This is a genomic window from Streptomyces sp. NBC_00358 (genome assembly GCF_036099295.1).
GTDB lineage: Bacteria > Actinomycetota > Actinomycetes > Streptomycetales > Streptomycetaceae > Streptomyces.
Genome location: NZ_CP107976.1, coordinates 228,422 through 285,145 on the forward strand (window position 1 = coordinate 228,422; position 56,724 = coordinate 285,145).

Genomic DNA, 56,724 nt, shown 5'->3' on the forward strand with positions numbered 1-56,724 from the left:
GTTGGTGCAGCACTCTGGACAGCAGCGCGCCGTGAGGCGTACGCCAACGACCAAGGCGTGCCGAACACCCTTATCACGGTCTCGGGCAGTTCCAACCGTTCGAAGGCGGACAAGGACCCTGCGGCCCTGCTATCGATGCCGGCCGACCAGTGCACGTACACGACGAACTCAGTGGCGGACAAGCTGCGCTGGCAGCTGACCCAAGACACGGCTGAGCCGGATGCGCTGGACCGCCTCGCCAAGTCCTGCCCGACGTTTTCCGTCACTTAGCGTTGCTTCTTATGGCGAGTCGGAACACGCACGCTGGAGGGCAGCGAAGGCTACGCCGACGGAGTCCGCAGGGAATAGCCGCAGGACGGTGGCTCGGTTCGGCGTCGTGATGATGTAGTGCCGCGACAGGTAGGAAAGATCTCCCCGGCTTTCTCGGGCATGGGCGCGCATCAGGACCTGGCCGCATCTTGTGCAGGCGATCCAGGGGACGAGGACGAGACCGGCCAGGTCCTGTTCAGCCCCACCTATTGCCTCGGGGATGGTGCTTGCGTCGCCTTCGATTAGCTTCAGGTGGCCCAATGTGCCGTCATCACGGCACTGAAGGATCCGTGGTGTGAGCGTGTCCCGCTCACCCCAGGTCTCCGCGAGCACGGAGATCTGGGCCCTGACCGCATCGCTGATCGACACCTGGTGGCCGAGGATGCCGGAGACGATCAGGCCAAGTCCCGCCTCCTGCTCTCCGATGTCCCAACAGCCTTTGACTTCCTGGGCTTCGGCCTCCGGCAGCAAGGCGGCGAGCCGGTTCCAGATGGCGGCGTCGTCGGTCACCTGGCCGACGCTACCGGCTGGCGCTGACACCCAGACGCCGCAGGCAGATGAGCATGACCGCGATGGCAGTGAAGCCAATGAAGTGTTCGGGCTTGCGCTCGTGGCGCCGGTGCAGCCAACGGCACCCGGACAGCCACGACATGGTCCGCTCGACCACCCAGCGATGACGGCCGAGGCGGGCTGAGCTCTCGACCCCGCGGAGCGCGATTCGCGGGACGACGCCGCGTTCCCGCAGCCATTTCCGCAGGTGGTCGTAGTCATAGCCCTTGTCGCCGTGCAGCTCGGCAGGCCGCCGACGGCGCGGTCCCCGGTGGGACCTAATGGGCGGGATGGCCATCACCAAGGGCTCCAGGGCCTGACTGTCGTGCAGGTTGGCGCCCGAGACGGCGACGGGATCGGCAGGCCGTTGCGGTCGCAGATCGGATGAATCTTCGATCCGTTCTTACCCTTGTCGGTCGGATTCGGTCCCGTCAGTGGCCCCCCTTTGACGGCACGGATGCTTACCGAGTTGATGGCGCACCGGGACCAGTCCGGCTCGCCCTGGGCGCCAAGTTCGTCAAGGATGACTCGGTGCAACCGGGCCCACACCCGGTCCTGGCTCCACTGGGCAAACCGGCGGTACACCGTCTGCCATCGGGCTCCGAAGACTGGGGGGGAGCTGGCGCCAGGTACAGCCGGACGTGGCGACGAACACGATCGCCGCCAGCACCTCCCGGTCGCCAACACGCCGACGGCCACCCCCCTGTGGCCGCTGCACGACCGTCGGCGGCACACCCCGTCGGAACAACTCCCATAAACCGTCCGGAACCAGGTGCTCTACAAGTCCCTCCATGCCGGCTCAACGCCACACGCCGCCAAAGGAAACGGTGTCCTACGAGCAGGTTCCGTAGCCGGGCCGGCATGGTGGCTGCAGGGGCTGCAGCGACGGGACTGCACCGAGCCAGGACTCAGGCCAGTTGGACGTGCGGCTGCTCGGCGGGAGTGCCGACTGGTGGACGACAGTGCAGGTCAGCCTCTGGGCAGCTAGCACGCTCCTCTCGGGGTGAGGGGGCCTTCACTCAGCGGGTCCTTGAACCGGGCAGATCTCAGAACGGGGGATCGTCGTGACAGGGGCTGTTCGACAGCTCGGGCGTCTGGGGGATGCGCGGTTGGAGGATGGCCAGGGCGTCCTGGACGCGGCCGAGGTCAATGAGGTAGCCGGCCAGGTCATGGCTGTTCTGGGAGGCGTGCTGTTCGAGAACGGCGACAGCATCCTCGATGCGTCCGGCGTCGGCGAGCAGCTCGGCTATGTGTGACGCCGCGTACCAGGTGCTGCCCTCGGGATGGGCGCGGGCCTGTGCGATCGCGTCGTCGACTCCGTGGTGGGCGGCGAGCAGAGGAAGCCGTATCCAGTACAGGTCCCAGTCCTCCTCGTCTGCGCGGGCGGCGGCGAGGGCGTCGAGGTACGCCAGGCCGTCCTCGGGGCGGCCCTGGTCAAGGCACAGCTCGGACAGGGTGTGGAGGATCCAGTCATCCCCGTTGCGGGCGTCGGCGAGGGCCCACATGACATCGATCGCCTCATTCCCCCGACCGTGCCGGGCCAGAAGCTGCGCCAGCTGGACAGCCGAGTTGGGGTCGTGGGCCATGGGGCGGCAGGCAGGCCGGCCTGCCGCGACCGCCCCCTCGATGTCGCCGCGTTCCTCCAGTAGTTCCACGAGACGCCACGCGGCATGTTCCTCGGCTGCCGCGTAGGCGCGCAGCTCTCCGGTGCGGTGATGCCGGGCCAGCAGATCGGCCAGCTGGTCCCGGCCGTTGACCGAGGTGATGTTCCGGGTGCGGAGCAGGGCGATGGCCTCGTCGATGCGGCCCTGGCGTTCGCGGATCGTGGCGAGCAGTCCGATCACCGTGTCGGGAGCGAGACCTCGGCAGCACCAGGGAGAGTCGCAACGGTGCTCGTCCGGGATCCGGGTGGTTAGCAGTGCCGCGATCTCCTCGTCCCTGCCGGCTCTTTCCGCGACGTCGACCAGTGTTACAGCGAGGGAGGGCTCGTCGATGTGCGGGCGCAGGAGACTGAACGCCTCCGCGGCGCGGTCATGCCGGGCGAGCAGGCGCGCGTAGGACTCCAGCGCCATTGGATGTCCGGCCTCCATACGGGTCCGGGTGATCTCGATCGCCTCGCCAACGCGGCCCCAGCCCTCCAGCAACTCGGCTGCGGCAACGACAGCCGACCACCATCCGGTTGCCAGATACGGGGCCAGCACCTCCAACGCGTCAGCCTGGCGGCCCTGCTCACCCAGCAACCGTGCCCACTCCAGCGCGCAGAACCACTCACCGCATCCGGCCTGCAGCTCCACCACGTTGACATAGCCGCGTTCGAGCAGTCGCGAGACCAGCTCAGGCGGGATGCAGCCAGACCGCGTCCGGGCTCGGTAGTCAAGATCAGAAGCCTCCACAGCCACGCACCCTAGCCCTCGCTCCTGACATCGCTGGGGACTTCGAATACGGCACAGTCGGAATGACGCTCCCCGCCGGTCGGGGCGGCCGCCTGGAGTGCCGCACGGCGTGAGGCGTACGCCAACGACCAGGGAGCGCCGAACAGTCTGATCGCGGTGTCCGGCAGCTCCAACCGGTCCAAGGCGGACAAGGATCCGGCGCCGACGGACCGGTGCGAATAGCGGCGGACTGGGTGGCGGACAAACTCCGCCTGACCGCCGACCCAACCGAACGCGACGCCTTCACCCGCCTCGCTGAAGCCTGCCCGACCACCACCGTCACCTGCGAACAGGCCCCGTAGAACAGGACGGTCCTCCTGGAGAGTCTCCCCCAGCGCCAGGGCTCCTGTCGGGGCTGGCTGCTGTACTCAGTAGCTGCGCTGCCGACGGCACCATACGGACAGCCGGGAACAGCACACCCGGCTTGTCCGCCATGGCGTGAAGGAAAGGCCGCAGCCGACACGAGTGCGGCATCACTGGCTCTGTTCACCACGGCCCGTTCTGGCGGACAGAACAACAGCCAGCGGTCAGCAATCAGCAATGACGGAATTCCACGGACCACTTCCGGTGGCCAATCTGATGGTCGCCCAGGCGAACCGTGGCCGAAGAACACCACTGGCGGGCCCAGAAGGCCGGCCGGACCGGGGCGTGAGTCAGGCAGGCTGTCTGGCAGGCGATGGCGGGGGTTGGGTCGGAACCTGCCAGCGTCGGTCCGGGTCGGATCTTCGCGGCGTGCCTGCGACTGGCGGGTGCTGCGGCGTGCCGATTGCGGCCACGCGCAGATGTTGGCATCGGCGTCTGGCTATGGGTCAGGACGTGATGTCCACCAGGACTTTGCCGACCGCGCCGCTTTCCACTGCCCGGTGTGCCTCGGCGGTGCGGTGGAGCGGGAGGCGGAGCAGGGGCAGGCCGTGTTCTTCGCCGACCGGCAGGGCGCCGTCGCGGACCGCGGTGGCGACGTCCTCGACGGCCGCGGCGCGTGCCTCCGGGCCGGCGGTGTAGAGCACCAGGAACTGAAGGCGTGCGTTGAGCACCATGTTCTGCAGTACGTTCAGTTCGACCGGCTTGCCGCCGTCGTTGGCGTAGGTCGCGATCGTGCCGCGCGTCCGCAGCACGGCCAGGTCCAGTGCGAGGTTCGCGCCGAGCGCCACCTCGGCGATGATGTCGACGCCGTCCGGGGCGATCTTGCGGATCTCGGTGGCCGGGTCACCATCACGGTAGTTGATCACGTGGTGGGCGCCCGCGGCGGTGGCCAGCCTGGCCTTCTCCGGGCCGCTGACCGTGCTGATCACGGTGGCGCCGGCCCAGCGGGCGAGCTGGATCACGGAGTGCCCGACCGCCCCGGCCCCGCCCGCGGCCAGCACGACCTGGCCGTCGAGCGCCCCGGGATGAAGACGGCCAGGCCCGTTCTCGGCGACGGTGAGCGTGCGGTGAGCGGTCAGTGCGGGGACGCCGAGTGAGGCACCGAGGTCGAAGCCGGCATCGTCGGGCAGCGGCACGGCTCGCTCGGCGGGTACGACGGTGTACTCGGCGGCGGTGCCGGTGGGCCGCCCGGCGGCGGCCATGTACAGCCAGACCCGCTGGCCGACCCGGTTCTGCTCGACCCCCTCGCCCACGGCGTCGATCACGCCGGCACCGTCCAGGTGCGGGGTGACCTCGGCGAACAGCTTGGCATGGGCGACGCCCGAGCGGGCTTGCCAGTCGGTCGGGTTGACTCCGGACACGGCGACCCGGACACGGACCTCGCCGGGGCCAGGCAGGGGCAGGTCGCGGTCGACCAGCTGAAGAACCTCGGGGCCGCCGTTGTCGCGGTAGATGATGGCTTTCATGATCTGTCCTTGGATCCTTGGCGGATATGGGCTGTGCGCCGTGGCCGGGCGCCCGGGCTGTGGCCGCGAGCCAGACCCGGTTGGTTCCGGGTCAGCCGATGGGGACTTCGCTGGAACGAGACTCGATGGCACCGAGGGCAGCGAGGGTCACGGCGTCGAGGGTGATCTCGCCGGCTGCGATGTTGGCCTCCAAGTGGGCGGCGTTGGCGGTACCGGGGATGAGCAGCACGTTCGGGGCGTGGTGCAGCAGCCAGGCGAGGCCGACCTGGGAGGGTGTGACGCCGAGGGCTTCGGCCACGGCGTGCACCGCCGGCTCGTCGGTTACTTTGGGCAGGCTCGGGAAGGCCCCGCCGAGCGGGAAGAACGGCACCCAGGCGATGCCCTCGGCCGCGCACAGCCGCAGCATGTCCTCGTCGACGCGGGAGACGAGGCTGTACGCGTTCTGCACGCAGGCGATGCCCGCCGGCAGGGCGCGGCGCAGGCTGTCGAGGGTGACGCTGCTCAGGCCGATCGCGCCGATCTTCCCCTCGTCGCGCAGGGCGGTCATCACCGCGAGCTGATCGTCGAGGTCGACGACTTGATCGCCGTCGGGGCGCAGGCCGGGGCCGGAGTCGAGGCGGCGCAGGTTGACCACCGGGAGCTGGTCGGTGCCGAGGCTTCGCAGGTTGTCCTCGACGCTGGCGCGCAGTTGTTCGGGCCGCTGCGCCAGACGCAGCGGCAGCGGCCCGCCCGGGTCGGGATCGGCACCGACTTTCGTGACGACCAGGACGTCGTCCTCGGGGCGCAGCGCCTCGCGGATCACGTCGTTGGCGAAACCGAAGCCGTAGAACTCGGCGGTGTCCACGTGGTCGACGCCCCGTTCGACCGCGCCGCGCAGCAGCGCGACGGCGTCGCTGCGGCGATGGTGCAGGCGCTCGAGCTGCAGGGCGCCGTAGCCGATCCGGAAAACGGTGCGGTCGGCTAACGAAGCGGTCGCGGTGGTCATGACACTGTCTCCTCGGTCGGTGATCGCAAGGCGGTGCGCAGCAGTTCGGCCAGGTAGAGCGCCATCACCCGGTCGGTTGTCGGGATGACCTGCTCCTGGGCCTCGGCCGCGTCGAGGTGCTCGACCTTGACCAGGTGGGCCATGACGCAGTCGTGCACCATGGCGCGCATTCGGTCGATCGTGTCGACGACGATGCCGTGGATGACCGGGTTGGTGGTCGCCTCGCCCCAGGTCTGCACGCCGACGCGGGCTTCGGCGGGGTCGATGGCGGCGATCAGGCGGGCGAGCAGTTCGTCGGGGTCGGGCGGGATGTCGCTTGCGGCGTAGTCGCCGAGGGCTTCGGCGCGCTTGGTGAGCACCTCGTGGGCGGAGGCCTGGACCAGGTCCGCCTTGCTGCGGTAGTGGGCGTAGATAGAGCCGTTCGAGAGGCCGGACTCGGCCGTGATGTCGGCGATCGAGGTCCGCTCCAGGCCGTCGCGGCTGAAGCAGCGGACGGCGGCTTCGGTGATCTGGGCGCGCCGAAGTTCCTTGCGTTCGTCGGTAAGCCGCGGCACTGCACCCTCCAGCAAAAGGAATCACTGCTCTGCTTGTGGCTTCCACCATACAGAGTCGTCGCTCTGTTTAGCTTGGGGTGGGGCACGGGTGGACAAGCCCGGCCGTGGACGATGAAGCGGAGGGCGAGGCCGCTGCCAGGAGTCTCAGCCGCGGCGGAAGCGACTCCATATGACAGATGGCAGAGCCGACTAGCGTGATGCGCCAGGAGTTGATCGTCGGAAGTTGCGTGACTTGTGCTGATGGTGTGTCAGTTCCTCGTCGGGGCTGCCCGAAACTGGACCCGTTACCGCCGTCTGATGACGAGCGGGCGGGCGGTGTTGGAGCGGTGGATGCGTCGGGCGGTCGCTGACGGCTGGTCCTACTCGAGCGATGTCGGCGTCTAGGGAGCGACCGGGTCACCGTGTCCCAGTTGCAGCCACCAGACGTCGTTGTCGCGGGTGAGGTACAGCACCTGCCGCTGCCCGTTGCCGAAACGCAGCTCGACGGCGGCGAGGTAGGGCACGACGGGATCCTGCACGAGAGCTTCGACCGGCTCGCCGGCGTGGGCCCCGTACCGGTTGATGAGCTGCTGTGCCGCCCGTTCCCGGCCGGTGTACCAGGGGGCGCCGATGCCTGCCAGTTCGGTGGAGTCCCCGGCTTCAAGCCGCTGGACATACACCTTGACCAGCAGATCGACGTCGCCGACGAGCTCCTTGGCCTCGGGGTACTCCGACTTCACGGCGTGGACGCTGACCTTGACCGCAGGCGTCTTCCACAGGGTGTAGGGAGCGGGGTTCCGCAGCAGCCACCAGGTGGTGGCGGCACCTGCCAGGAGGGCCAGCGCGGCAGTCACCGCCCACACACGGTTCTTGAGTGACTGCGCCACCAGTCCCACCCCGGTATGACGCGAAAGGTGTACGCCCATGTGCCCTTCTTGCTGTTGATGAGCGGCGCGAGGACCCGCGGGAGGCGCTCCCGGCCCTCCTCGTGATCAGGCGCTCCGAGCCGCCCGGGAACCGGCGGGGCAGAGCTTGCGAGCGGCTGTACGCGCGGCACCGTCCGTCTTTCTGAAGGGGTCCTCGGGCACGTGGTCACCGCAGGGCAGGAAACCGCCTCCGACCGTCTCCCACGTCACTACATGGCCGCGGACCGGCTTGGCGGCGCCGCCGCGGCAGGTGTACGCGAAGTCGGCCTCGACGAGACCGACGGAGTTCCACGCGTAGTAGGACCCCGCGAGGTCCCCGACCTCGTGGTCGAAGTGGGTGGGGGTCTTCTCCGGCTCGGCCGACTCCGAGGGATCCCCGAGGCGTTCCGCCGTCCCGAGATGCCTGCCGAGCGCCTTGATGGCGTCCTCCGCGCGGACCCCGGGGGCCGTGGACGTCACGTGTGGCTTGTAGGTGACGCCCTTCAAAGGCCTGATCACACCCGAGACGGAGTCCGTCCCCTTCTCCAGCGTGATCGGGTCGGCGAGCCCGGTCAGCCTCTGCTCCCGCGCGACGCCGGTCCAGGCGTACGTGCCCTGTACGCACGCGGCTGACTTGCGGCTCTTCTCGTCCCGGCCACCGGTGCCGCCGGCACAGGCCGCGGCACCCAGGAACAGGGCCGCCGCGGCAAGTCCTGCCGCGGCATTCGTGAGCGTGCGCCCGTGCATGTTGCGTCCTCCTACGCCTGTATCCAGCCATGATCACTGGATACGCGGGACAACGTACTCGCTGGTAGTGCCCGTGTACACGGGGAGTCTGGGGTTGCTGTAGCCGCGGGGGTCGGCCAGCGAGCACCACCGCGCGGGACGAGCCGGCCGATCAAGCTCCAACACGACGGCGATTCCCGCAGATTGATCACCCCTCGGTACACAGCCTGCAAAGCAAGCTCATCGCCCTCCCCGGCCAGGGCATGTACCCAACGAGCGTGACCAGCCTCGATTTCATCGCCGAGGCGCAGGAGACACTTGAGGACCAGCCAGGGACGAGCCAGGGACGGAGAGAAGCTTGCGGGCGTAGGCGCGGACGGCTACCGGGTCGCAGCACCTCTCGTCGTCGAGGTCCATCACTGTGGGGTCGCGGGCAAGCGGCGGGTGATGTGCGGTCTCGCGCCCATCAACAGGCGCAGCGGCAGGTGACGTTCGGGGTCGGTGAGTGGGGTGATCAGTTCGCCAAACGGCCCCCTGCGAGGCGAGCGCCTCATCGAGGCCGTCGACAAGGACGGCGAGGGGCGCGGCGCGGGTCTGGATGTGAGCGGTTGAGCGCGCCGAGCGACTCGGCGGCGCTGCCCGCGGCGGCGGCCAGCGGGTCGAGGAGCTGCCGGGCGGACTTGTGGCCTGCGTTGAATGGCTGGGCACGTACTGCCCGGCCAGCGCATCAGCACACCGGTCGGGGCACGCAATACAGGACGGCACGATGCGGGACGCCACCACGCAGTCCAACGCCTGCGTAGCTCCCGGCTTCTGGGTGAGCGAGGTCGCCAGGCCGTTGATCGGCTCGGTCGCCAAACGTGAACTCCAACCTGAACGGACAGTCCCGGGACGGTCAACGACAACCCGTAGGACTGGCTGGTAGATCCCCATGACGCAGGCCAGCAAGGTCAAGGAACTACTCGAGGCCGCCCAGTGCAGGGACTCCATCAGCGAGTAGGCAACCGCCCACGCACACGGCCGGGCCTGCAACTCAGGGCAGTGGGTTGGGTGTCCGCGGCAGGGGCTGGTCCAGGCGTTGCGCTCGGCTGTCCCGAGATGTCGAGGCCCGGCGTCCGGGCGAGCTTGGAGCGGAGGCTGAATGAGGCCATCCCCCGAACCTTCACCGCCTATGCGGTCACGCCTGACCGCTGGCAGTGCATCACGAGCCGAACCGGCGCAGGAATTTGGGCACGCAGAGCTCGTGCGCGACCCGGACTGGCACGGGAGCGAGTTCACCTCATCCGCTATGGGATGCAAAGCCGGTCGGCTCGGCGGCACCGCCCGAACAACCGACCGTCCGCAGGGCCGCCACAACCACGGCCTGCCACATGTTCCGGACTTCTCTGGGCATCGACGGAATCCTCACATTCCGCGGGGCGGTCCATACCGCTTCTCTGGCCGCTCGTCCGGTGTCATGGGCAGGTCCTGGAGGACCACTGGGCCCGGATAGAAGGCGGAACCGCCAGGGCCCGTGGCCTCCTCGCCGGTGAGCCAGAGATAGAGCCACTCCGCGAACGAGAACGAGTACTCGAAGAATTCGCCCTCGCCGTCCTCGATGAAGAAGGATCCCTGCCCCAAAGCGCCCCGAGGCGCGTAGAAGATCTGCTCACCCCGGTCGGTTCCGCAGATCGGAATCAGGCCGTCCGGAGTGCCGAAGAGCAGGTCGGAGGTGCCGAGCGAGACGCGGGGGTCGCCTTCGGGCTCGCCCTCGTCCCACTCGATCTGCGACCAGGAGCGGGACGTCCTGCGAATCTGCTCGGCGAGATTCCAGCGTTCGGTTGCCGGGTGGTCCAGATAGAGATGGCCGTTGAGCTGAACCGGGGCGTAGGCGTCGACGATCTCCTTGAAATCCGCCGGGAGGCTCACACCCAACTCATTCTCCAGCCTGTGCCATGCTTCGGGATCCCGGTATCGCCATGACGGCTCGCCAAGCATCTCCAGCACACGCCCCAGATGGTCGTCCTTCATTCCTGTCACCTCTTCGGGCAGCCGGCGCTGCCACTGGCGGTTCCGCCCGTGGGCGATTGAGTGATCACGCAGTGCTTCATCGTGCTGTCTTCGATGGTTTCTGTAGTTGTACTCGATCTCGGTCGGGATACCGCTGCCGCTGTTGCCTACGTTAGGCAGCAGCACTGACACGCTGTCCCCCGCAGGAAGTACCTGCGGCAGCCGCGAACGCCAGATTCGCCCGGTCGAGGGGCAGCCGGTGCCGGTGTCCATTCCGCTCTCGGCCCGGGCCGCCGCAGTAGGTCTGTAGCTGGGCATGGCGGCCCACCTCGGCCGCGCCACGGCGCTGCAGGAGGCCGTGGATGCGTGCGGGGAGAACACAACGAGGCGGCGGTGCAGGGATGCCAAGGGGCCTGCGGGCGGGGTTCTACGTGCCCGCGGCCATGATCCGGTGATGTCAGAAGTCGGGCTGATCGGCACCGTCGCCGGTGTTGTCGTACGCATTGACGGAGACGAGGCGGACCTTCGGACCGCAGTGGCCGCTGTCGCCGTAGAGCCCCTCATCGCCGAGCAGTTGGTGCGCGGCCACCGAGAAGACGCCTTCCGCTGAGCCGACGACCTTGCCCTTCGTGTCGAGGAACTCGTAGCGGATGTCGTATGCCATCGCGTGCCCGGCGTGGTTACGCAGCCAAAACGTGAGCTGCGGCGAGTCTCCGACCTCGCAGTCGGTCTTCACCCAGTACAGGTCTTTGGTCGGGTGCAAGTAGCTCCTGCTCGGTGACGGGCTGGACGCGGCGGGCTTGCCCTGCGACGAGGTGACGGACGAACAGCCGGCCGCGGCGAAGACGATGGCCACCGCGGCAGCTATGTAGCGGTATCTCACCAGGTCACATTGGCAGAGATCGAGCGACCGCACGGTGGTTTCCGCCTGACGCTCCCCATGTGTACAGGCGAACGCGTGTCCTTGCATGATCACCTAGGCATCGGAGCTGACCAGTTGCACAGGCACCGCACGACCGGAGGCATTCTCCCTGCGGATCGGAGCAGCTGACCGGCCCGGTCCATTGCCGACCAGAAGGAGCCCGGCTCCGCCCGTACGGGCCGCAATGCGGCGGACGCCCTGCGCGGGAGGCTCGGGCAATCGCGCACAACGAACGCTGGCTGAGGCTGATCTGAGCGCCCTTCACCTCGCTTACGTTGCCCTTGCCGCCCCTCCCCTGTGGCGTCCGTCCACAGGTCAGACGGTCTGCTGGTGGAGAGATCCATCGAGCAGGGGGTGGGTCACCCCCGCGCGGCCGACGGTCGTTTCAAGGTGCGCCATCAGGGCAGGGTGCGCAGGAGCCGGCGGAGGGCGCGGCGCACCGGCCAGGCGACGGGTGAGGCCGGGTGCCGTGCAGACGGTGACGACGAGGACGGCCACGGCACGGCGGCGAACGTGGTGCCGAGGCCGATCCAGCAGGACGTCACCAGCACGCTGCCGGTCAGGAGCAGAACGGCTAGTGCGAGTGCGAGGGCCTGGTCGTGGTCGCGGTGCGCCGGGTCTGCTCGTCTGCTCCTGCCCCTGCTCGGCGCAGGCACCCGGGCGGCATCTGGCCTCCGGGTACGACCTGCCACAGGATCCCGCCGCCGCAGTCGTGGTACTGCGACGAGTCCGGTCGAGGGCGACGATGCACGACCGCACCCGCTCGCCCCGGCGCAGGTACCGCACGATCAACGACCGCGTCGTCGCGACCGGTCCCTCGTTCCGCACCGGCCTGCGCACCGACACCTTCTGGACGACCTACCAGGTCGACGTGCACCGGTGTGCAGGCAGCATCAGTCGGCGGAGCGGCGGACAGGGGCCGCGAGGGCGACGCTGACGACGCCTGCCGTGGCGAGCGGGCGTCGGATCAGGTGCATGACCACTCGTTCCCGCACGGTGACGTCACGCCCGCACCCGAGGCCCTCACGCCACGCTGAAGGTCCGCGGCACCGCCGAGACCGGTGCGCAGGTCGACCGAAGGTCGCGGCCCCGGACCTTCGCTGAACCTGCCTCCTTTCCCTGCTTGCCATAGGCGATCACGCAGCCGTACATTCCCTGCACCCGGCTTGTCCGGCCGCTTCGTCTATCCCCTTTGAGCACATGAGGAGCGCCCGTATGACGGGTGTACTGGCGGTCGCAGGCGGCACCGCATCCGGCAAGTCCACCCTTGCCGAAGCCCTGTCGCTGCAGCTTCCCGAGAGCGTGGCGCTGATCCACCTCGACGACTACTACGTGCCCGCGCACGACCCCCTGAGGGGCGTGTGGACGGTCAGCGCCGACGGGCACGCCGTCCTCGACTGGAACCATCCGGAATCGATCGACGAGACAGCGGTGACACACGCCATCGACGCGGCGCTGCTGCGCCCCGGCGTGCTGCTGGTGGTGGTCGAGGGCCTGTTCGCGCTCTCACTGCCGTCCGTGGTCCGGCGGGCGGCATGGCGGGTGTATGTCGACACCCCCGACGACATACGCCTGGCTCGCAAGATCCTCCGGAAGATCGAGGCGCAGCGGCAGGACCCCCGACTGTCCCTGCGCAACTATCTGCAGACCGGCAGGGACCGCCACGCAGCCCACGTCGCGCCCTCCCGGGCAGCGGCCGATCTGGTCGTGGACGGGACCGCGAGCGAGGCGGAGATGCTGGCGGACGTCATGCCACTGATCGGGCCGGCCCTCGCGCCGCCGCCCGCGGCACCCTCGCGGGCACGGGGGGTGCGCGGTACGACCCGTAGCCCCGGAGTCCCGGCGTTCGCGCTGTGACGTGACCCGGGGCGCCCGCCCAGGCGAGAGACGGAAGCGTGATCACGCTTCCGCCAACACAGCCCGCCCCCGGCGGGCTCCCACCTGCAGCAAGGCGAGCTGCAGGGGCGACATATGAATCCCCCCTCTTTCAGGAGGGGGGAGGATGTCAACGCCTCTCAGAGACAGCGCCCCGGACGGACTTCCCGAGGTCTTGTCCGGTCTTCACATCAACCCCGGTCTCAGCCGGCTCAGACCGCTCTCCCCCGGGCCGCACGAGCCAGCTGATGGCACCGAGAACGAGGCACGATTCCTGGACCGTTCGCGGACGCATTCTTGGACGCGTTCGTGGACGCGTTCGTGGACGGTCGAAGTACGCGTCAGCTGACCCGACGACCGACCGCCAGCGTCAGTTCGAGGACCCGGTTTGGCGATGCGAGATCCGGAAACAGCTCCCGCAGCTGCGACATCCGGTACCGGACCGTCTGGGGATGGACGAACAACGCCGCCGCCACCTCGTCCCGCCTGCCCTGGTGCAACAGCCACTCCCGCAACGTCTCCTCCAGCCGCCGAGCGGTCGCGACAGGCAAGGCCCGCAAGGGTGCGAGGGCTCGGGCACGCAGGTCTGCGAACGCGTCCGCGTCGGCGCTCAGCACCAGCTCGGGCAGGTGGTCCTCGGTGTCGCGAATATCGGAGGAGAGGGAGCGCGCGCGTACGGCTCGTGCGTACGAGGCGGACGCGCGCGTCCATGGCCGGGCCGGGCCGACCACGGCGGTGCGGTCGGTCAGTTGCCGCAAGAGACGTGATCGGTCGGCATCGGGGACGAGCAGCACACCGGTGGCGTCCGGCAGATCGTCGAGGACGAGGGTGCTCGGGTCGAGCGCGCGGTAGGCGGGGCGGGCCTGGACGGCGGGCAGCAGGACCGCGGTCAGTGAAACCGGAGGCTGCCACTCGGCCCGTTGGACAGAGGCCAGCAGCACATCCGGGTTCGCGCCGGCGAGCAGGTCGCGGGCCAGGTGTTCCAGGTGGCGTTCCTGGGCCCTGCCCTGGGCGGCCAGCTCGTCGGCGTGGCCCGCGGCGCTCGCGGCGGAGAGCTCATCGATGTAGGCGAACGTCAGCTCGGCGAACTTGGCGACCTCGGCGGCGGGCAGACCCGCGGGTACGGCACCCGCCGCCAGGCATCGCCAGGCCACGCGGGCGCCGACACGGTAGGCGCTGAGCAGGGCGTCCATCGAACGGCCGTCGCGCACCTCGCCGCGGCCCAGCTCGTAGGCCGCGTCACCGGCGTCGACGCCTGTGGCGTTCCCGCTCGCGAGGTCCAGGTAGTGCCCCAAGGCGGTGCGGACGGCCCGGCGGATGGTGCCGCCCATGCTGCCCGAAAGGGCGTTGGCGTAGGAAGGGACCTCGTCGATGATCGCCTGGACGACTTCGTCGGCGGTGGTCTTCAGCGCCGCCCGAAGTACGGTGACCGTCGTCTCGTCCAGGGCCAGTTCGCTGGCCCTCCGGATTGCATGGCTCATGTTTTTGTTCCCTGCGAACAATTCAGTCGACCAGATTTACGTCCTGCGGTCAGGACTTTACGCCTTGAGGCGCAGCAAGCTGGAGCCATGACGAGTGCAGCCCTCCGCAGCAGGGCGTGGAAAGTGCTGGAGATGGTCACGACGCCGCTGCTGCCGTCGGACTACCTCGACCTGGTCAGTCCGCTGCGTGCGGGCGCTGACCTGCGTGGGCGCATCGAGGCCGTGCACCCCGAGACGAGTGACGCCGCGACTGTCGTGATCAGGCCGGGACGGGGCTGGCGCGGCCACACAGCCGGTCAGTACATGCGGATCGGGATCGACGTCGACGGGGTGCGCCTGTGGCGCGCCTACTCCATCACCTCGCCGACAGACCGCCGGGACGGCCGCGTCACGATCACCGTGAAGGCGATCCCGGACGGCAAGGTCAGCAACCACCTGGTCCGCAAGGCGAAACCGGGCACACTGATCCAGCTCGACCAGCCGACCGGTGACTTCGTGCTGCCGCAGGCCAAGCCCGCCAAGGTGCTCTACCTGACGGCCGGCAGCGGCATCACGCCCGTGATGGGCATGCTGCGCGACGTCGAGTTCGACGACGTCGTCATGGTCCACTGCGCGCCGCAACCGCAGGACGTGATCTTCCGCAACGAACTGCACGACCTGGTCGCGGACAAGAAGCTGCGGCTCACCGAGGTGCACACCGACACGGACGGCATTCTCGACATCGCCCGTCTCGACGAACTCGTGCCCGACTGGGCCGAGCGCGAGACCTGGGCCTGCGGGCCCGCGGGCCTGCTCGACGCCGCCGAGGAGCACTGGAGCGAGCACGGCGTCCAAGAGCGCCTGCACACCGAACGCTTCCGCCCCAGCATCGTCGTCGCCGGCGACGGCGGCGAGGTCACGTTCAGCGCCACCGGCAAGACCGTCGATGCGGACGGCGCCACGCCGTTGCTGGACATCGGCGAGGAAGCCGGGGTGCTCATGCCCTCCGGGTGCCGCATGGGCATCTGCTTCGGCTGCGTCACGCCGCTCAAGGCGGGCGCCGTCCGCGACCTGCGCACAGGCGAGATCACCGAGGCCGAGCCGGGCGTCCTCATCCAGACCTGCGTGTCCGCCGCGGCGGGCCCCTGCGACATCGAACGGTAGGAGCACCTTGACCGCCATCGACCCCACCGCCCACCTGAACGCGGAGCAGATCGAGGAGCTCGGCCGCGAGCTGGACGCGATCCGCGACGAGGTGATCGCCGGCCGCGGTGAGAAGGACGCCGCGTACATCCGTAAGGTCATCTCGGCGCAGCGCAAGCTCGAGCTGGTCAGCAGAGGCGTGCTGCTGTTCTCGATCTTCCCGCCCGCGTGGCTGCTCGGCACCGCCGGGCTGTCCGTGGCGAAGATCATGGACAATATGGAGATCGGCCACAACATCCTGCACGGCCAGTGGGACTGGATGCGGGACCCGAAGATCCACTCCACCACCTGGGAGTGGGATCACGTCTCGCCGTCCGAGCAGTGGAAGCACTCGCACAACGAACTGCACCACACGTACACCAACGTGATCGGCAAGGACAACGACCTCGGCTACGGCATCATGCGCGTCGACGAGGACCAGAGGTGGCACCCGTTCCACATCGGCCAGCCGCTGTGGAACTTCATCAACGCCTGCTTCTTCGAGTACGGCATCGCAGCGTACGACCTGGAGCTCGGCAAGAACCTGAACAAGCGCCGCCGCAAGAACCCGGAGTTCCGCGCGCGGGCCAGGGCCGTGGGCCGCAAGATCCGCAAGCAGGTGCTCAAGGACTACGTGATCCACCCGCTGCTGTCGGGCCCGTCGTTCCTCCCCACGCTCGCCGCCACGTTCACCGCGAACCTGGTCCGCAACATCTGGACCCACTCGGTGATCATGTGCGGGCACTTCCCCGAGGGCGTGCAGGTCTTCGAGCGCCGGTCGATCAGGGGCGAGACGCGCGGCCAGTGGTACCTGCGCCAGATGATGGGCTCGGCGAACATCAGCGGCAGCAAGGCCATGCACTTCATGACCGGCAACCTGTCGCACCAGATCGAGCACCACCTGTTCCCGGACCTGCCGAGCAACCGGTACGCCGAGGTCGCGGTGAAGGTGCGCGCACTGTTCGAGAAGTACGAGCTGGAGTACGTCACCGGCCCGTTGCCCAAGCAGGTGTTCTCCGCATGGCACAAGGTCTTCCGGCTCTCGCTGCCGAACAAGAAGCCCAAGGTCAAAGCGCCGGACCGCGAGCAGGAGCTCGTCGCCGCCTGATTCCCGGTATTGGTTCAGATCTTCCGGCGCTACCGGCGGCACCGCCGGGTTCGGTGAGATCCGTTGCGGACGGTGGGCGACCACGACCGTCAGACCGTACGACACGGGATCCGGGGCAGGCCGGGCACTCCACGAAACAGGGTGCGGCTCAGCACACGGCCCCCGGCGAGGTGCTGTAGTGCGCTGACCTGCCGCGGCCGGGCCGGTGGCCGGGGCATACGCGCACTCGGTTTACCGGCGGGCGGGCCGGGTGGAAGGCATGGGCTGTGACCCGGACACTGCCGGAACCGATGCTCGCCACTCCTGTGTCCGACCCTGTGCTGCTGCCGGGTGGGCGGAGGGTGCGGACGAGCTGTGGGCCGGCGGAGGCGGCGCCGTCCGGGACGGTGGGACCATGGACGGCGCGGAGTTCGGCGAAGCGTGCCAGTTCGTACTCATAGAAGCCCACAGCGGCATCGATACGTGCGGCCAGGTCATCGCGCGGCACGGTGCGGTGCAACTGCAGCAGCGGAGGCTCGACGGACTCGGCGATCGCGGCGGCGAGTCGTGCATGACCGTCCAGGATCAGATGACAGTCCAGGCCACTGACCCACCACAACAGAACGGGTGGGAGCGTCCCCTCACGGATCTGCTTGCGGTACGCCTTGACCCGGTTGTCGCCGGGATCGGGCATTGGCCGCAGGGGCAGAACTTCCCAGGATGTGGAGTGGAAATACCAGTCGATGTATCCGTCCGGATGGCCCTCGACGAGCATCGAACCCCAGTACTCGGCATGCGAAGTGGCAGCGTGGCGCCGGCGCTGCAGCGGGCTCTCGCACGAAAGGAGCCATCGGCCCTCGTGCAACGGGCTGCCCGGCGATTCGCTGAGGTATTGCGCGAAGCGGTGTGCCCACCGTTCCGGGCTGCCCGACAGGGCACGCCCCATGTCGGCGCGCAGCGGTGGGACGAAGGAGCGGTATGCGTCGGTACGCCAGAAGTCCACGCCCTGGAGGGGCTCTTCGACAACGGCGAGCAGCACAGGCCGCGTCAGCTGGGAGACCAGCAGCCGCGGCCCAGCGCTGAAGACGCCCAGCTCCGGCTGGTGGCGGTCCTGAACGTCCAAAGCCAGGCCCACCCATGTGCCGTCGTCCCTCCTGACATCGCTGCGCTGCATGTCAAGAGCGTAGACGGCAACTACGCAGCGTCGGCGGTGCCCTTGGTCGGTCGACTCGATCCGCACACTCCACAAGTGGCTGGTCCCCGACCGGAAACACTCGCGATGCTCGTTGACGTTTCCGGCTCACTTGAACGCCGGACCGCGTGAGGCGACAAGCGGCCGCGACCAATGCCACAGATCCCTGGGACGGACATCGGCAATGATTTCGGTAGTTCAGATGAAGGCAGCGTCCGAGCTTCTTGGATACTGGCGCAGAGCACTTGTTCCACGGCTGCCGTTTTCCTGAGCAAGAAGGCCCGTCAGGGACTCTTCCTCTGATCTCAGCCCTGAGGTACGCCTGATGATGGCTTGATCATGGGTGGCGGGTGAACCGAGTGACTACGCTGACCGCTTCCACGCTTCGGAGGATCGGTTGGTACGGCAAAGTACGCTCGGGCAGGACTTCCGGCGGCTGTGGTTCGCCTACGTGGTCAGCGCGGCGGGCAGCGCCGTCGGGATGGGGGCGTTGCCGCTGATTGCCCTCCTGGTGCTGGATTCCTCGGCGTTTCAGGTCTCTGTGCTCGCTGCGTTGTCCGCGGTGGCCAGTGGGGTGATCGCTCTGCCGCTCTGTGTGCGTATCGAGCGCCAGTACAAGCGGCCGGTCATGATCAGCGCCGACCTGGTCCGCTGCGCGGTTCTGGCAAGCATTCCGGTCGCCCTGGCTTTCGACAGGCTGACCTTCACTCAACTGTGTGTGGTCGGCGTTCTCCAGACCGCGGCGTCTGTCGCGTTCGATGCGGCGAGTGGAGCGCATCTGCAGGCACTTGTCCTGTCCGAGCACCGTCTTCGCGCCAACAGCCTGCTCGAGACGACCAGCTGGATCACCGTCAGCGCCGGCCCGCCCGTTGGCGGGCTTCTGATCGGGGTACTGGGCGCGACCGCCACGCTGGTGGTCGACGCACTGTCCTTCCTCGGGTCGGCACTTGGGATCCGTCGCATCCGGGAGCCTGAACCCACACCGCCGAAACGCTCCGCCCCCTCTCACCTGGGCCGTGACACTGCTGCCGGTTGGCAGTACCTCCTGAGCCACCCAGGACTGCGGCCGCTGTTCTTCAACGCCCTTCTTTTTGGCGGATCCATCATGATGACGTCACCGCTGATGGCAGTCTTGATGCTGGATGATCTCGGCCTGGCACCGTGGCAGTACGGACTGGCCTTGGGACTGCCGTGCCTGGGTGGCGTGCTGGGGTCACGCCTGACCCCGCCGCTCACCCGGCGATTCGGACAGCGTCGCGTTCTGCTGCTGTCCGGTGTTGCCCGTACGCTCTGGACGATCCTTCTGCCCATGGCGCCCTCCGGTGCCCTCGGCGTGTTCGTCATCGTAGCCGCCGACTTCGGCCTGCTCTTCTCAGCGGGTGTCTTCGGCCCGTCGTTCACCACGTACCGCATGGCTGCCACCCCGAACGCGTTCATGTCCCGCGTCGGCACCTCCTGGTCCGTCGGCTCCAAGACATGCCAGGCCGTCTTCATGTTCGCCGGCGGCCTGATCGCCGCCGCTGTGGGGGTGCGTGGCGCCCTGCTCATCGCGGGCCTGCTGTGCATGGCGAGCGCGCTGCTCCTGCCCTGGCGAAAGGAACTCATCTCTACCGGGATCGTCCCAGCGCCTACGACGGAAGCGACTCCGTCCCCGACTACGGATAGTTCCTCCGCTTAGCTTCTCGCCGGATGGCAGTGATGCGGGCTCGGCGACGGCCGTCCTTCTCCTCCCCCTGATCAGAGGGAGGTGGACGACTCGTGTCTCCTCCTGAAAAGCCGACTGTGCAGTTCCGCTCGCGTTGCGGGATGCGATGCAGTCGAAGCGGTCTCTCGCTTGGCCTGGGCGGTCCACCGTGTGCGTTGCTGGTCTTTCGCGTCCGCCTGAGCCTGTAGTTCGGTGAAGGCTCGCTTCCACGTGTCGTCGCGCTGACAGCGCCGGAACAGGTCATAGACCCGATCTCACGGCCCGTACCCCTCGGGCACCTCGACAATCTGTCGCGCCCACCAGTACTCCGCCGGAGCGGTCAAGGGGGATCTTCAGAAGGAGCCGCTCGGCGGTGTCGAGGTCGAGCCGGACGACCACGGTTTCGGGCGCTCGCGAGGTGGTCTGATCACCAGGGGCCATCTCGCGGTCGAGCAGGGGCAGAAGCCCATGCCGATTATGGTCACGGCGGGGGCAGCGCGGGGATTCCCCGCAGTTCGAACCGGTCCTGGAGAACATCCGGGTGCCACGGCAGGGTCTGGGGCGTCCACGCAAACGGCCGGACAGAGTGCGCGGCGACAAGGCGTACGGCTCCCGGAAGAACCGTGCCTACCTGCGCCGACGTGGGATCCGGTGCACGATCCCGGAGAAGAAGGACCAGGTCCGCAACCGTAAGAAGCTTGGCTCCCGCGGAGGCCGACGGCCGCGCTTCGACCTGGCCGACTACCGCGAGCGGCACGCAGTCGAATGCGGGATCACTCGCCTCAAGCGCCACCGGACCGTGGCCACGAGATGCGACACACTTGCCGTTCGCTACGAAGCAACCGTGCTGGTCGCCGCCATCCATGAGTGGCCGTGACCCCATGGCCGCACGAGCCTTCGGTTAACCCTTTGCCGAGGAACCGACAGGCCGGCTAAGTTCTCCCAGCCGTCCATGTTGATCCGGACCGGCGCTGTCGACGAGGAGGTGTGGAGCACATGCGCAGGAGTGCCCAGCAGTTGAGCCCGCGTACTGACCTTTGCCACCTCCTCACGACGGAGACACCTTGTCCTTTCGCATCACCCCACTGACCGACCCTGCTCGCGGGGCACACAGCCGACGCCTTGCATGGTTGGCGTCCGACGCCGATTCCATCCCCGTCGGGACGGCCTTTCTTCGCCTGTTCGATGGCGGACAAGCACACCTGGCCGAACTGACCCTCCATGCTCATCCCGTGGAGCGCCGCAAGGGCGTCGGCTCCCGGCTCCTCGACACCGCCGTGGCCGCCGCCCGGGACAACGACCGACGCTGCGTCAGCGCGCAGGCCCAGGCCGGATCGCCCGGCGCCCACTTCCTGCCGGCCCGCGGCTTCCGCAAGGTGCTCACCCTGAGGTTCGCCCGCTTGCCACTGGCCGATGTGGACGCCATCGCCCTCGCCGAGATCATCGAGCGTCCGCATCCCGGCTACCGGCTGACGTCATGGCAGGGAACCGTCCCTGACACCCTCGCCCAGACGTTTGCCGCCTCACGCCGGGCCATGGACGACATGCCCATGGAAGACACCGACTACGGCACCGTGGCCTGGGACGTGGACCAGGTCCGGGCTGCGGCGAAGGCCGTCGAACAGCGCGGTGACCAGTTGCACACTGTCGTCGCCATCGACACCTGCGATGACTCGATCGCCGGGTTCACCGAACTCGTCGTCCCCGGCAATGGCACGGGTGATGGCCAGCACTACGGCACCGGCGTCCTGCCCGAGCACCGCGGACACGGTCTCGGCCGATGGATGAAGGCTGAGTCGATCCGACAAACCCGCGGGCGCTATCCAGACCTCGGCGGCCTCCTGACCGACACTGCCGACAGCAACGCGCACATGAGACACATCAGCGACAGCCTCGGCTACGTGCCCACGCACACGACACTGCAGTATCAGCTCGACCTGTAGAGACGAGCGGACGGGCCGGACCTGGGCATCACCTTGTCCGACCCGTCAGCACTTTCACACCACGCCCTGAGCTTGTCGTTTAACTTCAGGCGCTTGGCGGGGTCGCGGCAACGGTGACCTGAGCTGTCCAGGACCCGGGTTCCCGGGGCGGATCCCAGGTCACATCGACGTCAGCTTGGTGGAAGTCGTGTGCGAGTCCCACCACCATGGCAGCCACGGCGGCCTGTGCCTCGGCTGGGTCGGTGTTGGTCGCCACGTCGGCAAGGCGTCCGCAGAGCATCCCGCCTTCCTCGGTGAGAACACTGTGGCGCCAGCCTTCCGGCGTCGCCAGCAGGACGATGCCTCTCGGCATGCCGAAGGGAGGCCGTCTCTTCGTCGCACGCTCTCGTCGCACCATGGAGCTATCCAACCTCGTGGGCTTCCTGGAGGTTCGCGCGGGCAGAAGTTCAGGCGTCGCGGCGGGGTTTGGTGCCGACCTTGTGGTGGGCTGGCCGGGCGTACGCCTCACCGGTGGCGAGGACCCGCCCGACGTCATGGCGGGGTGCCGATCGCTGGTTCTTCGATCCTGGTGGCCGGCCCGGACCCGGACGGGAAAGTTTCGGTGCACCAGCCGGGGAGCCGGTCTTTGTGCGCATGTTTCTGAACCCTCTACGGACCCGGGCGGGCGTGAGCTTGTTTGGCGGGGTCGGCTTCTCCCAGGGCCGACGAAGGTCGGTGGCCAGGGGCGGGCGAGGCGGAACTGGGCGAAGGCGACGATCTAAAGCGGTGGTCAGCGGCAACTTCTTCGAGGCGGACGGTGCGGCTACTCGAAGGACGGAACAGCTGCGACCAGCAGCCTGCCCGCACGTGTGACGGCTGTGGTGGGGTTGATGCTGCATTCCTCCGCAACCGTCGTGGCCCAGCAATCCCCCCAGGTCGCTGCCCAGTCGGTGGCCAGGTCACTGTTGGGGTCGAGATCCTCGGGTTTGCCCGTGATGCCGTAGGCGTCGAGGAGCCGCCGCTCAACACCGACCGGCTCGCCCAGGGCGAGCTCTGGGTACTCACTGATCCAACGGCGGAGGATCCGTCCCCCTTCGGCGATCAGCCACGCTTCCCCGTCGTTCTGCTCACTGTGGAAGAACAGTTGGGCTTTGCCGAAGCGGGCGCTCAGCTCTCGGCACAAGTCGGTGATGTGCGCAGTCTGCTCTGGATAGGGCAGCCCGAAGTACGGCCCGACGACCAGAGTCCACCCCTGCATGGGTGGAGTAACGACGACGGTGGAGAACGGCTCCTCCTCGTCGTGCGCCACCTCGTCGATAAGTTCCACGCCATCAGCCCAAGTGGTCTCCCGTACATCCGTCAAGCCGAGGACTTCCACCACTTCCGCCTGATCGGCGGACGCAACCGCGAGCCATGAGAGCCAACAAGCGCGTATGAGCGGTGCGGAATCAGTAGTCCCCATGACCTGCATCTTAGAGACGAGTAACAGTCGCGCTCCTGGCCGACAGCGGGCTGGCCACTGCGCGGACGCGCCAGAAGCGTGCCACGTCTCGCGGAGAACCACGGGGAACCACGGGGAGCAAGGCGGCAACCCTGCGGTACTGGGTCCAGATTCACGCAGGTCAAAACAAGTTCCGCCTCCAGAAGACCCAAGCTTCCCAAGCCAAGGTCCCCGCCGTCGCGGTCCGTCAGTCCAGCCAGACGAGCATCGCGTCGTCCGCCCTGACAGCAGCCTCGAAGAACTGTGTGAGGTCGTCGTACCAGGGGCGCCCCCACTCCAGCGAGCCGGGCTCACTCCATCCGAGTGGATACACCTCGGCACTGGTCAGTTCAGCGGCGTTCACCCCACTAATCAGCTGGGCATAGGTGGTGCCTCGCAAGGCTTCCGTTGCGAGGCGGACCCGCTCAGGCCGCAGGTACCTCGGAGGCCCGTACACCCAGTCCTCATCCTCGGCGAACGGCTCCTCACCGTGGATCACGTTCACAGGGAAGTCGGCACGCGCCATCAGGAAGCGAAGCACGTCCCAGGTCTTGTACGTGCTGAAGTGGCGCGCTTCGGCCGGCGCGGGCTCCGATTCCTCCTCGGCATCCTGGACCTCTTCGACGAAACCCAAAGCCCAGTCGGAGAGCGCCTGTACGCCTCGCGCATGGCCAGCGGGACTAGGATCCCTGCCGGGCGAAGTCGTAGCGCAGAGGTAGTCGCGCGCGGTCTCCAAAATCGCGAGGACGCCGGTTCGAATCCGGTCGGCTTCGTCCGCCCCGGCTGCGGCGTCCAACCGTAGCGGGACGGTTCCGCGCGGGCCCTGCGACCCTGGGCTCGTATCGTGCATGCATGCGCAATGAGCGGCACGACGAGCCACTGTCCAAAGCGGAGTTGGAGTTGTTCCTCCAGTATCTGCACCGGTTCGCCAACCACGATGTGGATCACTTCGCCCTCATGCAGGTGGGCGATTCCGAGTACCCCGTCTATGTGACCTTCTCCAGGAAGCCCGAGGCGGGAGTTGACCCCGAGGTCTACCGGCGGCCGTAGCGAACCCCGGGCCCTGTCGAATGCGTGTCGAGGTCTGGCCGACTGGGAGTCGGGGCGGGGGCGGCGTAGGTCAGAGGTAGTGCCTCACTCGACACACCAAGCGCCTGCTAAGCACCTGCTCCAACGCCTGGGCACGGAGGCACGAGCTAGGCCGACCGTCGAGCGTCAGGCAGGGCAAGCGGCTCGTGGTGATGCCACAGCAGATGGCGGTCTCCGCGGCGCAGTTCTGCGTCCCCCCACTCAAGGCGCATGACCCCGGTACCCATGGCACACGCGTAGGCCAGGAGTATCAGGCCGGCATCCGGGTCGAGCTGACCCAGGTCTTTGTGGAACTCCTGCTCTTGCAGCTCTTCAAGCCCGAGATCCAATTCCTCCTGCATGGGTTCGGGACCGTGGCGCCGAATCAGATCAGCTCGAAGGCCAACTGCACGACGGAGTCGCGCCACCGTGACAGGTACGTCCCGTTTGGCGTACCGGATCGGATAGAGCACATGTCCGGCCACAACCATCACCGTGCGCGCTTGCAGGCGCACCGCCGTGACGCCTGGAAGATCCGCGAGCCCTGCTGCCAGCTCCTCGTATTGTGAAGCGTGAAGACCGTGTCCGTACGCCTCCAGGGTCTGCGTACCTACGCCCCGGTGGCCGTCCCGAGCCCGCTCATGGGCCCTGCCGATGCACTCCGGGATCAGCTTCGACAACGGCACGGCCAGCTCGCCGAAAACGCTCCGCGACCATAACGAGCTTGCGCTCAGGTCCCCCATCTCGTTCCCCCTCGTACTCACGGCACCGTCAGAGGCAACTGCCAAACTCCGACGGTGACGCACGGTTAGGCTCCCCACAAGGGCGCACAGCAGGCGCTCGCGGCGCGGGGCTTCGACAAAGCCGAAGTTGCGCCATCAACATCAACTGCTCTGGACATCTGCTGACGCCGCGTCAAAGCTGGTGAGCGGCACGGTGGGGATTGCCGGCGTCTGGACTACCCGGGGACAGATCCGCAGCAACTTGACTCGATAGTGCCGCGAACTCGCTGCCGAGATGATGCGTCGCCACAGCTCTGAGCCAGCCGCTCAGGAGTATCTGGCACGTCTGCGCGCGCTTGGACAAGAGAAGCCCGGATTCCTGCCGCAGTAGCGAACTCAGTTGGCTGAGCACGCCAGGTGGCCGCCGCGCACGCCAGTTGGCCCATCCGGTGCTGCCGACCATTCCCGCCCCGTCGCCCAACACCACGCGCAGTATCCATATCCGCCGGCCATGAGACTCTTCCGATCGCGCGCCAAGCGGACGACTGAACCCCCTGTGTCGCGGACCATGGCCCTGTACATGGCCGGGCGCTACGCAGTGGCGGTGACCGAGGCTCGTGCCGTGGCCCGGTCACTGCCCCACGATGACACGTACACGCCGCTGGCACTGAGCATCACCGCAAACGCGACGGGCGCCCAGGGCCGCCACGCCGACGCTCTCGCCATATACGACGAAGTGCTGCCGATCGTCGGAGAGTCTTTCGGAGCCGATCACTGGCAGACCCTGAAACTGCGCTCCGACCGCGCCCAGACGCTGGCCGAGCTCGGTCGGTACGCCGAGTGCGAGGCAGAGTGTGAGGCCGTCGCCCAGACCGCGAGCGGCGGTACAGGGGAGCTGCAAACCGTAGAAAGGGCGGCCAGCAACGGGCTGGTCTTCGCTCTCAGCGCGCAGGAGCGCCACCCGGAGGCCGAGGCACGCGCCCGCGATATCCTGGCCGCCTATCCCGAACCGGACCGGCTGACTCTGGCATTGAGGATCGGCCTGGCACGCAGCCTCAACGGCCAAGCCCGCTACGAAGAGGCCCTCGCCGAGGCGGAGCGCGCCCGTGAGCTGCGCCGCAGCCTGCCCGCGGAGGGCAGGCCAGCGATCGGCGCCATCGAGCTGGCCATAGCCACCGCCCTCCTGGGACTACGCCGCCGCATCGAGGCTCGCGTTCAGGCCGCAGCTGCTCACGATGCCTGTCTGGCCTCATTCGGCCCGGACTATCGCCGCACAGTCGAGGCTCAGGCTCTGCTCGACCGAATCGACGGCGCTTGATCGGACGCGTACCGCGACTCCGAACACGGGTGTCCCAGGTGTCCGACCGTCCGGTTATGGCCCTCATCTGCACAAACAGCCCGGACAGCTCAGGGTTGCTGTGTCCGGGCTGTCCGGTCACAGACGGCTGTAACACCCGATCGGCTGTTACAGCCCGTCGGCGGAGCCGACCTCTTCAATCGGCGCAGGAGCCGGAGGCGACTTCCCGACTTCGCACTATCTGCGATACAGGAGGGCACCACATACCTCCGGGGATCAAGGAACCTGCTGGTCAGGGTCCATTCGCAAGCCGAACTCTGATTGTGCTCCGGAGTCGTGTGCGCAGGTTCGAATCCTGCCGGGGGCACTCCTTACGAGGTGCCCAAAGACCCCGTCACCAGCGGAATCGCTGAGGCCGGGGTCTTCGCGTATGTGCAGGTAGATGCCGCCCGAAGCCGCCGTATGTCGGGGTCTGTGGACGAGGCGTGGACGGGATCTTGGGGCATCGACCCAGGTCATGGGGCGCAAAGGGCGGGAGTCCACAGCTCCGCCCCTCTATCCTCTCCCCCGGATCACCGATCACCGAGGGCCGCACCGTCGATGTGCCGGATCCGCGGTCAGGACGTGCAGCTGGCCACCGAGCCGACAGGCCGGCAGTTGTTGGGGGTGTTGTCGACGATCCGGCTGTTGACGAGGTTCAGGACGCTGGGGGACGGCGCTTGCCAGATGCCGCCGCCGTTGAGCGCGCTGTTGTGCTGCACCACTGTTTTCGTCAGCGTAGTGCTGCCGTAATTGACGATACCGCCGCCAATCTGGCCTGCGCGATTGTCGGCGATGGTCGTCGAGGAGACGTCCAACGGGGCGCGGTCGTTGTAGATTCCGCCGCCCTGCCCGAAGGCGCGATTGGCGCCGATGTACGACTTCTTGATGGTCAGAGAGACCCCGGCGGTGAAGATGCCACCCCCAAGTTGCGTAGCCTGATTCCCCTCCACTTTGGTGTTGTCGAGCAGGGTGGTGCTGCGCGGCCCGTTGTAGATGGCGCCTCCCTGCTGTGCCGCGCTGTCCCGCAGGGTGCTGTCATGGACTTCGAGGGTGCTGCCCTGGTTGACGAAAATGGCGCCCCCTTGGTTTGCCGTGCTGTTGGTCACCGTGCTGTGCCGGAGGATGAGCGTCCCTCCGTCGGTGGGCAGGTAGGTGCCGGCGTAGTCGAGGTAGCCGCCACCGGTCGCTGTGACGCCGTCGACGGTCAGGCGCCCATTGGGACCGTCGATCTCCGCGATGCGGAAGCCATCGGCGACGTCGGGGTCCCGTCGGATGGTGGTGTTGTGACCCAGCAGGGTGACGGTGCCCGTGATCTGCGGCAGGGCGTTGGGGCCGAGCCCTCCGGTCGACGCTGGAGTCGTGACGTTGTACACGCATTTGGGCGCGAGCCGGATGGTGTGCGGCCCGGTGTTGTTGTTCGCGGCGACGATCGCGTTGTTGAGCGCGGTGACATCACAGGGGATGGACACCTGGGGGTCCGCACTTGCCGCGCTTCCCATGCCGAGCACAGCAACAATCGGCACAGCCAAGGCCACGGGGCTGAGTTGACGTCTGAGCATGTCTTCTCCAGGTCGCATTACGTGATCAATTGATCACCTTCAGCGACCATGGCCAGATTTCCGCGAGCTCGCAACCTGTCATTCGCGGAAAAGGCAGGAGCGGCAGGCAGGTATCGACCGCCCCAGCCGACATGCGCGGTGCACGTCGACGGGCGCACACCTCATGTCCGTGGCAGCCTTTCGAGCCGAGCGACGGATCGCGCTGGTCCGGGACGATGTGGCCGCACGCCTCGCGCTGGCGCAGGAGTTCTACGCGCACTCCTCCGAGCCGCTGCGCCGGTACGGTCACGCCGAGCTGAGCTTTCTGCGGTGGTCCGCCGCACGCGGAGTGCTCGCCACAGAGTCCGGCGCGCGCCCGGGCAGCGCCTGGTGGCGGTCCGTGAACGAGGGGCTTCTCCGGGACAAGGTGGAGGCGGGCCTGCTGTGCGGCGGTGCCCCGGGGCAGGCGAGCGCCAGAAGCGTCGAGTACTGGGTGGACTGCATCCGCAAGCCGTCGCCCGCCGCCTGGTACCGCGCCCACAACGCCAGCATCGTCGCCGGCTACCTGCGCCACGAGGACCTGGCCGCGCCGGAATCGCAGGTGGAACGGTTCATGATGAACGTCGCCCTGCTCCGGGTCCTGTTCACCCACGCCATGCTCGTGCGGCCGCGGCTCATGCTGGGGCGGCTGGCCCGGCTCGGGCCCCGGCTGGTGGATCCCCGTTACGGGACCGTGAAGTGGTTCCTCGACCTCGGCCGGTCCTTCCCGTCGGTGTACCCCGTCACGCTGACCACCGAGGACACCATCCTCGAAGAACACCCGCTGGCCCGGATGCTCGACTACGGTGTGATCGCCCCCAGACTGCCGGCGCTGTACGCGCTCGCGGCCGCGACGCTCGAAGAACCCCGCCTGATGACCCTCCTGGACGCAGGCGTACCGGCGTACGTCTGGACCCGGGCGGAGCGCTCGCTCTGGTACGTCGGCAACACCGGCGTCCATCTGCGCCTCATCGCCCGTATGACAGGCGCACACCTGCGGTGGCCGTCCTCACCGGTCGGCGGCCACAGAGTCCCGCTGCACGGCTGAAGCCCGCCTTCGTGGTTCACCGGACGGCACGCACGAGGGGGGACGCCCGGACCGGTGACGGTCACCACCGCTCCGGGCGTCCCACCCGCCTCCCGTACGCCATCTGGCACCCTTGGTGGGGTGCACCCCATGCGCATCACGCCTGAGGCGCCGGCCGAGGTGCGCAGTCCGCTCCTCACCCAGCGGTGGCTCGACCTCACCTTCATCCACTGGGCCGTCGATCCCGCCGTCGTGGCCCCACTGCTGCCGCACGGGCTCACCGCGGACACGTACGACGGGGTCACCTACGCCGGCCTCGTCGCCTTCCGGATGGAAAAGGTGAGCTGGCTCCGGCTCCCCGGGGTGCCGTACTTCGGCTCCTTCCCGGAGACCAACGTGCGTCTCTACTCGGTCGACGCGTACGGCCGCCGCGGGGTCGTCTTCCGGTCCATGGACGCCTCGCGGCTCGTGCCGGTGCTCCTGGGACGCCTCGGCTTCCGGCTCCCGTACCTGTGGTCCCGCATGGACATACGAGCGGACGGTGACACCATCACGTACAGGAGTTCTCGGCGTCGGCCCGGAACCGCCCGGGCGCGGAGCCGCATCGTCGCCAGAGTCGGCCAACCCATATCGGAGCCAACAGAGTTGGAGCATTTCCTCACAGCCCGCTGGGGCATGCACAACGCCTTCTCCCGCGGGACCGGCTACCTCGCCAACGACCATCCGCGGTGGCCGCTCCACCGCGCGGAGCTGATCACCTGCGAGGAGAACCTCCTCGCGGCGGCCGGACTCCCGGCTCCCGACGGGCCACCGGTCAGCGTCCTGTACTCCCCCGGAGTCCCGGTACGCCTCGGCAGACCCACCGACCTGACGCCCCGAAGCCGTGTCCCGCGGACGGCTCCCCGGCGTGGTTGGTGCCGCATCAGGCAGCGTTTGCCCTGTTCGTGGTGAGCGTGGACATGCCGCTCCCCACTGGATTGCGCGGTCGTTGACCGCCGCAGTACGGGGCGGAACCTTCCGCACGCTAAGGGCTCGCAGAGAATTGACATGCGGGTTTGATCTTCTTCGGGGGGGTGGGTTCCGTACTGGTCGAGGTGGGCGGCCACGTCTGTCGGGGTGCGGAATCTGGCGGTTGAGGGGTGGATCGCGTGACCGTGCCCGGCCAGGAGGGGACGTGCTGCCTGGACGGCTCGTGTGAGGATGCTTCCGGTGACGCCAAAGAGCCGGGCGAGCAGGTCGTGGGTGCCGATCTTGCGGAGGCAGAGCACGGTGTGGCCAGGATCCGGTCTGCGTCGGAGAGCTTGTCTTCGGCACCCGCGCCTCGTGTCCGTCGGCGCTTGCCGCCCCGACGCTCGTGGCGGGTCGGCTCGCGTCGTTGCGCGAGCGCGGGGATCAACACAGCAACCAGAGAGTCGAGTTGGGCAACGTTCATGCCGGTCAACTCCGGATCGCGCAGAGCGTGGGCGTCAACGCCGTCCGAGGATGGAGTCGGCCGGGCGGTTGCGGCGGTCTCGGTTTCCGTCCCAGGAAGTGGGGCCGGATGGGGATCGCCGGGGTGGAGCGTGTAGTTCCAGTCGCCGTGGAAGCGGTGCCTGCTCATGGCCAGTGCGTCGATCTCGGCATCGGTGACCTTCACCCCGGTGTCGTAGGTGCGGGTGTCGAGTTCGGCTTCTACTTTCAGCCCGGTGCGGGTGGTGGTCGCTGCGATGCTGTCCACGATGACTTCATCCTTCCCACCCGCCCCACAGGGCAAGCCAGTTCAGATGTCACCCGATCGTGCAGCAGACCCACCCCACCTCTTCAGGGACGTGCGGGGTTCGTGCGTTGCACGACCCCTTGCAAGATCATCCGGTGTTGTAGTGTCTGCGCTTCGAATCAAAAGCCCAAGCGGTGCGCGGGGAGCGCGCCGTGAGACCGGGGAGGGACTTCCATGCGCAGACTCGTGGCCGTACTGGCCGCACTGTTCAGTTTGACCATCTGGATCCAGTGGCAGTGGCCCGCGCCCGCGAGCGCCAGCACGTTGTCCGATCAGCTGGCCAAGTCCGCGGGCCAGAAGTGGGCGCTGCTGAACGTCGGGAACGGCAAGTACGTCTCCGCCCCCGACACCGGCTCGGGTGGCGAGTACGCCAAGCTCTACGCCAATGCCACGTCGATCACCGCCTCCGAGCGGTTCACGCTGCACACCGACGACAAGGGCACGCAGATCAGCCTGCGCGCCGAGAGCAACGGCCTGTTCGTCAGCGCGGACGCCAACAACAGCGAGAAGCTCCGCGCACAGGGCGACCACATCGGCTCCTGGGAAGGCTTCAAGCTCGAATACAAGGGCACCGACACGAGCGGCGCCTACTACTCCTTGTACTCGGGGAACGCCGGCGCGTACGTCGCCGCCGAGCTGGGCGCCTACCCCGACCATGAGGTGCTGCGGGCCCGGACCACGGCCACCTCCCTCGGCACCTGGGAGAAATTCCGGCTGGTGCCAGTCACCGACTCCAGCAGCCACGTGGGCGCCGTGAAGGACGACTACGCGCACTGGACGACTCCGCCGGCCCCGGCGGCCCCCACCTCCACCTCGGTCAAGTTCATGACCTGGAACCTGTGCGGGGACCGGAACGACACCTGCGGCAACGACCATTCCACGCCCGACCACATGGCCGACGAGGTCATCGGCCAGCTCAACGACGTCGGCTCCACCTACACCCCCGACGCGCTCTCCTTCGAGGAGTCCTGCGAGAAGTTCGCCAAGCCGATCGAGACGGCGCTGGAGAACCGCACCGGCACCGGCTGGGACGTCAGGTTCGCGCCGATCTACTACAACGTCACCACGGACGGCGGCGCGGCCGTCCTCGCGCAGAAGGAGTGCGCTGACGCCACCGGGTACGGCAACCGGGGCGCCTACGGCGTCAGCGTCGCAGTGCCGGACGAGAACACCTGGTACCAGGCGCACATCCTGAACTCCCCGGACACGGCCACGGATGTGTCCGGCAACCCGTACGTCGTCGAGCAGCGGGCCGACCTGTGCGCGGCCATCACCTCCAAGGCCGTGATGTACTGCGGCGCGCACTTCAGCACCGGCGGCACGAACTATGACGACCCCACCTGGACGTACCACGGGTACCAGCGGGACGAGCTGACGACGGACGAGCAGAAGGCCACGAAGACCGGCTACCGCGTGGTGTTCGGCGGCGACCTGAACGTCAACCCGCCGGCCCGGGGCCGGGACGGCTCCCAGGTCCTGGACCCCGTCTACAACACCTACCGCGAGTGCGCCCAGCTCCAGGACACAACCAGCGCCCGCGACGGCCAGAACACCGCCAACAACTCGAAGATCGACTACATCTTCGGCGCCGGCCACACGTCCTGCGCGGTCTCCACCAACAGTGGGGGCTCCGACCACTACGCCCTGCGCTCGACCACGCTGCTTCCCTGACGGCCGGACCCGGCAGGTTTTTTTCCCACAGACCGGCGCCCGTCACATGACGGGCGCCGGTTCTGTTTCGACGACTGCCGCACCAGCGACCGCTCACCCGTCGGGCTTGCCAGCCTTTGCCTCGGATCCCGCGGTGCAGTCCTCCCCCGCCACCCGCACCGCGTGCCGACCTTGTGGACCGCGACTTCGTTGCCCAGGCTCCGAACCGGTGCCGGGTCGCCGACTTCACCCATGTCGCCGCCTTCGCCACCTTCGCCGGCGTCGTCTACGTCGTCTACGTCGTGGACACTTTCTCCCGCCGCGTCGTCGGCTGGTCCGCGGCCACCTCGAAGGAGACACGCCTCGTCCTGGACGCCCTGGAGATGGCCCTGTTGCAGCGCAACCGATACCAACACCCGCACCGGAAAGGCAAGTTGAAACACCACAGCGATGCCGGGGCGCAGTACACGTCGTTCGCGCCCGCCGAGCACCTCGACCGGTCACGCATCGCCGCGTCGGTCGGGATGTTCCCGGCTGTGCACTCCGCCGCGATGACGAATGTGCCGGCACACCGAGGGCACTCGGCTCGCTCGAAAGAGGCAGGTAAGATCGTTGGCTCGCCAGTCCTGGTCATCACGGACTGCCGTGTCGTACATCCACCGCCCGGGGCCGGCGAGGTCTTCGGGCGACGCAGCCTGCGGATCGCGTCTGTCTGAATCTGCGGCATGCCAGTCCCGGATTGCCTAGTAGCGCCCGTGGTCGCCGGTGGCGATGGTGAGCTCCACCCCGCCGCAGCAACTTTACGGCCAGGCAAAGGCGGTTCAGGCTGCAAACTCAGTCGGCGAGATACTCGATGTCAAGACTATCCGAATGTCCGGGCCAGGAGAGGGAGAACTTCCAGCATCCCGGCTTGGGCATGTCGACGAGGGAAGGGCCAGGACCTCCGGCAATCGAACGAGTAGCCACTTCATGCGTGCCGGCAAGGCTGGCCTTGACGGTCAACCGGTCACCAGGCCGCATACCGGCGGCGCCCTGGGAGTCCTTCGCCACCCAAAGGATCTTGTTCTCGCGACCCTTGGCGGCCGGCGCGTGGTAAGGGTAGCCGAAGAGCACGGCAGCGATCTCGCCCTTGTCGCCGATCATGTGGCGCTGGGATCCGCCTCCCGGAAGGCCCTTCCGTGCCCAAGCGGGAAGAGGGCCCTGCTCCACTACGGGTTGACAGCGGCCACCCGCGTTCGACCCGACGACAGCGCGAGTCGACTCCGTCGCCTCCGCGTCACTCGGACTGTTCTCCGGCCCACTGCAACCTGCTGCCGCGAGCACCGCGACAGCCAGAAGCGCAAGCAGTACAGCGGGCACGGCAGAACCGTCCGAGTGACGCACAGTCAATCGACTTAGGTGCGCTGACATCCGGGCCTCCATGCGTCGCGTCCGCTCACCGGACGAAGCCCGGCAAGTTGAGTTGAACGGTGAATGGCAAGTGGTGACTGTTCCACGGGCTTCGCAAGGCGAGGAACCTGCTATCCGGCCAGGCTTACAGCCGCCTCACAGATACGGACGACCCGTCGCCGGCGCCTTCCGGAGGCGTTCGTGGATCGTCCGCTCCGAAATTCAAAGCCCGGCGGGCACGGACTCGACGTCGCCGTGCGGGGCCCGCTCCTCCGCGTCGGCCAGCCAGAAGAAGACCGGCGGCAGGCTGAGCTCGATCACCGCCAGCGCAATCTGGAACCACTGCGGCCAGCCGTGCACGGCGAGCGAGAGCAGCCGGCCCGTGCCGCCCAGCAGGAAAACGCCGGCCAGCCACCGCACCGCCCGAGCCGGGATCGGACGCTGCCGCGCGCCCCAGAGCCAGGCCAGGCCGTAGCCGACGAAGCTGGCGCCCATGAACCGGCCCCAGCTGTCGATTGTCGTGCCGGCGGAACCGGCGCCGGGGATCGCCGCGTTGCCGAGTGCCACGTGGAGCAGGCCGATCGCCACGCTGGTCCAGCCCATCAACTGTGTGAGTACGCGCAGAACCCTGACCATGATCCCTCCAAGTCGTCTTGGCGGAGCTTAGTTGACATGCGTCTACTACACTGGATGCACTAGTAGACCGATGTCAACTAGACTTCGTGCGTGCCTCCCCGAAAGCGACTCACTCCCGCCGGCCGCCGCACCCAACTCCTCGCCGTCGGCGCACGGCTCTTCGCCGCACGCCCCTACGCGGACGTGCTGATGGAGGAGGTCGCCGAAGAGGCCGGTGTCTCGCGGGCCCTGCTCTACCGTCACTTCCCCAGCAAGCACGCCCTCTTCGCGGCCGTCTACCAGCAGGCGGCGGACCAGTTGCTTGCCGAGACGCGGCTCGACCCCGCCGACTCCCTGGTCGAGCAGCTCGTCCAGGGTATGGACGTCCATCTCGACTACTTCGTGGCGAACCGCAACGCCGTCCTCGCCGCGAACCGGGTCCTCGCAGGCGACCCGGTGATCCAGACGATCATGACGAACGAGCTGGACGCGCTCCGTGCGCGGCTGCTGGCCGTTCTCCCGCTCGCGGACGAGGGCGCCCGCGAGGCCGTCTCCGGCGTCCTGAAGAGCTGGCTGGTTTTCGTCCAGGTCCTCTGCGTCGACTGGCTCACCCAGGCGACCTGTACCCGCACCCAGCTCCGCGACGTCTGCGTCGGCGCGGTACTCGGCGCCCTCCGGCCGCTGCTCGCCGAGGACCCCGCCCCCGACTGGCCGTCGCAAGGGCCCGGCGCGGGCGCCTAGAGCCTGCAGATGTCAGCGAGTGCCCTGGATGTGTCGGCAGCGCTGTCAGTCGGGGGTGCCAGAATCCTCGGCATGCCACTCTGCGATTACTTCTCTGCAGCTGACGATCAGGCTGCTGTCGCTGTCCTGCAGACTCCGGGAGGGCCGGGTCAGGCGGACCTCGACGTGGTCTTCTTCAAGGACATCGACCCGGTCGTGGCGATCGCCCGCCTCGAAGCCATCATGACGGGCTGCAGCTACGAGGACGCCAGGGAACGTCCGCGGTCCGGGCAACTGCTGTCCGCCCCGGAGGAAGGCGCGGCCTTCGTGGTCAGCCTGACGGACACCTTGACTGCCGCTCTCGCCTCGGCATCGCGGGACGACCTCGTTCGCTTTGCCGAGCCGTGGTCGAAGACCGACGAGCTCCGGCAGATCGGTATCAGCGTCGAGTTCACGGCCGGCGTCCTGGAAGCCCTGGCCGGACTGGCTCAGCGCGCTCGGACGTCCGGACAACGGCTGTATTGCTGGTGGGCTCTATAACTCACCGGCGTCCGGCGCCCTTGTCCTTGCCCAGCAGTTCGCGCCGCCGGCGAGTGCGGTAGAAGTCGCACCTCGGCACGGTGGACCACGACCTTCACGGATCCACGGCTCTGCGCGACGATCGTGGAGCGGCTCACCTTCAACCCCGCCTTGATCGAGACCGGCACCGATCCCCACCGCCTGGCCCGCACCAAAGCGAACAAGCACAACGGGCTGAAGTGAGAGACCGTCCCTCAACTTCGGACGCGATCAACACGGGGTCAGTCCCCGCCGCGGAGCATGCTGAGGATGCGGGGCCAGGCAGCCACTCCCAGGACCGCGTCGGCTTCGGCCGTGCCTCCGTACAGGAATTGCGGGGATGCCAACGCGGCACTCTCGCCAGGAAGCCGCGGGCGGTGGCTGCCATCGTGGCGGGCGATCAGACGCACGCTGGCCCCATCCAAGCGTCGGCGTTGTGCCAGTTGTTCGGCGAAGGGAAGGGACGGCCACATCGCATCGTCTTCGCCTGCGACCAGCAGGATATCGGCCCGGTCCTGGTCCAAGGCGATCTCCGCTGGAGGGAGCAGGAGAGCGAACGCCAGCTCGCTGCGTTCGTACCATCCGCGGATGGCTACCGGCCCACTGCCTGGCTCTGCGGGAGTCCAGGAATCATCCAACGGGATTAAAGGCAGGGCCTGTTGTCGCCAGGTCCAGGACGATCGATAGGGGTGCTGCGCTCCGTCGCGCCCTGGTCCGACATCGCACCAGACGCGAGACGTGGGCGACAGCGCGATGACGACGTCCACGCGCGGATCGTGCACTGCCGTGAGCAGAGCTGCCTCGGCACCCTTGGAGCTGCCCAGGACCCCGATGCGTTCCGCCCCGTTCGTTTGGAGGAAGTGGACGACGGTGGTGAAGGTCTCCAAGGGGATCTCGCAGATTCCCGGTGACTGGCCCGACCCGCCGAACCAGCGGATCGACAAAGCAGTCATGCCCTGCTGGGCGAGGATGTGCGCTCTCTCCCGTTCGATGCGCCCACTGGAACCCGCCGGGACCAGAACGCCGATGTCGCTGCCGCCGGCGGGAGCGACCAGAACAGCTTCCCAAGGGTCGGTCAACTCGCGCTCAGTGACTCCACGTAGCCCCCTGATGGTCCGCCTCAGTCTGCCGGCGCAGCCCAATCGCCTTTGGGTGCAGCGCGTCTCCAGGGACTGGACTGTGATCGTGTACGCGCTACTCGGATCGGCGGCGGATTGCTGAGAGGAGGCGCCGCATGCCAACCACGTGCCCGCCCGTCCCGATGACCAGCCGTCGGTAGATGCCGCCGGCCAGGCCGGGAAAGGCGGCTCGACTCTCGGCGCGCAGCCGTGATCGACACGGACTGACATCTTCGAGGCGAAAGATCAGGGCGTAGGACGAGAAACGATGGCGCCCCTCGAGGACCAGCTCCCGTCCCGGGACCGCAGCGACTACCCGGAACCCGGGCAACGTCGAGCCTTCGGCCAGGGGTCGTGGCCCAGAGGCTGTGCGGTCGGCGGATCCCACCAACCTCGCGTAGCCGGCCATGACAGGACCCGAGAAGGATCGGTCCAGTGTCTCGCCCAGACTGCGCCAGACGTCGTCGATCCCCGCCGCAATGACCGTCGCGTGCTCATCGATGTACGGCAACGAAGCGATCGGCATCAAAGCCTCCGTGAGGTCCGGTCCAGGTTGGGTGCGATTCGTTTTCAGGGGAGTTCCTGATCAAGCCATGAGGTGGTAGTTGTGCTGGTCTGGGGTGGGGTAGAGCCGGTGGTGTTCGCGGGCGAGGTGGTAGGCGAAGCAGGTGTCGAGATCTTGGTTGTCTTTCACCGCGCGGAGTTGAGGACGGCTTCGGCGCCGTCGATTCCTCACCTTGGTCCGATGATCTCCAGGCGGTCGCCGTGAGGTGCCTGCATGCGCCCTCGATCGGGCCGGTGGCGATCGGCCGGCTTGCTCTGTTCCGTCAGCCCAGGAGCGCTCGGCACGCCCACGGCCTACTTCTCCCGTACGGTCGGTCGCGAACTCGGCCGTCTCGCTTGTGCCGTCCTCAGTACGCGGTGCGAGATGACCGGGCAGCCAGAGGACTTGATCTCAGCTGTCCCGGTTGCGGTCCAGCGCTTCGTGCAACAACTCCTCGGCCTCCGTCGGACGGTCGGCGACCAGGCCCTCGGCTACGACCGTATGTGGCGCTGACCTGCCTGGACCTTGCCGTCGTCCAGCACAGCCGGGGTGCCCTGGCAGGGTCCGCAGCCCTTGCCGGGGAGGCGTCGGCCATCGCTGGTCAGCTCGACCGGCCCGGACCGTCCGCTGCTGCTGCCAAGCGCCTCATCAACGAGACCTCGCGGGCCAGACACAGGGAAGGGTGAACCGTTCCCTAGGTTGGCATCCAAGCTACCGGACAAATCCCTCGCGGAGGGCGTCGGTGCAGGAGCAGACGCAGGTTCGATGTCCTGGCCAGCGCCGCTCCATGCCTAGAGGCAGTTCGCAGCGGCGACGCGAGCTGCATCTGGGTGCCGTGGCCTCGTGGGCCCAGATGCCGGAACCGTCACCGCTGTCGGCACAGTAACTGACTGTCCTCCATCCGGCAGTGTGATCGTCGGGGTTCGAGAACAGGGCTCTGGTTCAGGTGAGTTCAGCGTGGAGACATGAAGCAGGGCGGCTCAGGCGGCTTCGCAGGTGGCCGTATTCGATCGGTGCTCGGGCCGAAGTGACCGCCGCCTTCCAGAGACATGTTCGGCGGGGTGCACTGCCCCCAGCCTTGCGCAGGCCATGCCACGCCCCATATAACCGTCCGTGCAGGCATCGGTGGGGATGGCCGGAAATGGCGGGTGCCGTCGGCCAGGGGGATCCTCAACTCCGCCGGGATCATCAGCAGCGTACGCACACCCACGGAGACCCGAGGACATGACCGACAACGCCTTTCGCGATGCCATGACCCGCCTTGCCGTCGACCCGGCCTTCAGGGCCGAACTCGACGGTGACACCGAGGAGGTGGCCCGAAGACTGGGCCTGGCACCCGCGCAGGTCGGCGAACTCCGCGCCCTGCGCGTCGAGTCCGGCGCCGCCGGTGGACCGGCATCGCTCGACCCGCGCCTGTCCAAGTCGTCCCTGTTCTTCGGGAGCGCGGCACACGCGTTGGCACACCACGACGTTCCGGATGTCCCCACCGACCATGTGTCGGGGGATTCGGCCTCCGTCGACCACACGCCCGACCTGTCCTTTTCCGTCGCCGGCCACGAGGGCTCCGGCGGCTTCGACGTCTCTGCCACCGGCGCCCAGAGCCTGCTCGGCGGGGGGCTCGGCCAGGAGTCGCCGGTCGATGTGGGCGACGGGTTCGGTGAGTTCGGTGAGTTCGGTGACCACGGAGGGTTCGAGAACGAGGCCGGGACAGGCCTCGGCGGGCTCGGGGGGCATGTCGACGGGGGTTCCGACGGCGGCATGGGTGACTTCGGCGGATTCGGTACTGGCGGTGCCGGTGGCGGCTTCGGTGACGGCGGGTTCGGGGGCGGCTTCGGCGGCGGCGGCGGTACCGACGGCGGCCTCGGTGACGGCGGCTTCGGCGGCGGCGGTACCGACGGTGGCCTCGGTGACGGCGGGTTCGGGGGCGGCTTTGGTGACGGCGGTACCGGCGGCGGCTTTGGTCACGGCTTCGGGGGCGGCGGCACCGACGGCGGATTCAGTGACGGCGGGGGTCACGGGGGTGGTTTCGGTGGTGAGGGCGGCAGCGACGCCGGCCACTTCGGGCACGGCGGCATCTACGACCGCGGTGACGGCGGTGACGGCGGCGGAGACAGCGGCGAGGGTGGCGGAGACAGCGGCGGCAGTGGTGGTGGCGACCAGGAGAACACCGGACGTCGGCCAGGCGGCGGCGAGAGCGGCGGAAGTGGCGGCGGCGGGAGCGGCGGCGGCGAAGGCGGCGGCGGAACCGGTGACGGTGGCTCCGGTCACGGGGGTTCCGGTGGTGGCGACGGCGGCGGGGATTCTGGCGGTGGCGGGGATTCCGGCGGGGGCGGCGAAGGCGGCAGCGGAGGTGGCGGGGGCGACCAGGAGAACACCGGGCGGCGGCCCGGTGGCGGCGGTGGAGAACCCGGTGGCGGTGACGGCAGTGGTGGCGGTGGTGGCGGTGGCGGTGGCGGTGGCGGTGGCGACCAGGAGAACACCGGGCGCCGGCCCGGTGGCGGCGGGGAACCCGGCGGGGGCGACGGCGGAGGCGGCGAAGGCGGCGGCGGGGGCCGCGCGGGCAGCCTCGGTGGTGCCGAGCGCGTACGCGGCGGTGTGAGCACCCCCGGCCTCGACGGCATCTCCACCCGCCTCTCGCCCTCCGCGCCCGACACCGACGGCGGCTTCTCCGGCGGAACGTCGCTCAGCGGCTCCGCGGGCTGAGCCGGCGCATGCTCTGCCACGCCTGCCGCGTCCACGTGCGGCGCGACTTCCCGTACTGCCTGCACTGCGGCACCCTGCGCCGCGGCACGGCACCGACGTCGTACGCCGCGCCGCACCTGCGCGGCCTCGACGACCCAGCCCTGCTCGTCCCGCTCACCGGCCCGGTCACCACGCTGGGCCGGGGCGCGGACAGCGATGTCGTCCTGGCCGACGCCAGCGTGTCGCGCCGCCACGCCCGGATCGTCCGGACCGAGTCGGGCTTCCGTATCGAGGACCTGGACTCGTTCAACGGCACGGCCGTCGCGGGCGTCGACCTGCACGGCGGTGCCGCCCACCTCGCCGACGGCACCGAGCTGTCCGTCGGCGACGTACGCCTGGTGTTCGAACAGCCCCGCGAGGCCCACATCGGCCAGCGCACCCAGGTCGTCGGCACCGAGTTCACCCAACTCCCCACCGTCACGCAGGAGGAGGCGGCACCGGAGGCGAACGGCCCGCTCACCGCGCGCCCGCGCCGCCGCTCCGGCTGGGCGCTCAAGGAGTTGCCCAGCGACCGCGGCGAGGCCCGCTGGGTGCTGAACAACACCCGCTCCGGCAGGTACTTGGAGCTGGACGAGCGCGAGGTCTTCCTCTGGAACGCCGTCGACGGCGAGAACACCGTACGGGACCTGCTGTTCGCGTACGCCGACCGCTACGGCGAACTCGCCCTCCCGCGCATCGAGGCGGCGCTCGCCGCGTTCACGGACGCGGGACTGCTGCGCGGCCTGCCCGGCCGTCCCGAGGAGGCGGAGCGGACGGGCTGGCGGCGCGCGGGGCACGCCGTGTACCGGGCGCTGCTGAAGCTGGAGATCTCCGTCCCCGGCCTCGACCGGGCCGTCACCCGCCTCTACCAGACGGTCGGCTGGCGGCTGTTCACCCGGACCGGCGTGACGCTGGTCTGGCTGTCGGTGGCCGGCGGGCTGGTCGCCTTCTTCGACGCGCAGGACCGGCAGCATCTGCTGGACTTCGGCGGGGCGGGTGTGTGGGGCCCGGTGCTTCTGGCCGCCGGCTACGTGTCCGCCCTGGTCGTCCACGAGTTGACGCACGCGCTGGCCGTGGCGTCGTACGGCCGCAAGGTCCGGCGCGGTGGGTTCCTGCTCATGATGGGTATGCCGTTCGCGTTCGTGGACACCAGCGACATGTGGTTCGGCACCCGCTGGTCGCGCGTGGTCGTCGCGCTGTCCGGGCCGCTGTCGACGGCGGCGCTGGCGGGCTGGTGTGCGGCCGGTGCGGCCTTCCTGCCCGCAGGAGCGGCCTCGGCTGTTCTCTTCCACCTGGCGTTCGGGCTTTACCTGAACACGCTGTACAACTTCAACCCCCTGATGCCGCTGGACGGTTACCAGGCCCTGACCGACGCGCTGCGGGTGCCGCGGCTGCGTGAGGAGGCGAGCGCGTACTTCCGCACGGGCCTGTGGCAGGACCTGCGCGCGGGCAGCCGGCCCGGCCCGCGGCAGGCGGGCATGGCCGCGTACGGGCTCGCGGTCGTCGTCGGCACGTACGGCTTCCTCGTCCTGGCCCTGCTGGCCTGGCGCTCCCGTATCGGCGACCTGCTGGAGGGGTGGCTGTCCCCGGCGTGGACCTCGATCGTCGAGGTCGTCGTGGTCGCCATGGTGGCCTTCCCGGTGTGGTCCGCGCCGGTGCGATGGCTGGCCCGCCGCGTGCGGCGCCGACGTGACGCCCGGGGTACGGCACCGGCTCCGGCGATGAGCGTGACCGTGGAGGGAACGGCGTGAGCGAGGACACCAGCCGACACGGCCCATGGGCCGTGTCCGGTTACGAAGAGGTGCGCACGCTCGGCGAGGGAGCCGGCGGGCGGGTCGTCCTGGCCCGGCACACCGCGACCGGGGTGCCGGTGGCGGTCAAGTACCTCGGTGAACGCCTGCGCGGCGACCGGGAGTTCCTCGCCTCCTTCCGCGCGGAGGCCCGACTCCTGGGCGAGCTGCGGCACCCGTGCGTGGTGCGGCTGTACGAGTACGTCGAGGCGCGCGGCGGTGCCGCGATCGTGATGGAGGCGGTGGACGGCGTCAGCCTGCGCCAACTGCTGCGCCGGCACGGGGCGACCGGCCCCGAGGCCGCCCTGGCCCTGCTCAAGGGTTCGCTGCTGGGCCTCGGCGCCGCCCACGCGGCCGGGGTGGTCCACCGCGACTACAAACCGGAGAACGTGCTGGTCCGCGCCGACGGGACGAGTACGCTCGCCGACTTCGGGATCGCCGTACGCACGGGACGTGAGACCGAGGCCGTCGGCACGCCCGCCTACATGGCGCCCGAGCAGTGGCAGGGCGAACCGGCGGGACCGGCCGGCGATGTGTACGCCGCGGCGGCGGTGTTCCACGAGTGCCTGACCGGGCGCCGCCCGTTCACCGGCGACGACGTGGCCGCGCTGCGTCTGCAGCACCTGCGGGCGCCCGTCCCGCTGGAGGGCGTACCCGCTCCCGTACGCGGTCTGCTGCGCCGGGGGCTGTCCAAGGAACCGGTCCAACGGCCGGGCATCGAGGTCTTCCTGGCCGATCTGGAGCGGTCCGCCGTCGAGGGGTACGGCGCCGGCTGGGAGGAGCGCGGACGACGTCGGCTCGCCGAACTCACCGCGCTGCTCGCCCTGTTGTTTCCGTTCACCGCGACGGCGACCCTCGAAGCTCCGGCCCGGGCCCTGACGCTGCTCGGCCGGGTGAAGCGGAGCGGATGGAAGGCCGCCGTCGGGGCGGCCGCGCTGGCGTCCTTGGCGGGCGGGGTGACGTCCGTGGCGGCCCGTCCGCACGACACGTCGACGACGGTGGGCAGTTCGGTGCCCTCGGACATCAACTCGCCTACTCTGACGGCCTCTTCACCGTCCGTGTCCGCGACCGGCGCCTCCCCCACGGCCGACACCACCCCGACCACCGCCCCGTCGGGCAGCCCGGCGCTCTCCCCCGCCCCCACGGTGAGCGCCGCCCCGTCGGCAAAGTCGCCCACGCCGACGACCGCGAGCCCGGCCGCTCCCGCACCCGGCACGGTCACGATCAGCATCGGCTCCTGGCAGCGGGGGCAGACCCCCGGCACGCTGGTCGCCGCCGTCACCGTCGACACGATGGGCACCGGGCCCGTGACCGTCACGGCCGACTACTACGTGGACACGCCCGCCGATCCCTACGGCCATCGGACCCAGGAGCTGTCCGGCAGCACGCACTACCCCGTGACCTTCGTGGCCGACTTCGCCAACCACCCGTGCCGGGGCACCTGGACGGTCACGCTCACCAGCACTCCGGCGGCCGCGAACGGACCGCAGACGGCCACCCTGGACGCGCCGCCGTGCTGAGCGCCGTACCGGGCGAGAACGAGAACGGATCGAGATGACGACAGCCACCACCGTCGCCGGGCGGACCCTGTCGGGCTGGTCGCGCGACGCCCGCCACGGCACCTGGCACGCGCTGCTCCCGGCCGAGTCCGGTGGGCCGGTGCTCGGCGCTCTGCGTATCGACCGTGCCCTGCTCGCGCCGCAGGGCACGCGCGAGCGGCTCGCGGCGGCCGTACTCGCTGTGGGCAGGCTCCGGTTGCCCGGGGTGCTCGGCACGCTCGACCTCGTCGCGGAGACCGGGGAGGTGTGGCTGATCACCGCCCGGCCACCGGCTCCCACCCTTGCGGACCTGCTGACCGGCGGGGCGGGCCCCGACGCGGGCAGCGCGGCCAGTGTCCTGAACGAGACCGCGCAGACTCTGCTCGCCCTGCATGCGGCCGGTCTCGTCCACGGGACGCTGGACGCGGACACCGTCGTCCTTGCCCCGGACGGCGTCGCCCTGCTCGCCGAGGCCGCGCTGGGCACCGTGCTGGGCGACACGCTGGGCGGCGTGGCGGATTCCGCGCGCCGTGCGGCGGACGTCGCGGCCTGGGCAGATCTGGCCCGCACCCTAGGCGAGGCGTGGGTCGCTCCCGGCACCCCCGCCGCCGCTGTGTTCGCGCGCTGTCGCGCCGCCGCCGGTTCCGAGGGGCTTGCGGCGGCCCGGGCGGCACTGGTCGCCGGGCGCGCGGTGCTCCCGGAGGGTTTTCTGCGGCGTACGGAACTGCGTGCGGCGGTGGCCGCGGCGGCTTCGGGGGGCACCGCGGCAGCGACGGCGGCGGATGGGACGGGGGCGGGCGTCCAGCGCGTACGTCCCTGGAAGGGGAGAAGCGAAGCCCCCGGTTCCGACGTCGCCGGTTTCGACGTCGCCGGTCCCCGAGCCGCCGGTTCCGACGTTGTCGGCCTTGAAGCCGCGGGGTCCGAGGGGACGGGGTCCAAGAGCGCAAAGCCCGAAGGCGCGGATGCCCGGGACGCAGGTGCCGGAGGCGCGAGTGCCGAAGACATGGGCCCCGGGGCCCGGAGCGTCGTTCCGGCAGAGGACAGGTCCAGGCACACCGTGCAGGACGAGCAGCTCACTCTGCCCGGCCGCACCCGCTCGACGCCGCATCAGCCCCGCTCCACCGCCGACTCCGACGACCAGGCCACCCTCCTCGGCAAACGCAACCGCACCCCCGCCGGACCCCCGACAGCGGCACCCGCCGGGCCCCTGGCAGCAGCACCCGCCGAGGCAACGACGCCACCCCCGACCGGCGAAGGCCAAGACGACGGCGAGATCCTCCTGCGCTTCGGCCCCGGCATCCCCCTGGAGGACCAGGACGTCCTGCGCGCCCAGTGGCGTACCGCGCCCGTACCGCCCGACCGTCGCCCCCGCCGTCGCAGACGGCGGGCCTGGATCGCCACGACGGCCTTCCTGACCGCCGCGGCCGTCCTCCTGTGGCTGCTGCTGCGCCCCTCCCCCGCCCCGACGGTCACAGCCGTCGAAGTCCGGGCGCCCGTCGGGCGGTTGCACTGCGGACAGACCGCCGATCTGGTCGGCGTCGTGACCACCGACGGCCGCGGCGGCCCGGTGACCTACCACTGGCTGCGCAGCGACGGTCACGACTCCGGCGAGTTGGTCCGCACGGCCCGCCGGGGCGAGCGCAGAGTCACCATGCACCTGCGCTGGACGGTCCGCGGTCCCGGCAGCTTCCGTGGAACGGCCCGTCTGCGGATCGTGCACCAGCCCGGGCCGACCGAGGCGCAGGCGACGTTCAGCTACGCCTGCTCCTGACGGACTGGAAGCCTCTCCCCCGCCCCGAGGCGCCCGTGGCCCGGCCGGGGTCAGGGCTCGGGTCAGGGCTCGGGTCAGGGCTCGGGTCAGGGCTCCTTCGCCTCCGTCGGCGGGACATGGCTCCGGGAGGTCGGACCGGTGGGGCTGTCCAGGCGTACCGGGACTCCGCGCGAGTGCACGACACGACGACTGGGACTGGGTCGAGCCCCTCGGGGCGGCTGGTCGGGCCGGTCCGTGGTGGAGCCCGATGTGCTCAGGCCGGACGCCGTGGATCCTCCAGATACCGCAGGACCGCGGCGACCCGCCGGTCCACCCGGTCCGTCGGCGACAGGTCGAGTTTGGCGAAGATGCTGCGGATGTGTTTGTGGACGGCGCCCTCGGTGACGACGAGCCGTTCGGCGACGGCGGTGTTGCCGAGCCCCTCGGCCATCAGGGCGAGTACGTCCCGCTCGCGGGGACTGAGCCGGTCGAGGCGGGTGTCCTGGTGGGAGCGGGTGAAGAGCTGCGCGATGACCTCGGGGTCGATCGCGGTACCGCCGTCCGTCACGCGCCGCAACGCGTCCAGGAACTCCTCCACCCGGCCGACCCGTTCCTTGAGCAGGTAGCCGAGACCGCTCACACCACTGGTGAGCAGCTCGGTGGCGAAGGACTGCTCGACGTACGCGGACAGCACGAGGACCGCCAGGTCGGGCCGTCGGCGCCGGGCCTCGACCGCCGCGACGATCCCCTCGTCGGTGTGGGTCGGCGGCATCCGTACGTCGAGGATGGCGACGTCCGGCTTGTGTTCGTCGATGGCGGCCAGCGCCTCGTCGGGGGTCCCCGCGGTGGCCACCACGTCGAGGCCCTCGGCGCGCAACAGCAGAGCGAGGCCCTCGCGCAGCAAGGGGTCGTCCTCGGCGATCACGATCCGCATGTCACGATCCACAGGGAAGGTCCACCTTCAGGGTTGTCGGGCCGCCGGGCGGGCTGGCCAGGGAGAGGGCGCCGTCGTGCGCCGCGATCCGGCGGCGGATGCCGGTGAGTCCGGAGCCGCCGTCCTCGTCCGCGCCGCCCCGGCCGTCGTCCTCGACGCACAGGTGGAGGCGCCCGCCGCGGCTGCGCGCGATGACGGTGGCGCTCGCGGCGCCGCTGTGTTTGGCGATGTTGGTCAGGGCCTCGGCCACGATGAAGTAGGCGGTCGCCTCGACGGAGGCGGCACACCGTTCGGGTACCGCCACGTCGATCCGGCAGGGCACCGCGCAGTTCGCGGCGAGCCCCGAGAGCGCGCCGGCCAGCCCGCGGTCGTCCAGCACCGGGGGCAGGATGCTCCGGGAGACCGTGCGCAGCTCCGCGAGTGCCTGCTCGGCGGCGGACTGGGCGCGTTCGAGGAGTTCGTCGGCGCCCGCGGGGTCGCGGGCGACCATGCGGCGGGCGGCGCCGAGCAGGACGGTGACGGAGACGATCCGGTTCTGGGTGCCGTCGTGCAGGGAGCGCTCGATGCGGCGCAGCTCGGTGGCGTGGGCGTCCAGGGCGGCGGCACGGGTGGCGGTGAGTTCGGCGACACGGCGCGAGAGATCCGTTTCCGGTCCGGCCGCGAGGAGCAGGCGTCCGGGCCGGGCCTGGGAACGGGCCATGCCGGGGCCGAGCCCCAGGATGATGGCGATCCAGCCCACGCCCAGCATGACCACGGCGAGCGCCTGTGGCCAGGAGTGTGCGTGGCCGAGCCCCACGGACGTGGCGGTCGCGTCCTTGGGAAAGAGCTTCCAGTACAGCGGAAAGAGACTGTCGCGCGCGGCGATGACCGGCAGGACGACACCGAGGAGCCCCAGGAGGAACCCCAGGGTGGCGTGCCGGGCCAGCCAGCGCAGTTCGCGTCGGGTGGTGGGGTCGACGAGGGCGAGCCGCAGCCGTGTCGGCGGAGGTTCCGGGGTGATGACCTCGATGCCCCGGCGGCGGAGCCGGCCGCGTTCCCGGCCGGCCAGGGCGTGCAGCGCGCTCAGGACCGCGGGGGCCATGAGCAGTCCCACCCCGACCAGGCTCGTCACGGCGGTGACCGCCAGCCAGAGCAGCACGAGCAGCGCGAGGAAGGCCGTACCGAGCCCGGAGGCGAGTTGTGCGATCGCGGCGCCGGCCGCTCTCGTGGTCCCTACGACGGTGTCCCTGAGGCCCACCCGCCCGTCACCGGCTGTCGCGTCCTGCTGGACCGCCATCCGTTCTCCCTCCCTTCCGCCGTGTCTCTCGACCGTGCACCCGCTTCGCGAACGACCCTATGACGTCCACGAGTTCGCCGTCAGCGGCGGGGTGGAGGTACAGCCTGCTGTACCTCGAACCGGGCGGGCTGCGGGATCGGCCGGGAGGGGTGTCGATCCGTAGCTTCGGTGATGTCAGCCGGAACCCCCGGACCCATCGCTCAGCACCACGGGAGAAGCCCCATGGCGACCACCGACCCCTACCGCCTCACCACTCCCGCCGACGGCACGCGCGGAGCGTCGCCGCCCGCCGTCACCGGCGGGGAGGTGGTCCGTACGCTGCTCTGGATCCTGGTCGTGGCCGGCGTGGTCGCCAACACGGTGGCCACCTACGCCGAGGCGGACATCCGGGTGCACCTGGCCTGTGGTGCGGTCACCGTCCTTGGCGCGGGCACCCTCGCCGTGCGCCACCTGCGGGGTCGTCGATGAACGCCGCCTTCGCCCGGACCCGTCGCCCGGCGGCGACCGCACACGACGCGTCGACGCCGGTCATCGCCCTGGACCGGGTCGTCAAGGAGTACGCGGGAGGCGTACGCGCCCTCGACGAGGTGTCGCTGACCGTGGCACGCGGCACGTTCCTCGCGGTGATGGGCCCCTCGGGCTCCGGCAAGAGCACGCTGATGCACTGCGCCGCGGGGCTGGACTCCCCGACGTCGGGCAGTGTCCGCATCGACGGCCACGAGATCGGGGGCCTGAACGAGAACCGCCGTACCGAACTGCGCCGGGAACGCGTCGGTTTCGTGTTCCAGGCGTACAACCTGATCCCCTCCCTCAGCATCGCGGACAACATCCTGCTGCCGCTGCGGCTGGCGGGCCGTACGCCTGACCACGACTGGCTGCGGGCTCTGGTGGAGCGGGTCGGTCTTGCCGACCGGCTCACCCACCGCCCGGCCGAACTCTCCGGTGGCCAGCAGCAACGGGCCGCCGTCGTACGGGCGTTGGTGGCCAGGCCGGCCGTCGTGTTCGCCGACGAGCCGACCGGCGCGCTGGACCTGCGCAGCGCCCACGAGGTCCTCGACCTGCTGCGCGACCTCGTCGACGACCTGCACCAGACGGTGGTGATGGTCACCCATGATCCGGCCGCCGCGGCCCGGGCACACCAGGTGCTGGTGATGGCCGACGGCCGGGTGGTCGAGGCCCTCGAAGCGCCGACCGCCCCTGAACTGGCCCGCCGTCTCGTCGCGTTGGCGGGGGGCTGAGTCATGTTCCGTCTCGCCCTGCGGATGGTCGGACACCGGATCACCGCGCTGATCGCCGTGGCCTGCGCGGTTCTCGGCGGCGCGGCCCTGATCACCGGTACCGGCGTACTGGCCGAGTCCGGTCTGCGTTCCCATCTGCCCGTCGGCCGTCTCGGCGGCGCGGGCGTCGTCGTCGCGGCCGACCAGGAGTTCCACCCGAGCGGCGACCTGCCGATCGCGCTCCCGGAACGTCGTACGGTCCCGGCTGAACTGGTGCGGAAACTGGCCGAGTTGCCGGGTGTCACCGATGCGGTCGGCGACATCGGCTTCCCCGCCGCCCTCGTCGACGCCCATGGACGGGTCGTACCGGCCGGGGATCCCCGGGCATCGGGGCACGGCTGGTCCTCGGTGAGGCTGCTGGACGGTGCTCAGGTCCACGGCAGCGGGCCGTCCGGTTCCGGCGAGATCGCCGTGGACAGCGCCACCGCCGCCGCGGCGGGAGTGAAGGTGGGCGACTCGATCGAGGCCGTCGCGGGCGCCCGGCCCGCCGCCCGTTATAGCGTCTCGGCGGTCGTCGACGCGCCGGGCGCCGGCGTCTTCTTCGCCGACAGGACGGCCGTACGACTGTCCGGGAGAGATGGGCGGAACGGCGACTCGCGCGCCGGGACCGTCGACCTCATCGGTCTGCGCACCGCACCCGGTTCCGAGGAGCGGGTCGCCGACGAAGTCCGTACGAAGCTGAAGGGCACGGGGTTCACGGGGCTGGAGGCGGTCACCGGTGCGAGTCGCGGGGACCTCGTGTCGCCCGGCGCGGGCGCGAGCCGCTCCCTCCTGGTCCTCCTCGCCGGTTCGCTCGCCGGCATCATCCTGCTGATCACCGGGTTCGTCATGGCGAGCGCGCTGGCCGTGTCGATCGCCGGGCAGCGTCGCGACCTGGCGCTGATGCGGGCCGTCGGCGCGACTCCGAAGCAGATCCGGCGACTTGCCGCCGCCCAGTCCACCGTCGTCGCGGCCATGGCCCTCGTCCCCGGTGTGGCGCTCGGCTACCTGCTGGCCGGGCAGTTCCGCGGGCTGCTGGCGGACCGCGGGGTCGTTCCCTCCGAACTCCCGCTGACCCTCAGCCCGTTGCCCGCCCTCGCGACGATCGTCCTCATGGCCCTGGTCGTACAGGTCTCGGCACGGGGCTCGGCCTGGCGCACCTCCCGCATGCCGGCCACCGAGGCCGTCGCCGAGTCGCGCAGCGAGCCGCGCGATCCGTCGCGGACCCGGACGCGCATCGGCCTCCTCGTCATCGTCGCCGCGACCACCATGTCGGCCACACCCCTCTTCTCCCGTACCGCCATCGGCGCGACAGCCACCTCCATCGCGGGCATTCTCGGCGCGATCGGCCTGGCCCTGGCCGGCCCGGCTCTCGTCCGGGGCATCGGGAACGCGGCGGCCCGGCGCACCCGCTCCGGCGTCTCCGCGCCGACCTGGCTGGCGATGGCCAACGTCCGCGCGTACGCCCTGCGCAACGCGGGAATCGTCAGCTCCTTGGCCATGGCGGTCGTGTTCGTCCTGACGTACACCCTCACCCAGACCACCGTGCTGGCCGCCACGGCGGACGAGACCCGCGTCGGCACCCTCGCCCAGCAGCGCCTCGGCGCGCCGGGCCTGGGCGGACTGCCCGACGGCACGCTCTCCGCCGTACGGGACACGACCGGCGTACGGGCGGCGGCCCCGGTGAGCACGACCACGGTGGTGTGGCCGTACAAGATGTTCGGCGACACGGAGACCGATTCCGGCTCCGCGACGATCCTCACCCCGGACGCGTCGGACGTCCTCGACCTCGATGTACGGGCGGGGAGCCTGGACCGTCTCACCGGCGCCACGATCGCCGTGAGCAGCGATGTCGCCCGCTCGCGCGCCGCGGAAGTGGGCCATCGGGTGAGCCTCGTCCTCGGGGACGGCGCGCGGGTCGACGCCGAGGTCGTCGCGGTCTACGGCCGTGCTCTCGGCTTCGGCACCGTGGTGCTCTCCCACGACCTGGCGGCCGGACACACCACGACGGGGCTCGACCAGAGCATCCTCGTCCGCACGGACGGCACCGCGACCGCCCGCCAGGCACTGACAGCCCTCGCCGCGTCCCACCCGGGTCTGGCACTGGAGGACACGAATCCCCCGTCCGGCGACGGTCTGAGGGACGCCCCGCCCGAGGTGTGGATCAACCTGGCCGTCATCGTGGTCCTGCTCGTCTACCTCCTGCTGAGCATCGCCAACAAACTCGTCGCCGCCACCGCCCAGCGCCGGGTCGAACTGGGGGCGCTCCGCCTCATCGGCACCACACCTCGTCAGATCCGCGCGATGATGCGGCGCGAGGCAGCGGTGACCGCCGCCACCGCGCTCACCACGGCCCTGCTGCTGTCCGCCGTGCCCCTCGCCCTCCTGGGCCAGGGCTTCCTCGGCCGCCCCTGGCCCGCGGGCCCCGCCTGGCTGCTGCCCGCCCTCGCGCTCACCGTCACCGTCACGGCATTCCTCACCATCGAACTCCCCACCCGCCAGGCGCTGCGCACGCCACCCGCCGACGCCGTCCGCGCCCAGTGACCCGGCTCGCGTCCACGACGAGGCGGGACCGCTCGTCCGGCGATACGTCCGGCCCTGTCGGGGGTGCCCCTGCGGCCTGACGCCACCGCGCTCAGGCGAGTACGGCGGGCCGCCCGCCCCCGGCGATGACCCATCAGGACGCCGCCCTCGGCCCGGCGGCGACCACGGCTCCGATCGACGGCGGTACAGCCTGCTGTACCGCCACTCGGGGCGCTCACGGCAATGATCCGCGGACGCGTGACTGGTGTGCTGAACACGTCACCTCAGCCGGCTTCCGACACAGCTCCGACCGCTTCCGACCGCTTCCGAAGGGACACCACGGTGAGCAGCATCCAAGACCCCGTCAGTATCGAAACGCGACCGGCCGACACGGGCCGCGAGGACGGCACCGGCCTGCGGGGCAGCATCCGCCGCCGCCCCCTGACCTGGTTCTTCTCGCTGGCATACCTGCTGAGTTGGACCGCATGGACGCCGTACGTCCTGTCCGAGAACGGCCTGGGCGTCTGGCACTTCACCTTTCCCGGAGGCGGCCCCGGCAGCCAGCTCTTCGGCGTCCTGCCCGGCGCCTACCTCGGCCCGATCCTGTCGGCACTCCTGGTGACCGGCGCGACCGAAGGACGCCGCGGACTACGGGCCTGGCGCGGCCGGATGACCAAGTTCAAGGTCGGCTGGCGCTGGTACGTCGTGGTTCTCTTCTCGGTGCCCGCCGCGCTGACCCTCACCTCGGTCGCGTTGTCCGGCCGCGGTCCCGCGATGCCGCCCGTCGTCATGCTGGCCGCGTTCCTGCCCGGCCTGCTCGTGCAGATGGTCACCACCGGCCTCGCCGAGGAGCCCGGCTGGCGCGAGTTCGCCATGCCCCGCCTGCAGCGCCGCTACGGCCCGCTGTTCGGCACCCTCGTCGTCGGTCCGCTGTGGGGCGCCTGGCACCTCCCGCTGTTCCTGACCCAGTGGGGCAACTGGCCGCACGTGTCCTGGACCACGCCGCTGGAGTTCATCGTCACCGCGATCGCCTTCAGCTTCGTCATGACATGGGTGTTCAACCGCACCGGCGAGAGCCTGCCGATGGCCATGCTGCTGCACTGCGGCGTCAACAACTACATGTCCCTCGCCTGGTCCGCCATGTTCCCCACACTGTCCCGCGAAGACGCCACCCACGCCTTCCTGCTCAGCGCCACCGTCGCCGCCCTCGTCCTGTTGGTCGCCACCCGCGGCCGACTGGGCTGTCCACCGGCACACGACGCCTCCACGCTGCCGGGCCGGACGGCTTGACCGCGGCGGTCGTCCACGTCACGCGGGGGATCGGACTCGCTCACCTTGTGGACTCCACCGTGTACCAGCCGCCGGCCGGCGCGGCGATGGGCAGCAGTGCGACGGCCTCGGCAGCGACGCCTCCGTGCCCGTACCCTTCCTCGGCGGCGACGCCCACGGCGCCGGCGTCCACCGCGAACCGCGGTACCTGGTCCGGGCGGAACTGCCACCGGCCGCCGCGCTGCGGGCCGCGACCCCGGCGCGCCGCGTCTCCCTGAACGCCCGCGGAAGCATCGCCGGTTGGACAGGCGTTTCGCCCGCCCGAGCGGTCCGGAAGGTGTCGGGCCGGGCGGCAGCCGTCGGTAGGCAGTGTGGAGCCGGAATCGGCGTGTGTGCGTCAGCCGAGGGGAGCGGGCACAGAAAATCTTCACTGTTTCCGAACCGAGTTCATATGATGCACAGGTCAACAGGCTTGGCCCGAGGGGAACTTCGGCCCGCCTATCAAGGTTCTCATGGGGGATTCATGCGTCTACGCGTTGCGGCCGCCGTAGCTTCCGGTGGCGTCGTTCTGTCCGCGCTCGCTCTTCCGATAGCCGCCCAGGCGGCGGAGCGTCCGGGTGCGTCGACGAAGCTCAGCTCCTTCACCTCGAAGACCGTTCGTCCGAAGGACTCGTTGGGCAACACCAAGTTCTCGAACGCGGTCATCAACGGCGGCAAGGACATCGTCCTCGGCACCACCGGCACGAAGTCCGTCACCGTCACGTACACCGCCACCAACCAGAGCGGCGTCGCCCTCACCGAGGCCTTCCTGTGGCAGGGCACCGACAGCTCGACCACGGACGGCATCACCGGCGGCCTGGGGACGGACGACGACCCCAACTGCACGGAGTCGGCGACCCAGGGCGTCTACACCTGCAAGGCCGTCTTCAACATCCACCCCGCCACCGACATGAAGGACAACGGCGTGGCAGGGACCTGGAAGCTGTTCCTGGGCGCCTGGGACCTGTACGCGAACGCCGGCTACAACGACGACGTCGCCACCGTCTCGGTCAAGAAGTCCTCCACGCTGACCGCGAATGCCACGCCCGAGCCGGTCAAGAAGGACAAGACCATCACGGTCACGGGCAAGCTCGCCCGCGCGAACTGGTCGACCGGCAGTTTCGCCGGCTACGTGTCCCAGCCCGCGAAACTGCAGTTCCGCAAGAAGGGCAGCAGCACCTACACCACCCTCAAGACGGTCACGACCAACAGCACCGGCGTCCTGAAGACCACCACCAAGGCCACGGTCGACGGTTACTACCGCTACGTCTTCGCGGGCACCTCCACCACCGCCGCCGCGACGGCCCCCGGCGACTTCGTCGACGTCAGGTAAGCAGTCCGGTTCGCACCGCGCGTCACCGCCCCGGTGCCGGGCCGCCGTGCATGACAGCGCCCCGGCACCACGCGATTCGCGAAGCGCGGGTGCGACCTGACGAACCGGCCCCGGCGCGCCTTCGAAGGGGCGCGTCGGGGCCGGTTCGGGTTTGAATCGCAGCCGCTGTTACGGGCGGATGCCGGCGTCAGCCACGGTGTGAGTGGTGGCACTCGTGATGGGCGGGGAGCCAGACGCGGATCCACTGGCCGGGGTGCCAGCGGTGGTGCCGGTCCCGGAACGCCGGGCGCCACTGCCGTGCCCAGTGGCCTGCCACCTTCACGCAGTGGTGCGACGCCACCGACGGCCGGTGGTCCTGCGGGGCGGCCGACGCGGTACCGACCGCACCGACGACCCCGCCCGCGGCCAGGGCCACCGTCGCCGCCCCCAGGGCCGCGGCCCTCTTCAATCCGTTGATCATGTTCAGACCTTTCCGTACGAACCGGAGCTGACGCCCCGGCACTGCCCGGACCATCCGGCCGGGCACGCACTGATCCTGACCCTCGGACATGGCCAAATCGCCACAGAACACTGCCTCTTAAGAAATGCAAATCAACTTCTCATTCACCATAAATAGTCACATTTAAGTACGCGAGTGGCGCGGCTCGTCCCACATCGACAGCCCTCCGGACTTCACCTCCTCGCAGCACCTGCCGCTCCCGGTGTCGACGGACCATCAGCCCGTGAGCAGCGTCGAAGAAGAGGGCGCGTGCCACGTGCGGGGCGATGCTCCGGGAACGGAGCCGGCGCACAACTGGTCACCGTGGCCGCCCGCCAGCATGTCCCGCTGGGCCGGCCTCGTCGGCCTGGTCGCCGGCGGACTGCTGCTCTGCCCGGACCTGTCCCCGCCACTCGCCGTTGAGCCCGATCCGTGCATCCTGCACGCAGGGCTACGACGATCGCTGCGGGCGCGACCCGGCCGCAAGGGGTTTCACCGTCCCGTCGGCTCAACTGCAATGGCCAATGCGCGGGTTGGAATAGGACCGCTGCGTTTGCGGCCCTCGAAACGGGACGCGACAATGGACGGGCGATCCGATTTGTCGTACGGCCCATCGTGTGGCCGAGAGACGAGGACGCCATGACCGAGAAGGGCACCCCGGAGCTTCCATTCACCGAAGGATCGGTGTGGTCCCTCCAGCTGATTCAGGTCAAGCCGGGCGCGACGAGAAAATACCTGGATGTGTTGCGCCAGACCTGGAAGCCCGTGATGGACGAAGCGCAGCGGACGGGCCTGATAACCCGCTATCGGATTTTGATGGGGCCGCCCGCAAGCCCGGACGACTGGAGCGTACTGCTCGCAGTGGAAGTGCCGGACATGGCTTCCCTGGACGGGTTCGGGCAAAAGCTCGCCGTGATCGAGGCCGAGCTGAGCGACGGTGAGCACCGTACCGGCGGTGAGCAAGGTACAGGCAGTGGCGGCCTCCGCGACGTTCTTGGAGCGAAGCTCGTGCGGGAGGTCACCCTCGCCTAGAAGCCCAGCCGATCGCCTTTCAGCGTGCAACGCTTCGGGGCCCGAGCGGGAGGACACAACGTCATGGAGCCAAGGAAAGAGACGCAGCAGAGCAAAGAGACCAGGCGGACACTCGACCTGAAGCGCGAGGTTCTGCGTGATCTCGACGATCCGCTGCTCAGCAGTCAAGGCTGGACCCTCTGGTGCTGCGACGACGCCCCTCTGCGCGCGCAGCGCTCGCCGAACGGGGCGCCGCCGGAGTAGCAGGGTGATGGACATTCGCCCCGTTGTCAGAGTTCCCAGCGCGGAGTTCAGCCCGCACGCCTTCATCGGGGACCGCCCGGCGGTCGTAACGGACTGCACGGCCGACTGGCCGGCCGTACGGCACTGGGATTCGCGATACCTTCGGCGGGTCGCCGGTCCGCGGGAGATCGCGGTGAGGGAAACGGACGGGCCGCCCCGCAACATATTCCAGCGCCTCGGCCCGGGCGGGCGCATCCGGTTCGAGCAGTACCTCGACTGGGTCCTGGAGGCGGCGGAGGACCTGAAGCCGGTCCTTCGGCCGGGAATCGACTCCGGGGCCGTCACAGAAGCCGTCTGTGACCATCGATTCGAGCAGTCCTACTACCTTGATGCGAAGCTGGCCGCGCTTTCGCCCGAATTGTTGCGGGACGCTCCCGTTCCGGACTGGTTCCGTTCGCCTTTGGTGGACACGAACTTCTGGTGCGGGATACTCGGAACATCCTCGGGATTGCACTGCGACGTGACTCCGAATTGCAACGTGCAGGTCATCGGCCAGAAGAGTTTCCTGCTCTTTCCCCCGTCGCAGGCCCGCCTGCTGTACAAGCTGCCGAAAGCGACGCACTGCCGGTTCGACCCGAACCTGCCGGATTACGACACGTTTCCCCGCGCGCGGCGTGCAGTGGGATTCCGTTGCACCCTGCGACCCGGGGAATGCCTGTACATCCCTGTCGGCTGGTACCACCAGGTGACCGTGATGTCTCCCTGGGCCGTCAACGTGAACTTCTTCTGGCGGAGGCTGTTGTCACAATCGGTCGCGCACACCGAGTTGTGGCCGCTCCTGCTTCGACGCTCCCGCGCGGGACGGCGGCAGCGTACCCGCGCACGAAGGGAAGCGGCCAGGTGAGTGCCGACCCGGGGCCCACATCCCTTCCCCGGGCCGACCGGTGGACCGCCTCAGGGTTCTTCGTCCTGCGGACGCCCATGCTGCCGCTGGACACCCTGTCGGCCCTTGGCGAAGACCTCCGCGCGTCGGACGCCGACGGCCGGTCCACCGTGACGGAGCGGGCCCTGTCCGACGACCGCCGCACGGTTCGCGGCCGGCTTGCGAAGGTGTGCGCCCGTGCTGAAGTGCGAGAAGCCCTCTTCCTGGCATCCCCTTCCCTCGCGGAGAGCGTGGATGTCTGGCACCGCGACCCCGAAAGCCGACGCGGACGCAAGACCGAGCGGGCCTTGTACCGATACGTCTCCCGCATGGCTGCCCGCCCGACACCGTTCGGGCTCCTCGCCGGGTGGACGACGGGACGCGTCGGTGCCTCGCCCGGCAGCGTGACGAGCCTGTCGCTGGGGCCGCGCTCCTCCTACCAGCGGCAGACCCGCATCAGCTACGAATACGTGACGTCTTTGTCCGATGCGCTGGGA

The 56,724-nt window shown here is 69.4% G+C and carries 54 protein-coding genes, 1 tRNA gene and 3 pseudogenes (1 of these 58 running past the window's edge); 30 read left to right on the forward strand and 28 right to left on the reverse strand.

Features of this window, described 5'->3' with window-relative positions; all coding sequences use genetic code 11:
• The first annotated feature begins 57 nt into the window (after positions 1-57).
• Entirely contained in the window at positions 58-270 is a 213-nt protein-coding gene (locus OHT01_RS01140) for a hypothetical protein (protein ID WP_328551190.1), read from the forward strand.
• A 9-nt stretch (positions 271-279) separates the two neighbouring features.
• On the opposite strand, the gene OHT01_RS01145 is transcribed toward OHT01_RS01140, so the two are convergent.
• The 11 genes and pseudogenes from OHT01_RS01145 to OHT01_RS01200 form a co-directional block, all read right to left on the reverse strand.
• Positions 280-819, reverse strand: a complete 540-nt coding sequence (locus OHT01_RS01145; RefSeq protein ID WP_328551191.1) for a hypothetical protein — start codon at positions 817-819, stop codon at positions 280-282.
• A 10-nt stretch (positions 820-829) separates the two neighbouring features.
• Positions 830-1,651 (reverse strand): annotated as a pseudogene (locus OHT01_RS01150) (IS5 family transposase).
• Between the two features lie 253 nt (positions 1,652-1,904).
• A complete protein-coding gene (locus OHT01_RS01155; RefSeq protein ID WP_328551192.1) occupies positions 1,905-3,251 on the reverse strand; it encodes a tetratricopeptide repeat protein in 1,347 nt (448 codons plus the stop codon).
• A gap of 848 nt (positions 3,252-4,099) precedes the next feature.
• Positions 4,100-5,119, reverse strand: coding sequence for an NADPH:quinone reductase (locus OHT01_RS01165; RefSeq protein ID WP_328551193.1), 1,020 nt, complete (start codon positions 5,117-5,119; stop codon positions 4,100-4,102).
• Positions 5,120-5,210: 91 nt separating this feature from the next.
• Positions 5,211-6,104 (reverse strand): aldo/keto reductase, encoded by an 894-nt coding sequence (locus OHT01_RS01170; protein WP_328551194.1) that lies wholly within the window; start codon positions 6,102-6,104, stop codon positions 5,211-5,213.
• Entirely contained in the window at positions 6,101-6,658 is a 558-nt protein-coding gene (locus tag OHT01_RS01175) for a TetR/AcrR family transcriptional regulator (RefSeq protein ID WP_328551195.1), read from the reverse strand. The genes OHT01_RS01170 and OHT01_RS01175 overlap by 4 nt, the downstream gene beginning before the upstream one ends.
• A 380-nt stretch (positions 6,659-7,038) precedes the next feature.
• On the reverse strand, positions 7,039-7,563 hold the full coding sequence (locus OHT01_RS01180) for a hypothetical protein (RefSeq protein WP_328551196.1): 525 nt from the start codon (positions 7,561-7,563) through the stop codon (positions 7,039-7,041).
• 66 nt (positions 7,564-7,629) lie between these two features.
• The gene (locus tag OHT01_RS01185; protein WP_328551197.1) at positions 7,630-8,289 is read right to left on the reverse strand and encodes a hypothetical protein; all 660 of its coding nucleotides are present in this window, start codon (positions 8,287-8,289) and stop codon (positions 7,630-7,632) included.
• Positions 8,290-9,672: 1,383 nt separating this feature from the next.
• The gene (locus OHT01_RS01190) at positions 9,673-10,575 is read right to left on the reverse strand and encodes an SMI1/KNR4 family protein (protein ID WP_328551198.1); all 903 of its coding nucleotides are present in this window, start codon (positions 10,573-10,575) and stop codon (positions 9,673-9,675) included.
• Between the two features lie 139 nt (positions 10,576-10,714).
• Complete coding sequence (locus OHT01_RS01195) at positions 10,715-11,140, reverse strand: hypothetical protein (RefSeq protein WP_328551199.1); 426 nt, start codon at positions 11,138-11,140, stop codon at positions 10,715-10,717.
• Positions 11,141-11,577: 437 nt separating this feature from the next.
• Positions 11,578-11,835 (reverse strand): hypothetical protein, encoded by a 258-nt coding sequence (locus OHT01_RS01200; RefSeq protein ID WP_328551200.1) that lies wholly within the window; start codon positions 11,833-11,835, stop codon positions 11,578-11,580.
• A gap of 559 nt (positions 11,836-12,394) precedes the next feature.
• Between OHT01_RS01200 and OHT01_RS01205 the strand changes: the two genes are divergently transcribed.
• Positions 12,395-13,036 carry a uridine kinase family protein gene (locus OHT01_RS01205; protein ID WP_328551201.1) on the forward strand — a complete coding sequence of 214 codons (642 nt, stop codon included), beginning with the start codon at positions 12,395-12,397 and terminating at the stop codon, positions 13,034-13,036.
• A gap of 359 nt (positions 13,037-13,395) precedes the next feature.
• Here OHT01_RS01205 and OHT01_RS01210 read toward each other — a convergent pair whose 3' ends face one another.
• Positions 13,396-14,535: a PucR family transcriptional regulator gene (locus tag OHT01_RS01210; RefSeq protein ID WP_328551202.1), complete on the reverse strand. Its 1,140-nt coding sequence runs from the start codon at positions 14,533-14,535 to the stop codon at positions 13,396-13,398.
• Positions 14,536-14,622: 87 nt separating this feature from the next.
• Between OHT01_RS01210 and OHT01_RS01215 the strand changes: the two genes are divergently transcribed.
• Together OHT01_RS01215 and OHT01_RS01220 are read left to right on the forward strand one after the other, a co-directional pair.
• Positions 14,623-15,678, forward strand: a complete 1,056-nt coding sequence (locus OHT01_RS01215; RefSeq protein ID WP_328551203.1) for a ferredoxin reductase — start codon at positions 14,623-14,625, stop codon at positions 15,676-15,678.
• Positions 15,679-15,685: 7 nt separating this feature from the next.
• Positions 15,686-16,804, forward strand: a complete 1,119-nt coding sequence (locus OHT01_RS01220; RefSeq protein WP_328551204.1) for a fatty acid desaturase family protein — start codon at positions 15,686-15,688, stop codon at positions 16,802-16,804.
• A 148-nt stretch (positions 16,805-16,952) separates the two neighbouring features.
• Here OHT01_RS01220 and OHT01_RS01225 read toward each other — a convergent pair whose 3' ends face one another.
• A complete protein-coding gene (locus tag OHT01_RS01225) occupies positions 16,953-17,957 on the reverse strand; it encodes a hypothetical protein (protein WP_328551205.1) in 1,005 nt (334 codons plus the stop codon).
• A gap of 361 nt (positions 17,958-18,318) precedes the next feature.
• On the opposite strand from OHT01_RS01225, the gene OHT01_RS01230 reads away from it, so the two are divergent.
• From OHT01_RS01230 to OHT01_RS01240, 3 genes are all read left to right on the forward strand, one after another.
• Positions 18,319-19,653: an MFS transporter gene (locus tag OHT01_RS01230; protein WP_328551206.1), complete on the forward strand. Its 1,335-nt coding sequence runs from the start codon at positions 18,319-18,321 to the stop codon at positions 19,651-19,653.
• Positions 19,654-20,200: 547 nt separating this feature from the next.
• Entirely contained in the window at positions 20,201-20,536 is a 336-nt protein-coding gene (locus OHT01_RS01235; protein WP_328551207.1) for a transposase, read from the forward strand.
• A gap of 187 nt (positions 20,537-20,723) precedes the next feature.
• Positions 20,724-21,602 (forward strand): GNAT family N-acetyltransferase, encoded by an 879-nt coding sequence (locus OHT01_RS01240; protein ID WP_328551208.1) that lies wholly within the window; start codon positions 20,724-20,726, stop codon positions 21,600-21,602.
• A 446-nt stretch (positions 21,603-22,048) separates the two neighbouring features.
• Here the strand turns inward: OHT01_RS01240 and OHT01_RS01245 are convergent.
• From OHT01_RS01245 to OHT01_RS01255, 3 genes and pseudogenes are all read right to left on the reverse strand, one after another.
• Positions 22,049-22,359, reverse strand: a pseudogene (locus OHT01_RS01245) (NF041680 family putative transposase); the annotation flags it as partial.
• Positions 22,360-22,404: 45 nt separating this feature from the next.
• Complete coding sequence (locus tag OHT01_RS01250) at positions 22,405-23,043, reverse strand: hypothetical protein (protein WP_328551209.1); 639 nt, start codon at positions 23,041-23,043, stop codon at positions 22,405-22,407.
• 226 nt (positions 23,044-23,269) lie between these two features.
• Positions 23,270-23,797, reverse strand: a complete 528-nt coding sequence (locus tag OHT01_RS01255) for a DUF1877 family protein (protein WP_328557990.1) — start codon at positions 23,795-23,797, stop codon at positions 23,270-23,272.
• Here OHT01_RS01255 and OHT01_RS01260 point away from each other — a divergent pair.
• Positions 23,760-23,834 (forward strand) — tRNA-Trp (locus tag OHT01_RS01260). The two genes, OHT01_RS01255 and OHT01_RS01260, sit on opposite strands and share 38 nt — an antisense overlap.
• A gap of 79 nt (positions 23,835-23,913) precedes the next feature.
• Positions 23,914-24,111: a hypothetical protein gene (locus OHT01_RS01265; RefSeq protein WP_328551210.1), complete on the forward strand. Its 198-nt coding sequence runs from the start codon at positions 23,914-23,916 to the stop codon at positions 24,109-24,111.
• A 146-nt stretch (positions 24,112-24,257) separates the two neighbouring features.
• Here OHT01_RS01265 and OHT01_RS01270 read toward each other — a convergent pair whose 3' ends face one another.
• Complete coding sequence (locus OHT01_RS01270; protein WP_328551211.1) at positions 24,258-24,872, reverse strand: hypothetical protein; 615 nt, start codon at positions 24,870-24,872, stop codon at positions 24,258-24,260.
• 547 nt (positions 24,873-25,419) lie between these two features.
• Between OHT01_RS01270 and OHT01_RS01275 the strand changes: the two genes are divergently transcribed.
• Positions 25,420-26,169 carry a tetratricopeptide repeat protein gene (locus OHT01_RS01275; RefSeq protein ID WP_328551212.1) on the forward strand — a complete coding sequence of 250 codons (750 nt, stop codon included), beginning with the start codon at positions 25,420-25,422 and terminating at the stop codon, positions 26,167-26,169.
• A gap of 596 nt (positions 26,170-26,765) precedes the next feature.
• Here OHT01_RS01275 and OHT01_RS01280 read toward each other — a convergent pair.
• Entirely contained in the window at positions 26,766-27,725 is a 960-nt protein-coding gene (locus OHT01_RS01280) for a hypothetical protein (RefSeq protein ID WP_328551213.1), read from the reverse strand.
• Between the two features lie 193 nt (positions 27,726-27,918).
• Here OHT01_RS01280 and OHT01_RS01285 point away from each other — a divergent pair, with 193 nt between their 5' ends.
• Both OHT01_RS01285 and OHT01_RS01290 read left to right on the forward strand, forming a co-directional pair.
• Complete coding sequence (locus OHT01_RS01285) at positions 27,919-28,815, forward strand: hypothetical protein (RefSeq protein ID WP_328551214.1); 897 nt, start codon at positions 27,919-27,921, stop codon at positions 28,813-28,815.
• 129 nt (positions 28,816-28,944) lie between these two features.
• Positions 28,945-29,745: a YqjF family protein gene (locus tag OHT01_RS01290; RefSeq protein WP_328551215.1), complete on the forward strand. Its 801-nt coding sequence runs from the start codon at positions 28,945-28,947 to the stop codon at positions 29,743-29,745.
• A 137-nt stretch (positions 29,746-29,882) separates the two neighbouring features.
• Here OHT01_RS01290 and OHT01_RS01295 read toward each other — a convergent pair.
• A pseudogene (locus tag OHT01_RS01295) lies at positions 29,883-30,520 on the reverse strand (ISAzo13-like element transposase-related protein); the annotation flags it as partial.
• A 204-nt stretch (positions 30,521-30,724) separates the two neighbouring features.
• Between OHT01_RS01295 and OHT01_RS01300 the strand changes: the two are divergent.
• The gene (locus OHT01_RS01300; protein ID WP_328551216.1) at positions 30,725-32,221 is read left to right on the forward strand and encodes a fascin domain-containing protein; all 1,497 of its coding nucleotides are present in this window, start codon (positions 30,725-30,727) and stop codon (positions 32,219-32,221) included.
• 173 nt (positions 32,222-32,394) lie between these two features.
• Positions 32,395-32,916, forward strand: coding sequence for a DDE-type integrase/transposase/recombinase (locus OHT01_RS01305; protein ID WP_328551217.1), 522 nt, complete (start codon positions 32,395-32,397; stop codon positions 32,914-32,916).
• A 118-nt stretch (positions 32,917-33,034) separates the two neighbouring features.
• Here OHT01_RS01305 and OHT01_RS01310 read toward each other — a convergent pair whose 3' ends face one another.
• On the reverse strand, positions 33,035-33,343 hold the full coding sequence (locus OHT01_RS01310) for a hypothetical protein (protein ID WP_328551218.1): 309 nt from the start codon (positions 33,341-33,343) through the stop codon (positions 33,035-33,037).
• Between the two features lie 468 nt (positions 33,344-33,811).
• Positions 33,812-34,225, reverse strand: coding sequence for a DUF4345 domain-containing protein (locus OHT01_RS01315; RefSeq protein ID WP_328551219.1), 414 nt, complete (start codon positions 34,223-34,225; stop codon positions 33,812-33,814).
• A 90-nt stretch (positions 34,226-34,315) separates the two neighbouring features.
• Here OHT01_RS01315 and OHT01_RS01320 point away from each other — a divergent pair, with 90 nt between their 5' ends.
• From OHT01_RS01320 to OHT01_RS01330, 3 genes are all read left to right on the forward strand, one after another.
• Positions 34,316-34,945 carry a TetR/AcrR family transcriptional regulator gene (locus OHT01_RS01320; protein WP_328551220.1) on the forward strand — a complete coding sequence of 210 codons (630 nt, stop codon included), beginning with the start codon at positions 34,316-34,318 and terminating at the stop codon, positions 34,943-34,945.
• 72 nt (positions 34,946-35,017) lie between these two features.
• Positions 35,018-35,464 carry a hypothetical protein gene (locus OHT01_RS01325; protein WP_328551221.1) on the forward strand — a complete coding sequence of 149 codons (447 nt, stop codon included), beginning with the start codon at positions 35,018-35,020 and terminating at the stop codon, positions 35,462-35,464.
• Positions 35,465-35,587: 123 nt separating this feature from the next.
• Positions 35,588-35,686: an ATPase gene (locus tag OHT01_RS01330; RefSeq protein ID WP_328551222.1), complete on the forward strand. Its 99-nt coding sequence runs from the start codon at positions 35,588-35,590 to the stop codon at positions 35,684-35,686.
• A gap of 38 nt (positions 35,687-35,724) precedes the next feature.
• Here the strand turns inward: OHT01_RS01330 and OHT01_RS01335 are convergent, their stop codons facing one another.
• From OHT01_RS01335 to OHT01_RS01345, 3 genes are all read right to left on the reverse strand, one after another.
• On the reverse strand, positions 35,725-36,561 hold the full coding sequence (locus tag OHT01_RS01335; RefSeq protein WP_328551223.1) for an acyl-CoA thioester hydrolase/BAAT C-terminal domain-containing protein: 837 nt from the start codon (positions 36,559-36,561) through the stop codon (positions 35,725-35,727).
• A gap of 115 nt (positions 36,562-36,676) precedes the next feature.
• Positions 36,677-37,126, reverse strand: coding sequence for a hypothetical protein (locus OHT01_RS01340; RefSeq protein WP_328551224.1), 450 nt, complete (start codon positions 37,124-37,126; stop codon positions 36,677-36,679).
• Between the two features lie 1,206 nt (positions 37,127-38,332).
• A complete protein-coding gene (locus OHT01_RS01345; protein ID WP_328551225.1) occupies positions 38,333-39,412 on the reverse strand; it encodes a hypothetical protein in 1,080 nt (359 codons plus the stop codon).
• Here OHT01_RS01345 and OHT01_RS01350 point away from each other — a divergent pair.
• From OHT01_RS01350 to OHT01_RS01365, 4 genes are all read left to right on the forward strand, one after another.
• Positions 39,399-39,743, forward strand: coding sequence for a hypothetical protein (locus tag OHT01_RS01350; RefSeq protein ID WP_328551226.1), 345 nt, complete (start codon positions 39,399-39,401; stop codon positions 39,741-39,743). The two genes, OHT01_RS01345 and OHT01_RS01350, sit on opposite strands and share 14 nt — an antisense overlap.
• A 112-nt stretch (positions 39,744-39,855) precedes the next feature.
• Complete coding sequence (locus OHT01_RS01355) at positions 39,856-41,616, forward strand: FHA domain-containing protein (protein WP_328551227.1); 1,761 nt, start codon at positions 39,856-39,858, stop codon at positions 41,614-41,616.
• On the forward strand, positions 41,613-43,175 hold the full coding sequence (locus OHT01_RS01360; protein WP_328551228.1) for a protein kinase domain-containing protein: 1,563 nt from the start codon (positions 41,613-41,615) through the stop codon (positions 43,173-43,175). Before OHT01_RS01355 ends, OHT01_RS01360 begins: the two co-directional genes overlap by 4 nt.
• A 34-nt stretch (positions 43,176-43,209) precedes the next feature.
• Positions 43,210-44,964, forward strand: a complete 1,755-nt coding sequence (locus tag OHT01_RS01365; RefSeq protein ID WP_328551229.1) for a hypothetical protein — start codon at positions 43,210-43,212, stop codon at positions 44,962-44,964.
• A gap of 253 nt (positions 44,965-45,217) precedes the next feature.
• Here OHT01_RS01365 and OHT01_RS01370 read toward each other — a convergent pair whose 3' ends face one another.
• On the reverse strand, positions 45,218-45,877 hold the full coding sequence (locus OHT01_RS01370) for a response regulator transcription factor (RefSeq protein WP_328551230.1): 660 nt from the start codon (positions 45,875-45,877) through the stop codon (positions 45,218-45,220).
• 1 nt (position 45,878) lies between these two features.
• Positions 45,879-47,153, reverse strand: coding sequence for a sensor histidine kinase (locus tag OHT01_RS01375; RefSeq protein WP_328551231.1), 1,275 nt, complete (start codon positions 47,151-47,153; stop codon positions 45,879-45,881).
• Between the two features lie 222 nt (positions 47,154-47,375).
• On the opposite strand from OHT01_RS01375, the gene OHT01_RS01380 reads away from it, so the two are divergent.
• The 4 genes from OHT01_RS01380 (at position 47,376) to OHT01_RS01395 (ending at position 52,222) form a co-directional block, all read left to right on the forward strand.
• On the forward strand, positions 47,376-47,621 hold the full coding sequence (locus OHT01_RS01380; protein ID WP_328551232.1) for a hypothetical protein: 246 nt from the start codon (positions 47,376-47,378) through the stop codon (positions 47,619-47,621).
• A complete protein-coding gene (locus OHT01_RS01385; RefSeq protein ID WP_328551233.1) occupies positions 47,618-48,391 on the forward strand; it encodes an ABC transporter ATP-binding protein in 774 nt (257 codons plus the stop codon). The genes OHT01_RS01380 and OHT01_RS01385 overlap by 4 nt, the downstream gene beginning before the upstream one ends.
• Before the next feature lie 3 nt (positions 48,392-48,394).
• On the forward strand, positions 48,395-50,953 hold the full coding sequence (locus OHT01_RS01390) for an ABC transporter permease (RefSeq protein WP_328551234.1): 2,559 nt from the start codon (positions 48,395-48,397) through the stop codon (positions 50,951-50,953).
• A gap of 321 nt (positions 50,954-51,274) precedes the next feature.
• Positions 51,275-52,222, forward strand: a complete 948-nt coding sequence (locus OHT01_RS01395) for a CPBP family intramembrane glutamic endopeptidase (protein WP_328551235.1) — start codon at positions 51,275-51,277, stop codon at positions 52,220-52,222.
• A 40-nt stretch (positions 52,223-52,262) separates the two neighbouring features.
• Here the strand turns inward: OHT01_RS01395 and OHT01_RS01400 are convergent, their stop codons facing one another.
• Positions 52,263-52,394 carry a hypothetical protein gene (locus OHT01_RS01400; protein ID WP_328551236.1) on the reverse strand — a complete coding sequence of 44 codons (132 nt, stop codon included), beginning with the start codon at positions 52,392-52,394 and terminating at the stop codon, positions 52,263-52,265.
• 330 nt (positions 52,395-52,724) lie between these two features.
• Here OHT01_RS01400 and OHT01_RS01405 point away from each other — a divergent pair, with 330 nt between their 5' ends.
• A complete protein-coding gene (locus OHT01_RS01405; RefSeq protein WP_328551237.1) occupies positions 52,725-53,573 on the forward strand; it encodes a hypothetical protein in 849 nt (282 codons plus the stop codon).
• Positions 53,574-53,760: 187 nt separating this feature from the next.
• Here the strand turns inward: OHT01_RS01405 and OHT01_RS01410 are convergent, their stop codons facing one another.
• On the reverse strand, positions 53,761-54,033 hold the full coding sequence (locus OHT01_RS01410; protein ID WP_328551238.1) for a hypothetical protein: 273 nt from the start codon (positions 54,031-54,033) through the stop codon (positions 53,761-53,763).
• A 657-nt stretch (positions 54,034-54,690) separates the two neighbouring features.
• On the opposite strand from OHT01_RS01410, the gene OHT01_RS01415 reads away from it, so the two are divergent.
• The 4 genes from OHT01_RS01415 to OHT01_RS01430 form a co-directional block, all read left to right on the forward strand.
• On the forward strand, positions 54,691-55,083 hold the full coding sequence (locus tag OHT01_RS01415) for a hypothetical protein (RefSeq protein ID WP_328551239.1): 393 nt from the start codon (positions 54,691-54,693) through the stop codon (positions 55,081-55,083).
• Positions 55,084-55,146: 63 nt separating this feature from the next.
• Complete coding sequence (locus OHT01_RS01420) at positions 55,147-55,326, forward strand: hypothetical protein (protein ID WP_328551240.1); 180 nt, start codon at positions 55,147-55,149, stop codon at positions 55,324-55,326.
• Between the two features lie 7 nt (positions 55,327-55,333).
• Positions 55,334-56,209, forward strand: coding sequence for a cupin-like domain-containing protein (locus OHT01_RS01425; protein WP_328551241.1), 876 nt, complete (start codon positions 55,334-55,336; stop codon positions 56,207-56,209).
• A protein-coding gene (locus OHT01_RS01430; RefSeq protein WP_328551242.1) for a lantibiotic dehydratase crosses the window boundary here: on the forward strand, positions 56,206-56,724 show its 5' end (the start). It continues 2,862 nt past the right edge of the window; the window shows 519 of its 3,381 coding nt (coding positions 1-519); the start codon lies at positions 56,206-56,208; the stop codon falls past the right edge of the window. Before OHT01_RS01425 ends, OHT01_RS01430 begins: the two co-directional genes overlap by 4 nt.

What these genes read in the sequence shown, in the direction of transcription:
- OHT01_RS01180 (WP_328551196.1), bottom strand. Translation starts at nt 7,563, where the DNA reads ATGGGCGTACACCTTTCGCGTCATACCGGGGTGGGACTGGTGGCGCAG.
- OHT01_RS01165 (WP_328551193.1), bottom strand. Translation starts at nt 5,119, where the DNA reads ATGAAAGCCATCATCTACCGCGACAACGGCGGCCCCGAGGTTCTTCAG.
- OHT01_RS01425 (WP_328551241.1), top strand. Translation starts at nt 55,334, where the DNA reads ATGGACATTCGCCCCGTTGTCAGAGTTCCCAGCGCGGAGTTCAGCCCG.
- OHT01_RS01410 (WP_328551238.1), bottom strand. Translation starts at nt 54,033, where the DNA reads ATGATCAACGGATTGAAGAGGGCCGCGGCCCTGGGGGCGGCGACGGTG.
- OHT01_RS01205 (WP_328551201.1), top strand. Translation starts at nt 12,395, where the DNA reads ATGACGGGTGTACTGGCGGTCGCAGGCGGCACCGCATCCGGCAAGTCC.
- OHT01_RS01290 (WP_328551215.1), top strand. Translation starts at nt 28,945, where the DNA reads ATGCGCATCACGCCTGAGGCGCCGGCCGAGGTGCGCAGTCCGCTCCTC.
- OHT01_RS01170 (WP_328551194.1), bottom strand. Translation starts at nt 6,104, where the DNA reads ATGACCACCGCGACCGCTTCGTTAGCCGACCGCACCGTTTTCCGGATC.
- OHT01_RS01300 (WP_328551216.1), top strand. Translation starts at nt 30,725, where the DNA reads ATGCGCAGACTCGTGGCCGTACTGGCCGCACTGTTCAGTTTGACCATC.
- OHT01_RS01270 (WP_328551211.1), bottom strand. Translation starts at nt 24,872, where the DNA reads ATGGGGGACCTGAGCGCAAGCTCGTTATGGTCGCGGAGCGTTTTCGGC.
- OHT01_RS01340 (WP_328551224.1), bottom strand. Translation starts at nt 37,126, where the DNA reads ATGCCGATCGCTTCGTTGCCGTACATCGATGAGCACGCGACGGTCATT.
- OHT01_RS01390 (WP_328551234.1), top strand. Translation starts at nt 48,395, where the DNA reads ATGTTCCGTCTCGCCCTGCGGATGGTCGGACACCGGATCACCGCGCTG.
- OHT01_RS01310 (WP_328551218.1), bottom strand. Translation starts at nt 33,343, where the DNA reads ATGATCGGCGACAAGGGCGAGATCGCTGCCGTGCTCTTCGGCTACCCT.
- OHT01_RS01325 (WP_328551221.1), top strand. Translation starts at nt 35,018, where the DNA reads ATGCCACTCTGCGATTACTTCTCTGCAGCTGACGATCAGGCTGCTGTC.
- OHT01_RS01380 (WP_328551232.1), top strand. Translation starts at nt 47,376, where the DNA reads ATGGCGACCACCGACCCCTACCGCCTCACCACTCCCGCCGACGGCACG.
- OHT01_RS01415 (WP_328551239.1), top strand. Translation starts at nt 54,691, where the DNA reads ATGACCGAGAAGGGCACCCCGGAGCTTCCATTCACCGAAGGATCGGTG.
- OHT01_RS01265 (WP_328551210.1), top strand. Translation starts at nt 23,914, where the DNA reads ATGCGCAATGAGCGGCACGACGAGCCACTGTCCAAAGCGGAGTTGGAG.
- OHT01_RS01370 (WP_328551230.1), bottom strand. Translation starts at nt 45,877, where the DNA reads ATGCGGATCGTGATCGCCGAGGACGACCCCTTGCTGCGCGAGGGCCTC.
- OHT01_RS01225 (WP_328551205.1), bottom strand. Translation starts at nt 17,957, where the DNA reads ATGCAGCGCAGCGATGTCAGGAGGGACGACGGCACATGGGTGGGCCTG.
- OHT01_RS01385 (WP_328551233.1), top strand. Translation starts at nt 47,618, where the DNA reads ATGAACGCCGCCTTCGCCCGGACCCGTCGCCCGGCGGCGACCGCACAC.
- OHT01_RS01315 (WP_328551219.1), bottom strand. Translation starts at nt 34,225, where the DNA reads ATGGTCAGGGTTCTGCGCGTACTCACACAGTTGATGGGCTGGACCAGC.
- OHT01_RS01190 (WP_328551198.1), bottom strand. Translation starts at nt 10,575, where the DNA reads ATGCCCAGCTACAGACCTACTGCGGCGGCCCGGGCCGAGAGCGGAATG.
- OHT01_RS01355 (WP_328551227.1), top strand. Translation starts at nt 39,856, where the DNA reads ATGCTCTGCCACGCCTGCCGCGTCCACGTGCGGCGCGACTTCCCGTAC.
- OHT01_RS01250 (WP_328551209.1), bottom strand. Translation starts at nt 23,043, where the DNA reads ATGGGGACTACTGATTCCGCACCGCTCATACGCGCTTGTTGGCTCTCA.
- OHT01_RS01405 (WP_328551237.1), top strand. Translation starts at nt 52,725, where the DNA reads ATGCGTCTACGCGTTGCGGCCGCCGTAGCTTCCGGTGGCGTCGTTCTG.
- OHT01_RS01185 (WP_328551197.1), bottom strand. Translation starts at nt 8,289, where the DNA reads ATGCACGGGCGCACGCTCACGAATGCCGCGGCAGGACTTGCCGCGGCG.
- OHT01_RS01365 (WP_328551229.1), top strand. Translation starts at nt 43,210, where the DNA reads ATGACGACAGCCACCACCGTCGCCGGGCGGACCCTGTCGGGCTGGTCG.
- OHT01_RS01375 (WP_328551231.1), bottom strand. Translation starts at nt 47,153, where the DNA reads ATGGCGGTCCAGCAGGACGCGACAGCCGGTGACGGGCGGGTGGGCCTC.
- OHT01_RS01215 (WP_328551203.1), top strand. Translation starts at nt 14,623, where the DNA reads ATGACGAGTGCAGCCCTCCGCAGCAGGGCGTGGAAAGTGCTGGAGATG.
- OHT01_RS01420 (WP_328551240.1), top strand. Translation starts at nt 55,147, where the DNA reads ATGGAGCCAAGGAAAGAGACGCAGCAGAGCAAAGAGACCAGGCGGACA.
- OHT01_RS01210 (WP_328551202.1), bottom strand. Translation starts at nt 14,535, where the DNA reads ATGAGCCATGCAATCCGGAGGGCCAGCGAACTGGCCCTGGACGAGACG.
- OHT01_RS01275 (WP_328551212.1), top strand. Translation starts at nt 25,420, where the DNA reads ATGGCCCTGTACATGGCCGGGCGCTACGCAGTGGCGGTGACCGAGGCT.